This window comes from Streptomyces albiaxialis, assembly GCF_039530985.1.
Classification (GTDB): Bacteria; Actinomycetota; Actinomycetes; order Streptomycetales; family Streptomycetaceae; genus Streptomyces; species Streptomyces albiaxialis.
Genome location: NZ_BAAAPE010000008.1, coordinates 354,747 through 405,266, shown reverse-complemented (window position 1 = coordinate 405,266; position 50,520 = coordinate 354,747). Strand labels below are relative to the sequence as shown.

General features: G+C 72.5%; 43 protein-coding genes (1 of these 43 cut by a window edge). 27 read left to right on the top strand and 16 right to left on the bottom strand.

Annotated elements, in window-relative coordinates; genetic code table 11:
* Nucleotides 1-40: 40 nt before the first annotated feature.
* Nucleotides 41-1,603, bottom strand: coding sequence for a leucyl aminopeptidase (locus tag ABD343_RS18000; protein WP_344529284.1), 1,563 nt, complete (start codon nucleotides 1,601-1,603; stop codon nucleotides 41-43).
* Between the two features lie 158 nt (nucleotides 1,604-1,761).
* The gene (locus tag ABD343_RS17995) at nucleotides 1,762-2,574 is read right to left on the bottom strand and encodes an adenosylcobinamide-GDP ribazoletransferase (protein ID WP_344529282.1); all 813 of its coding nucleotides are present in this window, start codon (nucleotides 2,572-2,574) and stop codon (nucleotides 1,762-1,764) included.
* 35 nt (nucleotides 2,575-2,609) lie between these two features.
* Between ABD343_RS17995 and ABD343_RS17990 the strand changes: the two genes are divergently transcribed.
* Complete coding sequence (locus ABD343_RS17990) at nucleotides 2,610-3,347, top strand: hypothetical protein (RefSeq protein ID WP_344529280.1); 738 nt, start codon at nucleotides 2,610-2,612, stop codon at nucleotides 3,345-3,347.
* 173 nt (nucleotides 3,348-3,520) lie between these two features.
* Here the strand turns inward: ABD343_RS17990 and ABD343_RS17985 are convergent, their stop codons facing one another.
* The 4 genes from ABD343_RS17985 to ABD343_RS17970 all read right to left on the bottom strand — a co-directional run bounded on the left by ABD343_RS17985 (nucleotide 3,521) and on the right by ABD343_RS17970 (nucleotide 8,473).
* Nucleotides 3,521-4,162 carry a hypothetical protein gene (locus ABD343_RS17985; RefSeq protein ID WP_344529278.1) on the bottom strand — a complete coding sequence of 214 codons (642 nt, stop codon included), beginning with the start codon at nucleotides 4,160-4,162 and terminating at the stop codon, nucleotides 3,521-3,523.
* A complete protein-coding gene (locus ABD343_RS17980; protein WP_344529276.1) occupies nucleotides 4,159-5,880 on the bottom strand; it encodes a phosphatidylglycerol lysyltransferase domain-containing protein in 1,722 nt (573 codons plus the stop codon). The genes ABD343_RS17985 and ABD343_RS17980 overlap by 4 nt, the downstream gene beginning before the upstream one ends.
* 220 nt (nucleotides 5,881-6,100) lie before the next feature.
* The gene (locus ABD343_RS17975; RefSeq protein WP_344529274.1) at nucleotides 6,101-7,204 is read right to left on the bottom strand and encodes a nicotinate-nucleotide--dimethylbenzimidazole phosphoribosyltransferase; all 1,104 of its coding nucleotides are present in this window, start codon (nucleotides 7,202-7,204) and stop codon (nucleotides 6,101-6,103) included.
* Nucleotides 7,205-7,270: 66 nt separating this feature from the next.
* Nucleotides 7,271-8,473: a bifunctional adenosylcobinamide kinase/adenosylcobinamide-phosphate guanylyltransferase gene (locus ABD343_RS17970; RefSeq protein WP_344529272.1), complete on the bottom strand. Its 1,203-nt coding sequence runs from the start codon at nucleotides 8,471-8,473 to the stop codon at nucleotides 7,271-7,273.
* A gap of 126 nt (nucleotides 8,474-8,599) precedes the next feature.
* Between ABD343_RS17970 and ABD343_RS17965 the strand changes: the two genes are divergently transcribed.
* The gene (locus ABD343_RS17965) at nucleotides 8,600-8,815 is read left to right on the top strand and encodes a hypothetical protein (RefSeq protein ID WP_344529270.1); all 216 of its coding nucleotides are present in this window, start codon (nucleotides 8,600-8,602) and stop codon (nucleotides 8,813-8,815) included.
* A 4-nt stretch (nucleotides 8,816-8,819) separates the two neighbouring features.
* Here ABD343_RS17965 and ABD343_RS17960 read toward each other — a convergent pair whose 3' ends face one another.
* From ABD343_RS17960 to ABD343_RS17950, 3 genes are all read right to left on the bottom strand, one after another.
* Nucleotides 8,820-10,655, bottom strand: a complete 1,836-nt coding sequence (locus tag ABD343_RS17960; RefSeq protein WP_344529268.1) for an ABC transporter ATP-binding protein — start codon at nucleotides 10,653-10,655, stop codon at nucleotides 8,820-8,822.
* An 84-nt stretch (nucleotides 10,656-10,739) separates the two neighbouring features.
* Nucleotides 10,740-11,441, bottom strand: coding sequence for a class I SAM-dependent methyltransferase (locus tag ABD343_RS17955; RefSeq protein WP_344529333.1), 702 nt, complete (start codon nucleotides 11,439-11,441; stop codon nucleotides 10,740-10,742).
* Complete coding sequence (locus tag ABD343_RS17950) at nucleotides 11,438-12,034, bottom strand: DUF3043 domain-containing protein (RefSeq protein WP_344529267.1); 597 nt, start codon at nucleotides 12,032-12,034, stop codon at nucleotides 11,438-11,440. The genes ABD343_RS17955 and ABD343_RS17950 overlap by 4 nt, the downstream gene beginning before the upstream one ends.
* A gap of 317 nt (nucleotides 12,035-12,351) precedes the next feature.
* On the opposite strand from ABD343_RS17950, the gene ABD343_RS17945 reads away from it, so the two are divergent.
* From ABD343_RS17945 to ABD343_RS17925, 5 genes are all read left to right on the top strand, one after another.
* Entirely contained in the window at nucleotides 12,352-13,149 is a 798-nt protein-coding gene (locus ABD343_RS17945; RefSeq protein WP_344529265.1) for a PspA/IM30 family protein, read from the top strand.
* Between the two features lie 50 nt (nucleotides 13,150-13,199).
* Nucleotides 13,200-13,478: a PspA-associated protein PspAA gene (gene pspAA / locus ABD343_RS17940; RefSeq protein ID WP_344529263.1), complete on the top strand. Its 279-nt coding sequence runs from the start codon at nucleotides 13,200-13,202 to the stop codon at nucleotides 13,476-13,478.
* 82 nt (nucleotides 13,479-13,560) lie between these two features.
* A complete protein-coding gene (locus ABD343_RS17935) occupies nucleotides 13,561-14,970 on the top strand; it encodes a sensor histidine kinase (RefSeq protein WP_344529261.1) in 1,410 nt (469 codons plus the stop codon).
* The gene (locus tag ABD343_RS17930; protein WP_344529259.1) at nucleotides 14,967-15,659 is read left to right on the top strand and encodes a response regulator transcription factor; all 693 of its coding nucleotides are present in this window, start codon (nucleotides 14,967-14,969) and stop codon (nucleotides 15,657-15,659) included. The genes ABD343_RS17935 and ABD343_RS17930 overlap by 4 nt, the downstream gene beginning before the upstream one ends.
* Nucleotides 15,660-15,809: 150 nt before the next feature.
* Entirely contained in the window at nucleotides 15,810-18,956 is a 3,147-nt protein-coding gene (locus ABD343_RS17925) for an efflux RND transporter permease subunit (RefSeq protein ID WP_344529257.1), read from the top strand.
* A 339-nt stretch (nucleotides 18,957-19,295) separates the two neighbouring features.
* On the opposite strand, the gene ABD343_RS17920 is transcribed toward ABD343_RS17925, so the two are convergent.
* Together ABD343_RS17920 and nadA are read right to left on the bottom strand one after the other, a co-directional pair.
* The gene (locus ABD343_RS17920) at nucleotides 19,296-20,177 is read right to left on the bottom strand and encodes a GNAT family N-acetyltransferase (protein ID WP_344529331.1); all 882 of its coding nucleotides are present in this window, start codon (nucleotides 20,175-20,177) and stop codon (nucleotides 19,296-19,298) included.
* 19 nt (nucleotides 20,178-20,196) lie between these two features.
* On the bottom strand, nucleotides 20,197-21,375 hold the full coding sequence (nadA, locus tag ABD343_RS17915) for a quinolinate synthase NadA (RefSeq protein WP_344529255.1): 1,179 nt from the start codon (nucleotides 21,373-21,375) through the stop codon (nucleotides 20,197-20,199).
* A 258-nt stretch (nucleotides 21,376-21,633) separates the two neighbouring features.
* On the opposite strand from nadA, the gene ABD343_RS17910 reads away from it, so the two are divergent.
* On the top strand, nucleotides 21,634-21,987 hold the full coding sequence (locus ABD343_RS17910; protein ID WP_114017239.1) for a HesB/IscA family protein: 354 nt from the start codon (nucleotides 21,634-21,636) through the stop codon (nucleotides 21,985-21,987).
* Nucleotides 21,988-22,102: 115 nt separating this feature from the next.
* Here the strand turns inward: ABD343_RS17910 and ABD343_RS17905 are convergent, their stop codons facing one another.
* The gene (locus tag ABD343_RS17905) at nucleotides 22,103-23,749 is read right to left on the bottom strand and encodes a hypothetical protein (RefSeq protein WP_344529250.1); all 1,647 of its coding nucleotides are present in this window, start codon (nucleotides 23,747-23,749) and stop codon (nucleotides 22,103-22,105) included.
* Between the two features lie 86 nt (nucleotides 23,750-23,835).
* Complete coding sequence (locus ABD343_RS17900; protein ID WP_425578208.1) at nucleotides 23,836-23,964, bottom strand: hypothetical protein; 129 nt, start codon at nucleotides 23,962-23,964, stop codon at nucleotides 23,836-23,838.
* Nucleotides 23,965-24,167: 203 nt separating this feature from the next.
* On the opposite strand from ABD343_RS17900, the gene ABD343_RS17895 reads away from it, so the two are divergent.
* Nucleotides 24,168-25,145 (top strand): carbohydrate kinase family protein, encoded by a 978-nt coding sequence (locus tag ABD343_RS17895; RefSeq protein WP_344529246.1) that lies wholly within the window; start codon nucleotides 24,168-24,170, stop codon nucleotides 25,143-25,145.
* A 143-nt stretch (nucleotides 25,146-25,288) separates the two neighbouring features.
* Here ABD343_RS17895 and ABD343_RS17890 read toward each other — a convergent pair whose 3' ends face one another.
* Nucleotides 25,289-26,662 (bottom strand): cysteine desulfurase/sulfurtransferase TusA family protein, encoded by a 1,374-nt coding sequence (locus ABD343_RS17890; protein ID WP_344529244.1) that lies wholly within the window; start codon nucleotides 26,660-26,662, stop codon nucleotides 25,289-25,291.
* A gap of 247 nt (nucleotides 26,663-26,909) precedes the next feature.
* On the opposite strand from ABD343_RS17890, the gene ctaC reads away from it, so the two are divergent.
* The 4 genes from ctaC (at nucleotide 26,910) to ABD343_RS17870 (ending at nucleotide 31,363) form a co-directional block, all read left to right on the top strand.
* Nucleotides 26,910-27,872, top strand: a complete 963-nt coding sequence (gene ctaC, locus ABD343_RS17885) for an aa3-type cytochrome oxidase subunit II (protein WP_344529242.1) — start codon at nucleotides 26,910-26,912, stop codon at nucleotides 27,870-27,872.
* Nucleotides 27,869-29,599, top strand: coding sequence for an aa3-type cytochrome oxidase subunit I (ctaD, locus tag ABD343_RS17880; protein WP_344529241.1), 1,731 nt, complete (start codon nucleotides 27,869-27,871; stop codon nucleotides 29,597-29,599). Before ctaC ends, ctaD begins: the two co-directional genes overlap by 4 nt.
* Entirely contained in the window at nucleotides 29,596-29,994 is a 399-nt protein-coding gene (locus ABD343_RS17875; protein WP_344529239.1) for a cytochrome c oxidase subunit 4, read from the top strand. The genes ctaD and ABD343_RS17875 overlap by 4 nt, the downstream gene beginning before the upstream one ends.
* Before the next feature lie 118 nt (nucleotides 29,995-30,112).
* Nucleotides 30,113-31,363: a L,D-transpeptidase gene (locus ABD343_RS17870; protein WP_344529237.1), complete on the top strand. Its 1,251-nt coding sequence runs from the start codon at nucleotides 30,113-30,115 to the stop codon at nucleotides 31,361-31,363.
* A 91-nt stretch (nucleotides 31,364-31,454) separates the two neighbouring features.
* Here the strand turns inward: ABD343_RS17870 and ABD343_RS17865 are convergent, their stop codons facing one another.
* A complete protein-coding gene (locus ABD343_RS17865) occupies nucleotides 31,455-31,865 on the bottom strand; it encodes a hypothetical protein (protein ID WP_344529235.1) in 411 nt (136 codons plus the stop codon).
* Between the two features lie 188 nt (nucleotides 31,866-32,053).
* Here ABD343_RS17865 and ctaE point away from each other — a divergent pair, with 188 nt between their 5' ends.
* The 5 genes from ctaE (at nucleotide 32,054) to trpD (ending at nucleotide 37,503) form a co-directional block, all read left to right on the top strand.
* The gene (ctaE, locus tag ABD343_RS17860) at nucleotides 32,054-32,671 is read left to right on the top strand and encodes an aa3-type cytochrome oxidase subunit III (protein ID WP_344529233.1); all 618 of its coding nucleotides are present in this window, start codon (nucleotides 32,054-32,056) and stop codon (nucleotides 32,669-32,671) included.
* Between the two features lie 91 nt (nucleotides 32,672-32,762).
* The gene (qcrC, locus tag ABD343_RS17855; RefSeq protein ID WP_344529231.1) at nucleotides 32,763-33,575 is read left to right on the top strand and encodes a cytochrome bc1 complex diheme cytochrome c subunit; all 813 of its coding nucleotides are present in this window, start codon (nucleotides 32,763-32,765) and stop codon (nucleotides 33,573-33,575) included.
* Nucleotides 33,572-34,639 (top strand): cytochrome bc1 complex Rieske iron-sulfur subunit, encoded by a 1,068-nt coding sequence (gene qcrA, locus ABD343_RS17850; protein WP_344529229.1) that lies wholly within the window; start codon nucleotides 33,572-33,574, stop codon nucleotides 34,637-34,639. The genes qcrC and qcrA overlap by 4 nt, the downstream gene beginning before the upstream one ends.
* Entirely contained in the window at nucleotides 34,636-36,282 is a 1,647-nt protein-coding gene (qcrB, locus tag ABD343_RS17845; protein WP_344529228.1) for a cytochrome bc1 complex cytochrome b subunit, read from the top strand. Before qcrA ends, qcrB begins: the two co-directional genes overlap by 4 nt.
* Before the next feature lie 153 nt (nucleotides 36,283-36,435).
* Nucleotides 36,436-37,503 carry an anthranilate phosphoribosyltransferase gene (trpD, locus tag ABD343_RS17840; protein WP_344529226.1) on the top strand — a complete coding sequence of 356 codons (1,068 nt, stop codon included), beginning with the start codon at nucleotides 36,436-36,438 and terminating at the stop codon, nucleotides 37,501-37,503.
* 87 nt (nucleotides 37,504-37,590) lie between these two features.
* Here trpD and ABD343_RS17835 read toward each other — a convergent pair whose 3' ends face one another.
* Nucleotides 37,591-38,073 (bottom strand): VOC family protein, encoded by a 483-nt coding sequence (locus tag ABD343_RS17835; RefSeq protein WP_344529224.1) that lies wholly within the window; start codon nucleotides 38,071-38,073, stop codon nucleotides 37,591-37,593.
* Between the two features lie 130 nt (nucleotides 38,074-38,203).
* Here ABD343_RS17835 and ABD343_RS17830 point away from each other — a divergent pair, with 130 nt between their 5' ends.
* From ABD343_RS17830 to ABD343_RS17790, 9 genes are all read left to right on the top strand, one after another.
* Nucleotides 38,204-39,832: an amidohydrolase gene (locus ABD343_RS17830; protein WP_344529222.1), complete on the top strand. Its 1,629-nt coding sequence runs from the start codon at nucleotides 38,204-38,206 to the stop codon at nucleotides 39,830-39,832.
* The gene (locus ABD343_RS17825; protein WP_344529221.1) at nucleotides 39,829-40,074 is read left to right on the top strand and encodes a DUF3311 domain-containing protein; all 246 of its coding nucleotides are present in this window, start codon (nucleotides 39,829-39,831) and stop codon (nucleotides 40,072-40,074) included. Before ABD343_RS17830 ends, ABD343_RS17825 begins: the two co-directional genes overlap by 4 nt.
* Complete coding sequence (locus ABD343_RS17820; protein ID WP_344529220.1) at nucleotides 40,071-41,522, top strand: sodium:solute symporter family protein; 1,452 nt, start codon at nucleotides 40,071-40,073, stop codon at nucleotides 41,520-41,522. Before ABD343_RS17825 ends, ABD343_RS17820 begins: the two co-directional genes overlap by 4 nt.
* Nucleotides 41,523-41,615: 93 nt before the next feature.
* Nucleotides 41,616-42,917, top strand: coding sequence for a nitrate/nitrite transporter (locus ABD343_RS17815; RefSeq protein ID WP_344529218.1), 1,302 nt, complete (start codon nucleotides 41,616-41,618; stop codon nucleotides 42,915-42,917).
* A 5-nt stretch (nucleotides 42,918-42,922) separates the two neighbouring features.
* Complete coding sequence (locus ABD343_RS17810) at nucleotides 42,923-45,004, top strand: molybdopterin oxidoreductase family protein (protein WP_425578207.1); 2,082 nt, start codon at nucleotides 42,923-42,925, stop codon at nucleotides 45,002-45,004.
* Nucleotides 45,005-45,063: 59 nt separating this feature from the next.
* Nucleotides 45,064-46,572, top strand: a complete 1,509-nt coding sequence (locus tag ABD343_RS17805; RefSeq protein ID WP_344529211.1) for an FAD-dependent oxidoreductase — start codon at nucleotides 45,064-45,066, stop codon at nucleotides 46,570-46,572.
* 7 nt (nucleotides 46,573-46,579) lie between these two features.
* The gene (gene nirB, locus ABD343_RS17800; RefSeq protein WP_344529209.1) at nucleotides 46,580-49,159 is read left to right on the top strand and encodes a nitrite reductase large subunit NirB; all 2,580 of its coding nucleotides are present in this window, start codon (nucleotides 46,580-46,582) and stop codon (nucleotides 49,157-49,159) included.
* Nucleotides 49,156-49,536 carry a nitrite reductase small subunit NirD gene (gene nirD, locus ABD343_RS17795; protein WP_344529207.1) on the top strand — a complete coding sequence of 127 codons (381 nt, stop codon included), beginning with the start codon at nucleotides 49,156-49,158 and terminating at the stop codon, nucleotides 49,534-49,536. The genes nirB and nirD overlap by 4 nt, the downstream gene beginning before the upstream one ends.
* 46 nt (nucleotides 49,537-49,582) lie before the next feature.
* Nucleotides 49,583-50,520: the 5' portion of a uroporphyrinogen-III synthase gene (locus ABD343_RS17790; RefSeq protein WP_344529205.1), read on the top strand. It continues 265 nt past the right edge of the window; the window shows 938 of its 1,203 coding nt (coding positions 1-938); the start codon lies at nucleotides 49,583-49,585; the stop codon falls past the right edge of the window.

Here is a 50,520-nt window from a genome sequence, read left to right as displayed (position 1 = left end):
CCGTGCGCCCGGCGGCCTCTCGCTCGGGTCCGGGTGGAGTTCAGCCGAGGTCGCCGGCCGCGGTGCGCTCGACAAGGCCCACCAGGGTACGCACCGCGGAGCCCGTGCCGCCCTTGGGCGTGTACCCGAACGGGGCCGACTCGTTGAAGGCCGGGCCCGCGATGTCCAGGTGCGCCCAGGTCGTGCCCTCCGCGACGAACTCCTTCAGGAAGAGACCGGCCACCAGGCCGCCGCCCATCCTCTCGCCCATATTGGCGATGTCGGCGACGGTCGAGTCCATCCCCTTGCGCAGGTGCGCGGGCATCGGCATCGGCCAGGCCGCCTCGCCCGCCTCCTCGGCGATCTCGTGCAGCGAGGCGCGGAACGCGTCGTCGTTCGACATGATCCCGAACGTGCGGTTGCCCAGCGCCAGCACCATCGCGCCGGTGAGCGTCGCCACGTCCACGATCGCGTCCGGCTCCTCCTCGCAGGCGCGGGTCAGCGCGTCACCGAGGACGAGCCGGCCCTCGGCGTCGGTGTTGAGCACCTCGACGGTCTTGCCGCTGTACATCGTCAGCACGTCGCCGGGGCGGGTGGCCGAGCCCGAGGGCATGTTCTCGGCGAGGGCCAGCCAGCCGGTCACGTTCGCCTTGAGGCCCAGCTTCGCCGCGGCGACGACGGCCGCGAACACGGCGGCGGCGCCGCTCATGTCGCTCTTCATCGTCTCGTTGTGCCCCGCGGGCTTCAGGGAGATGCCGCCCGAGTCGTAGGTGATGCCCTTGCCGACGAGCGCGACGGTCTGCTTGGCCTTCGGGTGGGTGTAGCCGATACGGACCAGGCGCGGCGGGGTCGCCGAGCCGGTGCCGACGCCGAGGATGCCGCCGTAACCGCCCTTGGCGAGCGCCTTCTCGTCCAGGATCTCGATCTTCAGGCCGTGCTCCTTGGCGGCGGCCTGGGCCTGCGCGGCGAAGGACTTCGGGTCGAGGTCGTTGGCCGGGGTGTTGATCAGGTCGCGGGCGCGGTGCACCTCGGCCGCGAGGACCTGGGCGCGCTCGGCGGCGGCCTTGTGCTCCTTGTCGCGCGGCTTGGCGCCGACGAGGGCGATCTCGGCGAGCGGCACGCCGGAGTCCTTGCCGTTCTTCCCGCCCTTCTTGGCCGCGCCGTTCGCCCCGTTCTCCTCCGCCTTGCCCTGGTAAGCGGTGAAGGAGTACGCGCCCAGCAGCGCGCCCTCCGCGACGGCGGCCACGGCGTCGGCGTCCTCGACCGGCAGTGCGAACGCGGCCTTCTTCGAGCCCGCGAGGGCACGCGCCGCGGCACCGGCGGCCTTGCGCAGCGCCTCCGGCTCGTAGGACTCCTTCTTCCCCGGGGCCTTGCCGAGGCCCACGGCCACGACGAGCGGCGCCTTCACGCCGGAGGCGGGGGCCGGGAGCTTGGTGACCTCACCCTCAGCGCCGCTCGCGCCGAGCGTCTCCAGGGTCGCGGCCAGCTTGCCGCCGAAGGCCTTGTCCACGCCGTCGCCACCCGGAGCGACGACGGGACCCTTGGCGCCCTTGGCGACGCCGACGACGACGGCGTCCGCGCGCAGCGTCGCGGCGGACGAGGTGCTGAGAGTCAGTGCAGACACGGTGGGAGAGACCTTCTTCCATTGAGTAACCGCAGCCCATGGAAAGTGCGTACGGCGTAGGGGCGCTCCCCGGCATCGTATGCGACCCCTGTGCTGTGCGAGCGGCGGCCGACGGTATGGGTGAACCGCTTGCTCCCCGCGCCCTCTTGCGCCTGTACTCAGCCCAGCGCGAGCACGACCAGCGCCGTCGTCGCGGCCGTCTCCGCGAGGGCGCCGAAGACATCGCCGGTGACGCCGCCGAAGCGGCGCAGGCAGCGGCGCAGCAGGGCCTCGGCGGCGGCGAGGCCGAGCACGACGGCGGTGGCGTACCGCACCGCGCCCGCCACGCCCTCCGGCAGCCCGGCGCACCCCGCGAGCACGACGACCGCCGCGCCGACGCCGTAGGCGGACCGTACGGGCACGACCCCGGCCACCGCCGCGCCCAGCCCCTCCGGGCGCGCCGCGGGCACCCCGGCGCGCGCGGCGAGCGTCAGCGCCGTACGGGCCGCGACCGAGGCGACGGCGAACGCGGCGGCACCGAACGCCCAGCCCTCCCCGTACAGTTCGGCGACCGCAGCGGCCTGCGCCAGCAGCACCAGCACCAGGGTGAGCACCCCGAACGGGCCGATGTCCGACTGCTTCATGATCCGCAGCGCGTCGTCCGCGGGCTTCCCGCTGCCCAGCCCGTCCGCGACGTCCGCGATCCCGTCCAGGTGCAGCCCGCGCGTGAGCGCCGCGGGCACCGCGACCGTGGCCACCGCCGCCAGCGGCGGCTCCGCGCCCAGCGCGAGGAGCACGGCGCCGAGCGCCGAGGCGGCGAGCCCCACGACGAGCCCGGCCAGCGGCGCGCAGCGCATCCCCTGCCGCGCGGCCTCCCGGTCCCAGCGCGGCACCCGCACCCGCAGCACGGTGAGCGTGCCGAACGCGAAGCGCACGCCGTCCATCGGGGTGGCGGGCGCGGGGGGCGGGGGCTGCGGCGGCGTGGTGTCCATCGGCGAGCCAGGCTATCCGCTCAGGCTGAGGGCCCATGGGCGACTGGTGGTACCGCGAGATCGTCGAGCCGGGGAAGCTCCCGCTGCTGACGGCGCTGGTCTCCTTCGTCGTGACGTTCGCCGTGACGCGGCTGGTCACCCGGCTCATCCGGGCCGGGCGCGGGCCCTTCCGGAACGTCTCGGCCGGGGGCCTGCACATCCATCACGCCGTGCCGGGCCTGGTCCTCATGGTGATCGGGGGCTTCGGCGCGGTCGGCGCGGGCCGGGCGGGAGCGGCCGCGTGCGCGGTCGCCGCGCTCTTCGGCTGCGGGGCGGGCCTCGTCCTGGACGAGTTCGCGCTGCTGCTCCACCTCGACGACGTCTACTGGTCGGAGGAGGGGCGCAAGAGTGTCGAGATCGTGGTGATCACCGCTGCGCTCGTCGCGATCCTGCTGTCGGGGTCGCTGCCGTTCGGAGTGGACGCGCTCTCCTCGGCGGAGCGGCGGGACCGCAGGGCGGTGGGCGGAGTGGTCGGCTTCCACTTTGTGTGCTCGCTGCTCTGTCTCCTCAAGGGCAAGCCGAGGGTGGCCCTCTTCGGCGTGCTGGTCCCGCTGCTGTCGCTGGTCGGCGCGGTGCGCCTGGGCCGGCCCGGGTCGTGGTGGGCCCGCCGCCTCTACGCCCGCCGCCCCCGCGCCCGTGCCCGCGCCGTACGCCGTGCCGCCCGCCACGACAAACGCTGGACCCCCCGTCTCCGCCGCCTCGAAGACTTTCTGGGCGGCCCTCCCTCGCGATAGAGGCTGCCCCTGGCTGTGCTCCGGCGGCTGCGAGTGCGTCGTGGCTCGTCGCGCAGTTCCCCGCGCCCCTGGATGGGGCACCCTCTGGCATTTCGCGAAGCTTGGGAGGTCTGCCATTGGGGGTACCCCCTGCTCGAAGAGCTTGGGGGAGCAGGGCTGGCAAGCGCAGCCCTCTACGCCGGGTCCCGTGGCAACGGGCGGAGCCAGAGCGCGCAGAGGGCCAGGGTCACCGTCAGGGCCGTTACGTGTTCCTTGCCGGCCAGGTTGCCGATGGCCAGGGCTTCCGTGAGCATCACGGCGTACAGGACGGTGCCGGTCACATACGCCCGGTAGCGCCAGGCCAAGGCAAGAGCGAGGGCGAGAACGGCGGCGGACGGGCCCGTGTCGCGTTCGGCGGCGACATGCGCCGGAAGGCCGAGTACGGGCACGTCGGGGCCCAGCGCGACCCCGAGCCGGGCGAAACACGTACCGGCCAGCGTCCCCACGTACGCGACGAGCAGCAACCAGCGCCGCCCCAGCGCGATCTCCGCGACGCCGAAGACGACGAGGACCTGGGCCAGCGCGCCCCACACGGGAAGGTCCGGCGCCGGGACGAAGAGCGAGAGCGGCGTGCGGAGCAGCGCCACCCACCACGCCTGCCCCGCCTCGACGCCCCCGAGCCAGGACACCGCGCGCAGCCCGTCGGGGCCCGAGGTCTGCCACGCGTGCAGCGCGCCCGTCAGGCAGACGCACAGAAGGGTGAGCCAGAGGGTTCGCAGGACGTGGACCGGCCGCCCCCGCAGTGCGCTCCGTACATCGGCGAGAAGCCGTCTCACCGGCCGGAGCCCAGCCGCCGCGCGAGCGCGGGGACTTCGAGGAAGCCCTCGGCACGCGCGCTGGCCAGCCCGATCCTCGGCAGTTCGCTGCTCTTGGCGAAGAGGATGAACCGGGGCTCCCACACGGGCCGGTACTTCGCGTTGGCCCGGTAGAGCGACTCGATCTGCCACCACCGGGAGAAGAAGCTCAGCACCGCGCGCCACAGCCGCAGCACGGGCCCGGCGCCGAGCCGTCCGCCGCGTTCGAAGACGGAGCGGAACATCGCGAAGTTGAGCGAGATCTGCGCGACGCCGACCTCGGCCTTCGCGCGCTGGATCAGCTCCAGCACCATGAACTCCATCAGCCCGTTCTCGGAGTCCCGGTCGCGCCGCATCAGATCGAGCGAGAGCCCGTCGCGGCCCCAGGGCACGAAGGAGAGCACGGCGCGCAGTTCGCCCTGGGAATCGGTGCACTCCAGCATCACGCACTGCCCGTCGGAGGGGTCGCCGAGGCGGCCCAGCGCCATGGAGAAGCCGCGCTCGGTCTCGCCGTCGCGCCACGCGTCGGCGCGTTCGACGATGTGGGCCATCTCGGCGGGCGGGATGTCCGCGTGGCGCCGCACCCGTACCTCGTAACCGGCGCGCTTCACCCGGTTGTACGCCTGCCGTACGGTCCGCATCGCGCGGCCCTCCAGCGTGAACTCGGCGGTCTCCACGATCGCCTCGTCGCCGAGTTCGAGGGCCTGGAGGCCGTGGCGCGCGTAGATCGTGCCCGCCTCCTCGCTCGCGCCCATGACGGCGGGGACCCACGCGTGCTCGCCCGCCTCGGTGAGCCAGGCGTCGATCGCGCCGGGCCAGGCCTCCGGGTCGCCGATCGGGTCGGCGGAGGCGAGCGAGACGCCGCCGACGACGGTGTAGGTGACGGCAGCCTTGCCGGACGGGGACCACACGACGCTCTTGTCGCGGCGGGTCGCGAAGTAGCCGAGCGAGTCGCGTGCCCCGTGCTTGTCGAGCAGGGCCCGCAGCCTCTCCTCGTCCTCGGCGCTCATGGGCGCGGTCGCGCGCCGCGAGCGGAAGGCGGCGGCGAGGACGAGCAGGAGCAGCACGGCGGCCATGACGTTGATGAGCACGTCCACCCAGCCGGGGATCGCGACGCCCTCGTACCGCTCGTCGGAGGCGGCGATGAAGACGAGCCGAGCGACGGCGTACGCCAACCGGCCGCCGAAGTCGGAGCGTTCCTCGGTGGGGGAGTGGTTGGTGACGGTCACCAGCAGCGTGGCGATCGCGGTCGCCACCAGCAGCCCGACGAGCGCGACGGCGGTGGCCAGCTTGGGGTTGGACCGGTCGCCCTTCGAGCGGAACTCCCCGGCCCCGGCGAAGAGCGCGGCCACGAACAGGGCGCTGAGCGCGAGCGAGAGCCAGTTGAAGGCGTGCGCCCGCAGCTCCTCGAACAGCACCATCACCAGGGTGTAGAGGGCGAGCACGAGGAGGCCCATGACGACGTTGAGGATCCAGGCGGCCCGCTTGCGCCGCCGCATCGTCACGGCCAGGACGCCGACGAACAGCGCACCGGTGAATCCGGCGGCGACCAGGTGCGGGGTGAAGAAGTCCCCGGCGTTGTGCCGCTTGAGGTCGTTGCCGAACGAGACCCAGACGGCGCCCAGCAGATTGATCCCGGTCGCCGCGCGCAGGTACCAGACCACGAACGCGGCGGAATAGCGCCGCCACTTTTCTCCCATACGGGGAGCATATGTGACCGTTTGTGGTGTTTTCCGGGCAGGGGTGCCCCGGTTTGCCCGATGCGGTCCGCGGTCGCGTCGTGGCCGCTCGCGCAGTTCCCCGCGCCCCTGACGCGGCACCTCTACGACGGAGGGTGCCCCCTCAAGGGGCGCGGGGAACTGCGCGCCAAGCCACGGCGCGAGCCGCGGCCCGCAATGGAGAGGACGGGGCAGCCCCTGCTCAGGTTGCCTCGTAGGCGTCGACGCCCTCGGAATCCGGCTTGTCGCCCTCTTCCGGCGTCACCGGAAGCTCGGCGGCGAGCGCCGCGGCGGCCCGCACCAGCGGAAGAGCGAGGAGCGCCCCGGTCCCCCCACCGACGGACACTCCCTGCTCCAGCACCGGGTCCACCGCCAGGCGGTCCAGCGCCTTCGCCTGCGCGGGCTCGGCGCTCGCCTGCCCGGCGAGCCACCAGTCGGGGGCCCGGAAGGCCACGCGCTGGCCCACCAGGGCGCACGCGGCGGAGACCACGCCGTCCAGGATCACGGGCGTACGGCGTACCGCCGACTGGAGGAGGAAGCCCGTGGCCGCGGTCAGGTCGGCGCCGCCGATGGTCGCGAGGAGCTGGAGCTGGTCGCCCAGCACCGGGCGCGCCCGGCGCAGCCCGTCCCGGATCGCGGCGCACTTGCGCATCCAGGCGAGGTCGTCGATGCCGCCCCCGCCGCGCCCGGTGACGACCGAGGCGTCGGTCCCGCAGAGCGCGGCGATCAGCGTCCCGGCGGCCGTGGTGCCGCCGACGCTGAGGTCGCCGAGCACGACCAGGTCGGTGCCCGCGTCGGCCTCCTCGTCCGCGACGGCCATTCCGGCCCGGAACGCCTCCTCGGCCTCGTCGAGCGTCAGCGCGTCCTCGATGTCCAGCCGGCCCGAGGAGCGGCGTACGCGGTGCCGCGTCACCTCGGCGGGCAGCTCGTCCAGCTCGCAGTCGAGAGACATGTCGACAATGCGGACCGGCACGTCGAAGCGGCGCGCGAGCACGGCCGCGGGGGAGTCGCCGTCCAGGGTCTCGCGGACCAGCGCGGCCGCGGAGCCCGCCGGGCGGCTCGACACGTCCAGACCGGCGACGCCGTGGTCCCCGGCGAAGACGACCATGCGCGGGTGCGCGAGCGGACGCACGGGCACCTGCCCCTGCGCGGCGCTCAGCCACTCGCCCAGCTCGTCGAGCCGCCCCAGCGCCCGTTCGGGCAGGCCCGTCCGGGCGCGCCGCTCCTCGGCCTCCCGGCGCACACCGCCGTGAGGGCGCTCGATGAGATCGGAGAATTCGTCCAGGTCCAACGCCCGCTCACTCATGCCCACGGAGCGTACGGCACACATGGGGGCCGTGCCCCAAAGGGGCGCGCAGGAAGGGACGGCCCCTCACTTCAGGGGCTGCGGCAACCCGGCGACCGTCAGCAGGACATGCTCGCACTCGGCGGCGAACGCCGCGTTCAGACGGCCCAGTTCGTCGCGGTAGCGGCGGCCCGAGGGGGTGGCCGGGACGATGCCGGAGCCGACCTCGTTGCTGACGGCGACGATCCGGCGGGGCGTGGCCCGCACCGCCGCGATCAGGGACGCGACGCGCTCCGCGAGGGCCCGCGAGCCGCCGTTGTCCCAGAGCGAGTCGTCCCAGGCGCGCACGTCGTCCATCGTGTGCGAGAGCCACAGCGAGAGGCAGTCGATCAGCAGCGGCGGCCCGTCCTCCGCCAGCAGCGGTTCGAGCGCGCACGTCTCCTCCGTACGCCACGACGCGGGCCGCCGCTCGCGGTGCGCGGCGACGCGGGCGCCCCACTCGGCGTCGTCGTCGCGGGTGCCGCTCGTCGCGACGTAGACGACGCCGGGGAACGCGGCCAGCCGCCGCTCCGCCTCCACCGACTTGCCCGAGCGCGCCCCGCCCAGCACCAGCGTGCGGCGCGGGATGTCGGGCACCGCGTGGTACGCGCCGACCTCCAGCGAGGTGCCGTCCGGCACCGCGCGGGCGCCCGCGGCGGCCAGCCGCCGGTGCAGCTCGCGGCCCGGCGGCACGCCGTGGTCGAGATGGACGGCCAGCACATCCGTCGTGGGCCCCACCGCGCCCGAGGCACGCAGCCGCGCGAGCGCGTCGGGCCGTCCGAGGACGTCGAGCAGCACCATGTCGTACGACGGGGTGTCCTCGCCCTCGCCGGTGCCCGCGGGCGCTGCGCCCGGCGGCAGATAGAGCAGCCGCTCGCCGCCGGGCGCGGTCACCGCGTACCCCGTGCCCGGCGAGTCCAGCGCCAGCGCCCGCACCCGGTGCCCGCTGATGAGGGCCAGCTCCTGGCGGTCCGGGACCCGTACGGGCTGGGGGAGCCCGGCGGGGACCTCCAGCGCGGGGCCGTCGTGCGGGTGCGAGAGGAACACCTGCCGTACGCCGCTGAGCGTGTGCCCGGCCCGTGCCGCGGCGAAGGCGGGCCCGGGGGTCAGGTCGAGCAGCAGCGTGCCGTCGAGGAGCAGCGCCGTGGCGGCGCGTGCCTCGTCGCCGGCGGCGGTGGCGCAGTCGGCGCAGGGACAGCCGGGCCGGGGGAGACCGGCGGGCGCGCCGGTGCCGAGCAGAGTGAGTTCCACCCCCTGATCGTCTCGTGACCTCCGCCGCCGCGCGCACAGGGACCGGGGCTGGACGGGCTACAACCGACAGGACGGGCGGATTTCAGTACGCTGCCGTGAGCGACTGCCGATCTCGGGAGGCATTTGATGGCGTGGACGTGGCGGTTCGAGAAGGCCGACGGCACGGAGACGGAACCGGCCGTCCAGCCCGAGGAGTTCCCCACGCAGGGGGACGCCGAGTCCTGGATCGGCGAGGTCTGGAAGGAGCTGGCGGACGGCGGGGCCGACCAGGTGACGCTGCTGGAGGACGGCAGCGTGGTCTACGGCCCGATGAGCCTCCACGCGGAGGAGACGGCGGGCTGACCCCTCAGCCGGGTCCGGGCCCCGAGGCCAGGAGCTGGGTGGCGGCCAGTTCCCCGTAGAGGGGGTCGGCGGCCACCAGCTCCTCGTGGGTGCCCACCGCGCGTACGCGGCCCGCCTCCATCACCACGATCCGGTCGGCGAGCGTCACCGTCGAGAGGCGGTGCGCGACGACCAGCACCGTCGTGGTCCGCGCGGCCTCGGCGACGACCTCGCGCAGCGCCCGCTCGTTCGCGGCGTCGAGCTGCGAGGTCGCCTCGTCCAGGAGCAGCAGGCGGGGGCGGCGCAGCAGGGCCCGGGCGATGGCGACGCGCTGCCGCTCGCCGCCCGACAGCTTGCTGCCGCGGTGCCCGACGACCGTCTCCAGCCCGTCCGGCAGCCGGTCCACGAGGGCCGCGAGCCGCGTCCGTACGAGCGTCTCGCGCAGCTCCTCCTCGCCCGCGTCCGGCGCGGCGAACAGCAGGTTCTCGCGGAGGGTCCCGGCGAGGACGGGGGCGTCCTGCTCGACGTAGCCGATGGCGGCGCGCAGCCGGTCCAGGGGCCATTCGCGCAGGTCGCGGCCGTCGAGGAGGATACGGCCCGCCTCCTGCTCGTAGAACCGCTCGATCAGTCCGAAGACGGTGGTCTTGCCCGCGCCGGAGGGGCCCACGAAGGCCGTCATGCCGCCCTCGCCGGGCACGGCGAAGGAGACCTCGCGGTGCACGGGCGGCAGCTCGGGGCGGTAGCGGAACGTGACGTCCTCGAAGGCCACGGACGCGGGGCCGCTCGCCGCGTCCCCGGTCCCTGTCCCTGTCCCTGTCCCGGTTCCGGCCCCGGATCCGGCGGCCGTCTCCTCCGGCTCGGTCTCCAGCCGTTCCGCCTCGCTGATACGGGCGACGGCCGCGGTCCCCTCCTGGTAGTCGGAGCCCGCCTCGACCAGGCGGGAGATCGGGTCGGTCAGATAGAAGAGCGCGAGCAGGAAGGCGACCAGCGTCGAGACCGGGATCGTGCCCGAGGCGACCCGGGCGCCGCCGACGCCGAGGACGACCAGGAACGAGACCTGGATCGCGACGCCGGTCGAGGTGTAGGCCACCGACTGCCACTTGGCGGCGCGCACCCCGTGCCGCCAGGCCCGGCGCGCGGCCTCGTCCACGGCCGCCGCCTCCCGCGCCTCGGCGCCGGACGCCTTCACGGTGCGCAGCGCCCCGAAGGTGCGCTCCAGCGTGGAGGAGATCTCCCCGACCGCGGCCTGGGCCCGCTCGGTGGCGCGGGCGATCCGGGGGTAGACGAAGCCGAGCCCCGAGCCGATCACGACCGTCACGCCCACGGTCACGGCCAGCAGCACGGGGTCGAGGAACGCCATCATCACCAGCGTCGCGAGCAGCGTGAGGCTGCCCGCGACGGCGGAGACCAGGGCGTTCGTGGTGACCTGCCGCAGCAGCGTGGTGTCGGCGGTGACGCGGGACATCAGGTCCCCGGGCTGGACGCGGTCGACGGCGGGCATCCGCAGCCGCACCAGCCGCGCCACGAGCTGCCGCCGCGCGGCGAGCACCACGGACTCGGCGGTGCGCTCCAGCACGTACGCCCCGAAGGCCTCGATGACCGTTCCCGCCACGACGAGCAGGGTCAGCAGGACCAGGACGTCCCCGATGCCCTGCCCCTCGCCGAGCCGGTCGACCAGTTCCTTGGCGGCGAGTGGCTGGATCAGGCCGGTCACCGAGCCGACGAGCGTGAGGAGGCCGCCGAGGACGATGGCCCCGCGGCGCGGGCGTATGTGGGCGTAGAGGGCCCGCCAGGTCTCCCTGGCGGGCAGCTTCGGGGTCTTCGTGTCCGTGTCGGCGGGTTTCTCCTGCTGCGCGGGCATACCGGGAGCAGACCAGCACGGCGGCACCCACGGCAAAGGAATTACCGGCCGTGACGGAATCGCCTCAGCCGCGCACCTCGCACATCAGCCGCGCACCCCGCACAGATGCAGCAGCGCCGCCACCGAGCGGTACGGGTCGGTGCGCCCGGCCAGCGCCTCGGCGACGAGGGCACGCTCGTCGTCCGTACCGTCCTCGGCGGGGCGGGAGGAGAAGACGTCCACGCCGTACCAGCGGTCAAGCGGGGTGCCGATGCGCTGGAGCAGCGAGGTCAGCCCTTCGAGCCGGAACGCGCGGTCGTCGGCGGTCGCCGCGTGCGCCGCGTTGAGCGCCGCCTGCGCCGCGTCCCAGTCGCCGTCCAGACCGGGCCGCATGGCGCGCGCCGCCTCGTTCCTGATGACCAGCGAGAGCAGGCCCCCGGCGTCGAGCACCCGGGCGAGCCCGGCGAGGGTGGACTCCGGATCGCGCGCCTCCATCAGCACCCCGTGGCACAGCACCACGTCGAAGGTGCCGGGCAGGAAGTGCACGCCCGTGTCCTGGCCCGTGCCCGGGACGAGCTTGAAGCGCTCCCGTATGCCCTCGGGCTCGCGCTCCAGCGCGTCCCTGACGACGTCGAGCAACGCGGGGTCGTTCTCCAGACCGGTCACCTGATGGCCCGCGCGGGCCAGCCGGAGCGCCTGGGTGCCCTCGCCCAGGCCCACGTCCAGCACCCGTAGCCGCCTGCCCACCTCGAAGCGGGCGGCGATCTGTTCGTCGAGCTGCCGGGCGACCAGCTCCTGCCGGATCAGGGCTTCTCGCCGCGGGAGACCTGCGGCTTGGGCAGGCGCATGCGGCGCATCTGGAGCGTACGCATCAGCGCGTAGGCGACGGCGCCGCGCTTGGGCTCGTCGGGGTACTTCTCGCGGAGCCGCTTCTTGAGGCGGACGGCGATCCCGACCGAGTCGAGGATGATCATGACGATCACGACGAGCCACAGCAGCAGCGAGATGTTCTTGAGCTGGAGCGACGGCAGCATGCTCAGCACGAGGATGATCACGGCCATCGGCAGGAAGAACTCCGCCACGCTCCACCGCGAGTCCACGAAGTCCCGCGCGAAGCGCCGCACCGGGCCCTTGTCGCGCGGCGGCAGAAAACGCTCGTCGCCGCTGGCCAGGGCTTCGCGCTGCTTGGCCATGTCGGCACGGCGTGCCTCGCGCTGGCGCTTGGCGGCCTCCTTGCGGTTGGCCGGCGCCTTGGCGAGCGAGCGGCGCTGGTTCTGCGCCTCACTCCGCTTCGGGGTCGGGCGGCCCTTGGGGGCCTCGGGGTCGCGGGGCTGCTGGGGCTCGGCGTCGCTCACCTGGGGGGTTGCCGCCTGCCCGTCTTTCGAACGGCTTCGGAACACGCCTCAAGAGTACGGTGTGGCCCTGAGTGGGCCCCAGCCCCTTGAGGCACGATCCGGCAACGGGCTCCTGCTGCGGGAGGAGAGGGCCGCTCCTCCCGCAGCAGGAGCCCAAGGCGCCGCGCGGTCTGTAGTCTCGACTGTAGATAAAACGGCCGAACAGTGCGCCGGTGCGTCTCTCCCCGTCCAGCGATCGTCTCCGGGCGAAACCAGCCAGAGACAGGGAGCAACCGCGAGCCGTACTGTGGGGTCTGTAGATGTGCCGAGGCTGAGGCTTGAGTCCGTTACGAAGGGGGCGCGCGAGGCCCATGAGCGGTGTCATGAAGCGTATGGGGATGATCTTCCGCGCGAAGGCCAACAAGGCCCTGGACCGGGCTGAGGACCCGCGCGAGACGCTGGACTACTCCTACCAGAAGCAGTTGGAGCTGCTGCAGAAGGTGCGCCGCGGCGTCGCGGACGTCGCCACCTCCCGGAAGCGGCTGGAGCTCCAGCTCAGCCAGCTCCAGGGGCAGTCCTCCAAGCTGGAGGACCAGGGCAAGAAGGCGCTGGCGCTCGGCAGGGAGGACCTGGCGCGTGAGGCTCTCTCGCGCAGGGCCGCGCTCCAGCAGCAGGTCACCGACCTGGAGGGGCAGCACCAGACGCTCCAGGGCGAGGAGGAGAAGCTGACGCTCGCCGCACAGCGCCTCCAGGCCAAGGTGGACGCCTTCCGGACGAAGAAGGAGACCATCAAGGCGACCTACACGGCGGCGCAGGCGCAGACCAGGATCGGCGAGGCCTTCTCCGGCATCTCGGAGGAGATGGGCGACGTCGGCATGGCCATCCAGCGTGCCGAGGACAAGACGGCGCAGCTCCAGGCGCGCTCCGGCGCGATCGACGAGCTGCTCGCCTCCGGCGCCCTCGACGACCAGTCGGGCATGGCCAAGGACGACATCACCGCCGAGCTGGACCGCCTCTCCGGCGGCACGGACGTGGAGCTGGAGCTCCAGCGGATGAAGGCCGAGCTGGCGGGCGGCACCACCGGCGGCGGCCAGCAGGCCATCGAGGGGGGACAGCAGGGCCAGTCGGCCCAGCCGGGCACCCAGCAGTCGCAGGACACGCCTAAGTTCAGCAAGGAGTGACCCGCGCACCGCGCCGCTGATGACCCCGCCCTCGCGCTAAGGAGTACGCCATGATCGTCAGAATCATGGGCGAAGGCCAGGTGAAGCTGGACGACAGCCACTTCGCCGAGCTGAACAAGCTGGACGACGAGCTGCTGGAGGAGATGGAGGGCGGGGACGAGGCGGGTTTCCGCCGCACCCTCGGCGCCCTCCTCGACGCCGTCCGCCGCCTCGGCACCCCCCTGCCCGACGACGCGCTCGAACCCTCCGAGCTGATCCTGCCGTCCCCCGAGGCATCCCTCGAAGAGGTGCGGGAGATGCTCAGCGACGACGGGCTCATCCCCGGCTGACCAGCGAGGACACCGCGTGTCCCCGGCCCGCGTGCCGGAGGCGGGGGCGCGCGGTGCCACGCGGGAGCCGTACGGTTCTGCTGTGCCTGCCGCGAACGCCGTGAGAACCATGGACTCGGCCTCCTCCCCGCCCCCCACCCCGGGCTCCCCCGACGGTTCCGGATACGGCCGTCTCGGGGAGGTCCGTCGTCGGCTGCGCGACCATCCGTACGTCGTGGACGCGCTGGTCGCCGCCGCCGCGTTCGTGCTGGTGCTGATCGGCGCCGCCACCGAGCCGCGCGGCCCCGACGGCGAGCCCCACTTCGGCCAGCGCGAGCTGAACACCCAGACGGTGGTGCTCGCGCTGCTCTCCTGCGGCGTGCTGGCGCTGCGCCGCCGCGCCCCGCTGCCCGTCCTCTGCCTCACCAGCCTCATCTGCGTCATCGGCCTCGCCCTGGAGACGGGGAACGGGGCGCCCTCCGACCGCCGCGCCCCCCTCGTCCTCGGCGCGGTCATCGCGCTCTACACGGTCTCCAACAGCACCAACCGGCGTACGAGCTGGCGCATCGGCGCCGTCACCGTCGTCGTCCTCACGGCCGCGGGCATGCTCTTCGGCGCCCGGCCCTGGTACGCGCAGGAGAACCTCGGCATCTTCGCCTGGACCGGCATGGCCGCCGCCGTCGGCGAGGCCGTGCGCAACCGGCGGGCGGTGGTGGACGCCATCCGCGAGCGGGCCGAGCGCGCGGAGCGCACGCGCGAGGAGGAGGCCCGGCGCCGCGTCGCCGAGGAGCGGCTGCGCATCGCCCGCGAGCTGCACGACGTGGTGGCCCACCACATCGCGCTCGTCAACGTGCAGGCGGGCGTGGCCTCGCACGTCATGGACCGCCGCCCCGACCAGGCCAAGCAGGCCCTCGCGCACGTACGGGAGGCGAGCCGGCACGCGCTCGGCGAGCTGCAGACGACGGTCGGGCTGCTGCGCCAGTCCGGCGAGAGCGCGGCGCCCACCGAACCCGCGCCGGGGCTCGGCGTGCTGGACGAGCTGCTCGACGGTTTCCGCCGGGCCGGGCTCCATGTGGAGCTGGACGCGCCCGCGCTGGCGGCCGGGGAGGCGCCGCCGCTCTCCTCCGCCGTCGACCTGACCGCGTACCGCGTGGTGCAGGAGGCGCTGACCAACGTGCAGAAGCATGTGGGCACCGGCGCCCGCGCGGAGGTCCGGATCCGGCGCGGCCGGAGGGCGCTGGAGATCACGGTGCTGGACGACGGCGCGGGCACGGACGGCAGCGCGCCGGAGGAGAGCACCGCGGGCCGGGCGGACCGGGCGGACCGGGCCGACGGGGCGGACCGGGCGGACGGTGCCGAGGCGCACGGCGGACACGGACTCGTGGGGATGCGCGAGCGCGCCGCGGCCCTGCACGGCCACTGCGAGACGGGCCCGCTCCCGGGAGGCGGCTTCCGGGTGTACGTACGCTTGCCGCTGGAACCCTCGCCGCCGCGTAAGGAGCTGTCCGCATGATCCGTGTCGTTCTCGCCGACGATCAGGCCCTGTTGCGCAGTGCCTTCCGCGTCCTGGTCGACTCCGAGGCCGACATGGAGGTCGTCGGCGAGGCCGCCGACGGCGAGGAGGCCGTGGCGCTCGTCCGGGAGCGGGGCGCCGACGTCGTGCTCATGGACATCCGGATGCCGGGTACCGACGGGCTCGCGGCGACGCGGGAGATCAGCTCGGACCCGGCGCTCTCCGAGGTCAAGATCGTCATCCTGACCACCTTCGAAGTCGACGACTACGTGGTCCAGTCGCTGCGCGCGGGCGCCTCCGGCTTCCTCGGCAAGGGCGCCGAGCCCGGCGAGCTGCTGGCGGCGATCCGGACGGCGGCGAAGGGCGAGGCGCTCCTGTCGCCGGCCGCGACGAAGGGGCTGATCGCCAAGTTCCTCGCGCAGGGCGGCGGTCCGGGCGTCGAGGGCGACGGGGAGGGCGGCGCCGGCGGTGCCCGGCTCGCCGCGCTCACGGGCCGCGAGCGCGAGGTGCTGGCCCAGGTCGCCGCCGGGTACTCCAACGACGAGATCGGCGAGCGGCTGGCGGTCAGCCCGCTCACCGTGAAGACCCATGTCAACCGGACCATGGCGAAGCTCGGCGCCCGCGACAGGGCGCAGTTGGTGGTCGCCGCGTACGAGAGTGGTCTCGTACGACCTTCGGGTGGAGCCTGACGTACTGCGACCGCAGTATGCGGGCTGGTCCAGAAGGGCACCTGGGTCGGAGGGATCGGCTCTCCGTGTGGGTGAGGGTGTAGGCGGCACCCAAGTCTGTGCCGCCGACTGCCGCTGTCCCCACACGTCCGGAAGAGAGACCCGCCACCCATGTCCTGGCTGTCCCGCTTCAGCCTCGTACAGCGTGGGCTGATCGCGCTGATGGCGCTGGTCGCCGTCGTCTTCGGCGCCATCGCCATTCCCCAGCTCAAGCAGCAGCTCCTCCCCTCCATCGATCTGCCCATGGTCTCGGTCATCGCGCCGTACCAGGGCGCCTCCCCCGATGTCGTCGAGAAGCAGGTCGTCAAGCCGCTGGAAGACAACATCCAGGGCGTCGAGGGCATCACCGGCGTCAACGCGACGGCGAGCGAGGGCTCGGCCGTCGTCACGGCGCAGTTCGACTACGGCGAGAACACCGAGCAGACCGTCGCCGACGTCGAGCAGGCCGTGAACCGCACCCGCGGCCAGCTCCCCGACGGCGTGGACCCGCAGGTCGTCTCCGGCGGCACCGACGACATTCCCACGGTCGTGCTCGCGGCGTCCTCCCCGAGCAAGGACCAGCAGGCGCTCAACGACGCCCTGGACTCCTCCGTCGTCCCCGTCCTCAAGGACATCGACGGCGTCGGCCAGGTGACGATCGACGGCGTGCGGGACCAGGTCGTCGCCGTCACCCCGGACACCGGGAAGCTGGCGGGCGCGGGCCTCTCGCCCGGCGACCTGTCGAAGGCGCTGGAGGCGGGCGGCGCCTCCCTGCCCGCGGGGTCGTTCGACGAGGACGGCAAGAGCAAGACGGTGCAGGTCGGTTCGGGCTTCACCTCGCTCGCGCAGATCGAGGACCTGCGCGTCCCCGGCAAGGGCGGCGGGGCCGATGGGAAGGCCGTACGCGTCGGCGACGTCGCGAAGGTCGAGCAGGCGCCCGACACGGCCACCTCGCTGACCCGTACGAACGGGGAGAGCAGCCTCGCCGTCTCCGTGACCATGGACAACGACGGCAGCGCCGTCGCGATCTCCGACGAGGTCAAGGACAAGCTGCCGCAGCTCCGCGACGACCTCGGCAAGGACGCCAAGCTCACGGTCGTCTCCGACCAGGGCCCGCAGGTGTCCAAGTCGATCAGCTCGCTGACCACCGAGGGCCTGCTGGGCCTGGTCTTCGCGGTCGTCGTGATCCTCGTCTTCCTGCTGTCGCTGCGCTCGACGCTGGTGACGGCGGTCTCCATCCCGCTCTCCGTCGTCCTCACGCTGATCGTGCTGTGGACCCGGGACCTGTCGCTCAACATGCTGACGCTGGGCGCCCTGACCATCGCCATCGGCCGCGTCGTGGACGACTCGATCGTCGTCCTGGAGAACATCAAGCGCCACCTCGCGTACGGCAAGGAGCGGCAGACCGCGATCCTCGACGCCGTCAAGGAGGTCTCGGGCGCGATCACCTCGTCCACGCTGACGACGGTCGCGGTCTTCCTCCCGATGGCGTTCGTCGGCGGCATGGTCGGCGCGCTCTTCGGCGGCTTCTCCCTGACGATCACCGTGGCGCTGCTCGCCTCGCTGCTGGTGTCGCTGACGATCGTGCCGGTCCTCTCGTACTGGTTCCTGCGCGCCCCCAAGGCGCTGGCCGGGCTCGACCCGGAGGAGCAGCGCCGCAGGTCGGAGGAGAAGGAGGCGAGCAGCCCGCTCCAGCGGATGTACGTGCCGGTGCTGCGGTTCGCCACCCGGCGCCGCTTCACCAGCCTGCTGATCGCGGTCGTCGTGCTCATCGGCACGTTCGGCATGGCGCCGCTGCTGAAGACCAACTTCTTCGACCAGGGCCAGCAGGAGGCCCTCACCGTCAAGCAGGAGCTGAAGCCCGGCACCAGCCTGGCCGCCTCCGACAAGCAGGCCAAGCGCGTCGAGAAGCTCCTCGCCGGGACCGACGGCGTCGAGGACTACCAGGTCACCGTCGGCTCGGCCGGACTCATGGCGGCCTTCGGCGGCGGTACGGACGCGAACCAGGCCACGTACCAGATCAAGCTCGACGGCGACGCCGACAGCGACAAGGTCCAGGACGACCTCCGCGACGGCCTCGACAAGCTCGGCGGCGGCATCGGCGACACCACGATCTCGGCCGGCGACGGCTTCGGCGCGCAGGACCTGAGCGTCGTCGTCAAGGCGGGCGACGAGGACGTGCTGCGCGAGGCGGCGGAGAAGGTCCGCAAGAAGGTCGCCGGGCTCGACGACGTCGAGGACGTGCAGAGCGACCTGTCCCAGTCCGTGCCGCGCATCTCGGTCACCGCGAAGCCGGAGGCCGCCCGCTTCGGGCTGAACGACGCGGCGCTCGGCCAGGCCGTCACCCAGGCCGTGAGCGGCACCAAGTCCGGCAAGGCGGTCCTCGACGACACCGAGCGCGACGTCGTCGTGAAGTCCGAGAAGCCCGCGGAGACCGTCGCCGAGCTGAAGAAGCTGCCGCTCGGCAAGACGACGCTGGGCAAGGTCGCGGACGTGCGGACGGTGAACGGGCCGGTCCAGATGACCCGCATCGACGGCGCCCGCGCCGCCACGGTCACGGCCAAGCCGACCGGCGAGAACACCGGCGCCGTCAGCACCAAGCTCCAGAGCGAGATCGACGGGCTGGACCTGCCGAAGGGCGCGACGGCGGAGATCGGCGGCGTCTCCGAGGACCAGGACGAGGCGTTCGCCTCGCTGGGCCTGGCGATGCTGGCCGCGATCGCGATCGTGTTCATGCTGCTGGTCGCGACGTTCCGCTCGCTGATCCAGCCGCTGATCCTGCTGGTCTCGATCCCGTTCGCCGCGACGGGCGCCCTGGGCCTGCTGGTCCTCACCGGCACCCCGATGGGCGTCCCGGCGATGATCGGCATGCTGATGCTGATCGGCATCGTGGTGACGAACGCGATCGTGCTGATCGATCTGATCAACCAGTACCGGGCGCAGGGGTACGGAGTGATCGACGCGGTCGTCGAGGGCGGTCGCCACCGTCTCCGTCCCATCCTGATGACGGCCCTGGCCACGATCTGCGCCCTGACGCCGATGGCCCTCGCGGTCACGGGCGACGGCGGCTTCATCTCGCAGCCGCTGGCGGTCGTGGTGATCGGTGGCCTGGTCACTTCGACCTTGCTCACCCTGCTCCTGGTCCCGACGCTCTACGCGATGGTCGAGCTGCGGAAGGAGCGCCGGGCGGCGAAGAAGGCCGCCAAACGAGGCGGCGCCTCGGAGGAAGAGGGCACCCCGCCCTCGCCCCGCGAGCCGGAGATGGCCGAACGCGGCTGATCCCCGAGCTCCGTGCCCCGAGGGCCCGGCCGACCCGTGGGGGGTCCTGGCCGGGCCCTCGGCTTCCCCGAACTGCCCCGCGCCCCTGACGGGGCAGGTTCCTGCTTCGCCCCCGGCTCCACTGTGCTTGGGAAGTCTGCGCTGGGGGTCCCCCCTGCTCGAAGAGCTTGGGGGAGCAGGGTTGGCAAGCGCAGCCCACTTCGCCGGGTGCTCCGCGTGGAGGGCCGCGCCCGGGGTGCCCCGGGCTGCCGCCGCGTCGTGGCTTGTCGCGCAGTTCCCCGCGCCCCTGATGGGGCAAGCCCCGTGGTGGGGTGCCGGGGGACGTAAGGCCACGGGGCCTTACAAGAACGCCCCCGAGGGGATGTACGGCGCAGGCGGGCGCATGCCTCGGTAGCAGACGAACCCCGCCGCCCGAAGTTCGAGCCCGGCGGCGATCCCGACGTCCACGGCCCACTGCTGCTCGGCCGTGACGTCCCAGATCTCGGCCGTGACCCCCTCGGACAGCCCGAGAAGGGCGGAGGTCAGCACCCGGGTCGCCATCCGGCGCGACGTCGCCGCCAGCAGCTCGACGCGGCCCCCGTCCCGCACGTAGCAGTACGCACTGCCCGCGAGGTCGTCCGCGACGACGAGCCGGTGGTGCGCGAGGAGATAGTCGTGGTCGGGTCCGTGCGCTCCGCCCCGCAGCCGCCGGTCGACCGAGTCCATGAGGTCCCGGTCGCGCGCCGAACCCTCGACCGCCGCCCCGTCCGGCGGGTCGAGCCGGGTCCGGTCGACGACGCCCCGCATCCGGATCGTCGGATGCACCTCGAAGCCCGCGCGCCGGTACGTCCGTACGGCCGCGGGGTGGCGCGAGGAGCAGATGATGCCGCGCAGACACCCCCGCCCGTACTCCAGCGCCCGGCTCAGCAGCGCCGTGCCCACGCCCTTGCCCTGCGCGGCGGGGAGCACGACCAGGAGCGAGAGGCCCCAGGTGCCCTCGCGGATCACGGACTGCGCGACGCCGACCGCCTGCCCGGACCCGTCCTCCGCGAGCCAGCTCCCGGCGGGGTCGGTCCGGACGAAGTGCCGGATCTTCTCGTGCCGGCGCGCGATCCGCTCGGGGTCGGGCGGGGTCTCCGGGGACTCGCCCTTGAGCGTGTGCGAGTCCCCGAAGGCGGCCGCGGCCAACAGCCGTACCGTCTCGGCGTCTTCCGGGGTGTCCCTGACCGGACGCAGCAGTATGGGAGGCATCCGCCGCAGGTTACGGCAGCGCCAGCATCCGCTCCAGGGCGGTTTTCGCGAACTTCTCGGTCTCCGCGTCGACCTCGATCCGGTTGACCACCGTGCCGTCCGCGAGGGACTCCAGGGCCCAGACGAGGTGCGGGAGGTCTATCCGGTTCATGGTCGAGCAGAAGCAGACCGTGCGGTCGAGGAAGACGATCTCCTTGTCCTCTTCCGCGAACCGGTTGGCCAGCCGCCGCACCAGGTTCAGCTCGGTGCCCACGGCCCACTTGGAGCCGCGGGGGGCGGCCTCCAGGGCCTTGATGATGTATTCGGTCGAGCCGACCTCGTCGGCCGCCGAGACCACCTCGTGCTTGCACTCGGGGTGGACGAGGACGCGGACGCCGGGGATCCGCTCGCGGACCTCGCGCACCGAGTCCAGCGAGAAGCGGCCGTGCACCGAGCAGTGGCCGCGCCACAGGATCATCTTCGCGTCGCGGAGCTGCTCGGGGGTGAGGCCGCCGCCGGGCTTGTGCGGGTTGTAGACCACGCAGTCGTCGAGGGAGAGGCCCATGTCGCGGACCGCGGTGTTCCGCCCGAGGTGCTGGTCGGGGAGGAAGAGGACCTTCTCGCCCTGCTGGAAGGCCCAGTCGAGGGCCCGCTCGGCGTTGGACGAGGTGCAGATCGTGCCGCCGTGGCGGCCGGTGAACGCCTTGATGTCCGCGGACGAGTTCATGTACGACACGGGGACCGTGGTCTCCGCGACACCCGCGTCCGTCAGCACGTCCCAGCACTCGGCGACCTGCTCGGCCGTGGCCATGTCGGCCATCGAGCAGCCCGCGGCCAGGTCGGGCAGGACGACCTGCTGCGCGGGGCTGGTGAGGATGTCGGCGGACTCGGCCATGAAGTGCACACCGCAGAACACGATGTACTCCGCCTCGGGGCGGGCGGCGGCCTCGCGCGCCAGCTTGAAGGAGTCGCCGGTCACGTCGGCGAACTCGATGACCTCGTCCCGCTGATAGTGGTGCCCGAGGACGAAGACGCGGTCGCCGAGCCGCTCCTTGGCCGCGCGGGCGCGGGCCACCAGGTCCGGGTCGGAGGGGGCGGGGAGATCGCCGGGACACTCGACTCCGCGCTCGCTCTTCGGGTCGGCCTCGCGGCCGAGCAGCAGCAGCGCGAGCGGCGTCGGCTGTACGTCCAGGGGCTGGGCGGCACTCAACGGATCCACCCTTTCTGTAAGCGCCACGGGGGCTACCCCGTCCAGGCTTCTCGTCTAACTGACGTTATCTATCATAACCGCTTCGCGTCACTTTGACGATGGGCATCGCGTCGATGTGACGCATTCCCAGCGCCGCGCGCGATGTGCGAGCATCGGGAGCAGCAAGGAAAAGTTCGTGCCGCTCCTGGAATGAATCCGGGAGGCCGTCGGTTGAAGTTGACGGCCAAGAGCAGTCCGTACAACCCGGGAGAGAAGCAGATGTCCGTTTCGGACGAGACCGCTGTAAGCGAGGGCATCATCCTGTCCGACGCCGCCGCCGCGAAGGTCAAGAGCCTGCTTGAGCAGGAAGGCCGCGACGACCTGGCGTTGCGCGTCGCCGTCCAGCCGGGTGGCTGCTCGGGCCTGCGCTATCAGCTCTTCTTCGACGAGCGCTCGCTGGACGGCGATGTCGTGAAGGACTTCGACGGTGTGAAGGTCGTCACCGACCGGATGAGCGCCCCGTACCTCGGCGGTGCCTCCATCGACTTCGTCGACACGATCGAGAAGCAGGGCTTCACGATCGACAATCCGAACGCCACCGGCTCCTGCGCCTGCGGCGACTCCTTCAACTGACAGCCGGTTCCACCGCGCGAAGGGCGGCGGGTTCCCCCCACCAGGGACCCGCCGCCCAGTCATGTCCGCCCCCTCACGCGTGGGGCGCGTTCCGCCGCGTGGGGCGCGTTCCGCGTCAGCGCCGCGGCACCACGTCGCCGTCGCGCGCGTCCACGACCTTCCGGTCGCCCAGCGCCTTGTCGAGCGTGACCTCCGTGGTCATCCGCTTGGCGATCTTCACGCAGACCTTCTTCTCCGGGTCCTTCGGCTTCGAGGTCAGGGTGATCTTCACCTTCGAGCCGGACTCGTCGGCCTTGGCCTCGTACGTGTCGCAGACGCCGCCCCAGAAGGTCAGCTTCAGCTTCTTGCCGTCCGCCTCATAGGAGTTGACCGCCTGCGAGCCGCCGCCCGAGCCGCCGCCGGTCCCGATGCCGCCGCCGCCCGGCTTCTCGGTGCCGCTGCCCGGAGTGCTGGGCGACGGGGCGCCGGAGCCGCCGGGTGCGGGCTTCTCGCCCGGCGCGCTCACCGAGTCGGACGGCTTCAGGAACTTGGGCTCCACGGCCGGGTACGCCACCGGGTACGTCCCCTTGCCGTCCGGCCGCCGCACGTCGTAGATCCACGACGGGACGAGCACCGGCTTGCCCTTCGAGGCCTGCATCGCGTAGCCGAACTCGGCGCCGACGACCTTCTCCGGGCCCTTCTTCTTCCCCGGACCGGCGGGACCGGCGGGGCTGCCCGAGCCGCAGGGCGGGCCCGGGACGAAGTCGTGCTGCTCCAGGGCGACCGCCGGCTGCGGGCGCTCCGGGTTCCCCATGTCCGGCGCCGCGCACTGCACGGAGACCCCGCCGCCCTTCTGGCGCGCCTTGTTCAGCTCGTTGAGCGTCTGGCTCGCGCTCATCACCGGGTACTCGGCGCCCTTGTCGCTGTCGCCCCAGTCACCCATCGCGTGCATGATCCGGCCGTCCTTGCCGACCAGGAACGTGCTCTCCCAGCCGTGCGTGGCCTTCCCCTCGACCCGCGGCTCGGCCGTCACCATACGGACCGCGCCGCCCGTGGTCCTCGTGTCGAGCGCGGCGTCCTCCAGGCCCAGCGTCTTCAGCACCGGCCGTACCGCGTCCTTCGCCTTGCTCTCGGAGACCGGGTCGCCCTCGCCCGCGCCGGGGCCCGGCAGGCACTGCGGCGCGCCGCCCGGCTTCTGGCCGCCGCGCAGGTGCTCCTGGCCGGGCGCCGGGGTGGCGCACCGTCCGGTCGCCGCGCCCTGGCTCATGTACGCCCACTCCGGGCCCTCGTCGCGCAGGTTGACCCCGAGCATGGGAGCGCCGGGCTTCTCCTCGCCGGAGGCCTTGACCTCCCAGTGGTCCTTCTTCTTCTCGGGCGTCCCGTCGAGCTTCAGCGCCTTGGCCAGCTCCTTGACCTGGGCCTCGGTCGCCCGCCGGTCCGTGCGGTGCACGGCCGCCGAGTCGGGCCCGTCCGGCAGGTCGGCCGCGGCCTTCAGCGCGCGGGGCCCCATCGGCTCGCCCGGCGCGATGCCGGGGCCGCCCTTGTCGGACCGGGCCGCCTCCTGGGTGCCCAGCGTGTTCCCGTCCAGGGTCAGCCGGGGCGGGGTCGGGGCGTCACCGGCGGAGGTGTCGTCACCGCCGCCGTCCGAGGCGACCGACGCCCAGTACGCGCCGCCGCCTCCCGCCAGCAGCACCGCCGCGGCGACGGAGACGACCGAAAGCTGCCTCCGGCGCCGCTGAGGTCCGGGCCGCTCCTCGGGTTCGGGGGAGAGGTCTGTGCTCACCGTATTGCTCCTTCGGCTCCACGCGTCGTGCGTCTCTGACGGCGATGGGACGGAGCCGGGAAGCGGGCGGTTCCCCTCCGGTCCGTTCAGTCCCCGTACTCGGACATGCCGTCCAGCAGACGCGCGGACCTACGGGGCACCTGGACGCCGTGCAGCGCGCGGGGCGGCACCGGGGCCCTGCCGGGCGGGGGCGTCACCACCCAGTGCGGCGTCATTTGCGCACAGTCACCGAGCAGTTGCTCCAGTGACTCGGGTTCGGTGCTCTGAAAAGCGGGCTTTTCCATGGTTCCGACGCTACGCATTCTGCGAGGTGCCCGGAAGGCCCTACTATTTGGTAATTGTGTCCTGTTCGGGGATCCGGGGGGAGCGGGTAGCGTTATTTGCGCCCGCCATTCCTCAATCAGGAGCAGAAATCGTCGTGCGTATCGCAGTCAGCGGCTCCATCGCAAACGACCACCTGATGACCTTCCCGGGGCGTTTCTCCGACCAACTGGTCGCCGACCAGTTGCACACGGTCTCGCTCTCCTTCCTCGTCGACGCCCTGGAGATCCGCCGCGGCGGTGTCGGGGCCAACATCGCCTTCGGGATGGGCCAGCTCGGTGCCCGGCCGGTCCTCGTCGGCGCCGCGGGGGAGGACTTCGAGGAGTACCGCGCCTGGCTCGAACGCCACGGCGTGGACACCGCCTCGGTCCGCATCTCCGAGGTCCTGCACACCGCCCGCTTCGTCTGCACCACCGACGCCGATCACAACCAGATCGGCTCCTTCTACACCGGCGCCATGAGCGAGGCCCGGCACATCGAACTCCAGCACGTGGCCGACCGCGTGGGCCGCCTCGACCTCGTCTGCATCAGCGCGGACGACCCCGAGGGCATGATCCGCCACACCGAGGAGTGCCGGGCCCGCGGCATCCCCTTCGCCGCCGACTACTCGCAGCAGATCGCCCGCATGGACGGCGAGGGCATCCGCGAGCTGACCGAGGGCGCGACCTACCTCTTCTCGAACGAGTACGAGAAGGAGCTGATCGAGTCCAAGACCGGCTGGAGCGACGAGGAGATCCTCAAGAAGGTCGGCACCCGCGTCACCACCCTCGGCAAGAAGGGTGCCCGCATCGACCGGCTCGGCGAGGAGCCGATCCACGTCGAGTGCCCCCAGGAGAAGGTCAAGGCCGAGCCGACGGGTGTCGGCGACGCCTTCCGCGCGGGCTTCCTCTCGGGGCTGAGCTGGGGCGTCAGCCTTGAGCGTGCGGCGCAGATCGGCTGCATGCTGGCGACTCTCGTCATCGAGACGGTGGGTACGCAGGAGTACGAGCTGAAGCGGGTCCACTTCGTGGAGAGGTTCACCGGTGCCTACGGTGAGGCCGCCGCCGAAGAGGTCCGGGCCCACCTTCCGGCCTAGCCGTTGCCCCGTGGGGCGAGCCGTCAGAGCCGGCTCGCCCCGCGAGGAGGTCTGCACAGGGGCTGCCCCTGTCCGTGCTTCGCAGTCCGCGGCCGCGTCGTGGCTGGCCGCGCAGTTCCCCGCGCCCCTGGAGGGGTCACCCCCTACTCGGGGGTCACCCTGCGTACCCGGAATGCGGACCCCTCCGCTCCCTCGTACGCGTGGCCCGTCATCTCGCACCAGGCCGGGATGTCGAGCTTGGCCGCCTCGTCGTCGGCGAGGACGGTGACCACGGTCCCGACGGGCACCGTCTTGATCACTTTGGCCAGCTCGATCACGGGCAGAGGGCACAGCTTGCCCAGCGCGTCGATCGTGTGCCCCGGCGGGGACGCGGCCGGCTCGATATGGGCCCGCACCCCCGCGACCGCGCCCGGCAGGAGCGCGAGGAAGCGCTCGACGTCCGCGTCGGAGGTGCCCGGCGGCAGGGAGACGCGGACGTTGCCCTCCGACAGCACGCCCATCGCGCGCAGCACATGGCTCGGGGTCAGCGTGCTGGACGTGCAGGAGGAGCCCGAGGAGACCGCGAAGCCCTCCGCGTCGAGGGCGTGCAGCAGGGCCTCGCCGTCCACGTAGAGGCAGGAGAAGGTGACGAGGTGCGGCAGCCGCCGTACGGGGTCGCCGACGACCTCGGCGTCCGGCACCAGCGCCGGCACCCGCGCCCTGATCCGGTCCACCAGCGCCCGCAGCCGCGCCGCCTCGGCCTCCGCCTCGGCGCGCACGGCCCGCAGCGAGGCCGCCGCGGCGACGATCGCGGGGAGGTTCTCGAAGCCGGGGGAGCGCCCGGACTCCCGCTCGTCCGCCGGGCCCGGCACGGCGAAGCGCGTGCCCTTCCGTACGGCCAGCAGCCCCACGCCCGCCGGGCCGCCCCACTTGTGCGCGCTGGCGGCCAGCAGGGCCCAGGGGCCCTCGACCGGGCCCCAGGGCAGCGACTGGGCGGCGTCCACCAGCAGCGGAACGCCCTCCTCCGCGCAGGCGGCGGCGGTCTCGGCGACGGGCTGGACGGTGCCGACCTCGTGGTTCGCGGACTGGAGGCAGGCGAGGGCCACCCCCTCGCCCGGCGCGCGGGACTCGGCGAGCGCTGCCGCGTACTCCTCCGCGCTCACTCGCCCCGTACGGTCCACCGGGATCTGCCGCACCGCGCCGCCCGTCCGCTCGTGGGCCTCGGCCGCGTGCAGCACGGAGGAGTGCTCGACGGCGGAGACGAGCAGCAGCCGCCCCGTACGGCGGCGTCCCGCGAGGGCCCCGGCGACCCCCGCGTGCACGGCGGCCGTCCCCGAAGGAGTGAAGACCAGCTCGTCCGGACGGCAGCCGACGGCCTCCGCCGCCGTCTCCCGCGCCGCGTCGAGCAGCATCCGCGCCCGCCGCCCCTCCCGGTGCGGACGTCCGGGGTCGGCCCACCCCTCGTCGAGCGCGGCGAGCAGCGCCTGGCGTGCGACGGGGTGGAGGGGAAGGGACGAAGCGGCGTCGAAGTAGGGCACGGCAGCACGCTAGCGCCCGCCGCGGGCCCGCAGCCTCCGGGCCGTCAGTTGCCGGGTGGAGCGCGGCATTCCACCCCAATGGGGTGGCGCGCGGCGCGTTACGCCCCCTCCCCGCGCGACCCCAAATGGCGTCGGCTAGGGTTTGGTCCGCATAAACATCCAAACCCTGCCCGCGCCAGGGCGGCGCCCGACCACGTAAGAGGGCCGCGCCCGACCGGCGCGGGCGAGACTCTCGGGAAGGCGCTACGTGAGTCCCAACGGCTCCGACCGCTCGTCGCGGCGCCCGATGCGGCGGAAGCTGCAGCAGGCGCTGGCCGCGGGCCTGGTCCTGGCGACCGCGTCCGGTTGCACATACAAGGACTTTCCCCGCCTCGGAATGCCCACCCCGGTAACGGACGAGGCGCCGCGGATCCTCTCCCTGTGGCAGGGCTCCTGGGCGGCAGCGCTCGCCGTGGGCGTGCTGGTCTGGGGCCTGATCCTGTGGAGCATCATCTTCCACCGGCGGTCCAGGACCAAGGTGGAGGTCCCCGCGCAGACCCGGTACAACATGCCGATCGAGGCGTTGTACACCGTGGTCCCGATCATCATCATCTCGGTGCTCTTCTATTTCACCGCGCGCGATGAGACGAAGCTGCTGGAGACCTCGAAGAAGCCCGACCACGTGATCAACGTCGTGGGCTACCAGTGGAGCTGGGGCTTCAACTACGTCGAGGACGTCGACGGCAAGGCCTCCACGGACAACACCGGGGACAAGGAACTCGACGCCATTCCGGACCGGATGGCCAAGGGCTTCCCGAAGGGCGCCGACGGTGTGTACGAGGTCGGTACGCCGGGCGAGCGGAACCCGCAGAACAACAACCCGGGTCCGACGCTGTGGCTGCCCAAGGGCGAGAAGGTCCAGTTCATCCTGACCTCTCGCGATGTCATCCACTCGTTCTGGGTCGTGCCGTTCCTCATGAAGCAGGACGTCATCCCGGGCCACGTCAACCGCTTCGAGGTGACTCCGAACAAGGAGGGCACCTTCATGGGCAAGTGTGCCGAGCTGTGCGGCGTCGACCACTCCCGGATGCTCTTCAATGTGAAGGTCGTCTCCCCGGAGCGCTACCAGAAGCACCTGGAGGACCTGGCGAAGAAGGGCCAGAACGGCTACATCCCGGCGGGTACCGCCACCACGGGCGGCGCCAAGAATGCGGAGACGAATAACCCGTGAGCATCCTCAACGAACCCCAGGGTGCCGCCGCAGCCACGGCCGAGGCAGCACCACCTCTACGCCGTAAGCAGCCCGGCAACGTCGTGGTGAAGTGGCTGACGACCACGGACCACAAGACGATCGGCACCCTTTATCTGGTCACGTCGTTCGTGTTCTTCTGCATCGGCGGCGTCATGGCGCTCTTCATGCGCGCCGAGCTCGCCCGCCCCGGCATGCAGATCATGTCGAACGAGCAGTTCAACCAGGCGTTCACCATGCATGGCACGATCATGCTGCTGATGTTCGCCACGCCCCTCTTCGCGGGCTTCACGAACTGGATCATGCCGCTCCAGATCGGTGCCCCCGATGTGGCGTTCCCGCGGCTGAACATGTTCGCGTACTGGCTGTACCTCTTCGGCTCGACCATCGCCGTGGGCGGCTTCCTCACCCCGCAGGGCGCCGCGGACTTCGGCTGGTTCGCCTACTCCCCGCTGTCGGACGCGGTCCGCTCGCCGGGCGTCGGCGCCGACCTGTGGATCATGGGTCTGGCCCTCTCGGGCTTCGGCACCATCCTCGGTGCGGTCAACTTCATCACCACCATCATCTGCATGCGCGCCCCCGGCATGACGATGTTCCGGATGCCGATCTTCACCTGGAACGTGCTGCTGACCGCCGTGCTGGTCCTGCTCGCCTTCCCGGTGCTCGCCGCCGCGCTCTTCGCACTGGAGGCCGACCGGAAATTCGGTGCCCACATCTTCGACTCCGCCAACGGCGGCGCGTTGCTGTGGCAGCACCTCTTCTGGTTCTTCGGGCACCCGGAGGTCTACATCATCGCGCTGCCGTTCTTCGGCATCATCTCGGAGATCATCCCGGTCTTCTCCCGCAAGCCGATGTTCGGCTACATCGGCCTGGTCGGCGCGACCATCGCCATCGCGGGCCTGTCGGTGACGGTCTGGGCGCACCACATGTACGTCACGGGCGGGGTGTTGTTGCCCTTCTTCTCGTTCATGACGTTCCTCATCGCCGTTCCCACAGGTGTGAAGTTCTTCAACTGGATCGGAACGATGTGGAAGGGCTCGTTGTCCTTCGAGACACCGATGCTCTGGACGATCGGATTCCTGATCACCTTCACGTTCGGTGGTCTCACGGGCGTCATCCTGGCCTCGCCGCCGATGGACTTCCACGTTTCCGACTCGTACTTCGTGGTGGCCCACTTCCACTACGTCGTCTTCGGCACCGTGGTCTTCGCGATGTTCGCCGGATTCCATTTCTGGTGGCCCAAGTTCACCGGAAAGATGCTGGACGAGCGGCTCGGGAAGATCACTTTCTGGACCCTGTTCATCGGATTCCACGGCACCTTCCTCGTGCAGCACTGGCTGGGCGCCGAGGGCATGCCGCGCCGGTACGCGGACTACCTGGACGCCGACGGCTTCACCGCGCTGAACACGATCTCGACGATCAGCTCGTTCCTGCTGGGCCTGTCGCTCCTGCCGTTCTTCTACAACGTCTGGAAGACGCACAAGTACGGCGAGAAGATCGAGGTCGACGACCCCTGGGGCTACGGCCGTTCGCTCGAATGGGCGACGTCCTGCCCGCCGCCGCGGCACAACTTCCTCACGCTGCCGCGCATCCGGTCCGAATCCCCGGCCTTCGACCTGCACCACCCCGAGATCACCGCCCTTGAGCAGCTCGAGGGGCACGGTGCGGACGACAAGGCGCTCGCCGGCAGCAAGGAGGCCGGGAAGTGAAGATCCAGGGCAAGATGTTCCTGTGGCTGTCGGTGTTCCTGCTGGCAGTAGCCGTCACCTACGGGCTCTGGTCGAAGGAGCCCGTGGGCACCACGGCCCTCTTCCTCGCCTTCGGTCTGTCGATCATGATCGGCTACTACCTGGCGTTCACCGCGCGCCGGGTGGACACCGGGGCGCAGGACAACAAGGAGGCCGACGTCGCGGACGACGCCGGTGAGCTGGGCTTCTTCAGCCCGCATAGCTGGCAGCCGCTCGCGCTCGGCCTCGGTGGCGCCTTCGCCTTCATGGGCGTGGCCCTCGGCTGGTGGCTCGTGTACGTCTCGGCGCCGCTGCTGCTGATCGGCCTCTTCGGCTGGGTCTTCGAGTACTACCACGGTGAGAACCGCACCCAGTAGGACGCGGTGAGCGGAGAATCTCCGCGAAAGCAAGGGTCGGCCCCCGGACACTCCGGGGGCCGACCCATTTGTATGCGTCCAGCGCGCCCGAATTGACGATTCTTCATATTTTGGGCCCATGAGTGACAGGTCCAACAGAACCAGGCGCCGAGCGGTGCTGAGCTGCGCCACCCTGCTGGCGCCCCTGACGGTCGGGCTGACGGCCTGCGGCGGTGACGACGCGGATCCGCTCTCCTCCGCCCCGTACGACGCGAGCGACGTCGTCGCGGTCAACGCCGGGGACGACAGCCGCACCGTGGATCCCGACAAGCCCCTCGACATCACGGCGTCCGGGGGCGAGGACACGCTCACGGACGTCCTCGCCACCGACGCGGCGGGCCGGGTGCTGCCCGGCGAACTCTCCGCCGACGGCCGCCGCTGGCGCAGCACGGCGCCCCTCGCGGCCGGTGTCCGCTACACCGTCCAGATCAGCACGGAGAACGAGGACGGCGCGCCGGGGCGCCGCACGACGCACTTCGAGACCAAGCCCTCGGACAAGCGCCTGAAGGTCACGCTGGGCCCGGACAGCGGCACCTACGGCGTGGGACAGCCCCTCACGGCGGAGCTGAGCCACCGGGTGAAGAACCCCAGGGAGCGCGAGATCGTCGAGCGCGCCCTGAGGGTCGACTCGAAGCCCCGCGTGGAGGGCGCCTGGCACTGGGTGGACAGCAAGGAGCTGCACTACCGCCCGCGCGAATACTGGCCCGCGCACGCCTCCATCACGCTCCGGTCCGCCCTCCAGGGCCTCAAGGTGCGTGACGGGCTCTACGGGGGCCCCTCCAAGCCCGTGAAGATGCGGACGGGGGACCGGGTCGAGGCGATCGCGGACGGCTCCTCGCTGGTGATGCGGGTGAAGAAGAACGGCAAGACCGTCCAGTCGGTGCCCATCACCACCGGCAAGGCCGGCTACCGCACCCGCAACGGCATCAAGGTCGTGCTGGGCAAGGAGTCCTTCGTACGGATGACGAGCGCCAGCATCGGCTCCTCCGACTTCTACGACCTGCCCGTCTACTGGGCCACGCGGCTGACCTGGAGCGGCGAGTACGCGCACGCCGCGCCCTGGTCCGTGGGCTCGCAGGGCGTCTCCAACACCAGCCACGGCTGCACCGGCATGAGCACCGGTGCGGCCCGGACGTTCTTCAACTCGATCCGCCAGGGCGACATCGTCACGCACGTCAACACGGACGGCGAGAAGATGCCCACGTTCGGGAACGGATTCGGGGACTGGAACATGCCCTGGAAGGAGTGGCGCGAGGGCAGCGCCCTGCAGAAGGGCAAGCGCGAGGGGAGCAACCCCGCCGACGCGGCGCGGCTGCGCCCCCAGGTGTGACCTCGCGGGTGTGAGATTCACGTCGTCGCACATGCCGCCGGGGCCCGGACGCGAGGTGCGTCCGGGCCCCGGCGGGTGCGGTGTGCGGCGGCTAGGCGCCCGCCAGTTCGCTGCTGTGCCCGTTGCGCAGCAGGCCCGCCAGGGCGTCCGCGAGGGTGGTCGGGTCGATCGGGTGCGAGACGACGGCCTCGGCCCTGCTCCAGGTGGCCAGCCAGGCGTCCTGCGGCCTGCCGATGAGCAGCAGCACGGGCGGGCACTCGAAGATCTCGTCCTTGATCTGGCGGCAGACGCCCATCCCCCCGGCGGGGGTGGCCTCGCCGTCCAGCACGCAGACGTCCACGACGCGCTCCTCCAGGGTGCTCAGCACCGCGGGGAGGGTCGCGCACTCGATGTACTCGACGGTGGGGGCGTCGGCGGCGGGCCTGCGCCCGGCGGCGAGCCGTACCTGCTCGCGGGTGTTGGCGTCGTCGCTGTAGACCAGCACCGTGGCGGTCGGCTGCATTGTTCCTCCGCGTTCAGGTCCGCGTACATGGTGGTCGTGCGCGCCGATGCTACTCCCTCGGACGCACCGTCAACACCGGTTCGTACGGGCCGAGGCTGGGCCATTCGAGCAGGGCACAGGGGCCGTCGGGGGACCTGACACACCGAACGGCACCCCCCGAAGTGAGGCCGGGATAAGCGACCGACATAATGTCGGTCGTGGCGACAGCAACAGCAGTAGAAACCGGGCACGCGCACCCGTCGGTCAACCGGCCGAACCTCACCAGCGTCGGAACCATCATTTGGCTGAGTTCCGAGCTGATGTTCTTCGCGGCCCTCTTCGCGATGTACTTCACCCTGCGATCGGTGACAGGAGCCGAGTACTGGAAGGAGCACGCCGATGTTCTGAACCTTCCCTTCTCGGCGACGAACACCACGATCCTGGTGCTCTCCTCCCTCACCTGCCAGCTCGGCGTGTTCGCCGCCGAGCGCGGTGACGTGAAGAAGCTCAGGGCGTGGTTCATCGTCACGTTCGTCATGGGTGCGATCTTTATCGGCGGCCAGGTCTTCGAGTACACGGAGCTGGTCAAGGAGGGGACCTCGCTCTCCTCCGGCCCGTACGGATCGGTGTTCTACCTGACCACCGGCTTCCACGGGATGCACGTGACGGGTGGCCTGATCGCGTTCCTGTTCGTCCTCGGACGGACGTACGCGGCCAAGCGCTTCACTCATCACCAGGCCACCGCAGCCATCGTCGTGTCCTACTACTGGCACTTCGTCGATGTCGTCTGGATCGGCCTCTTCGCCACGATCTACCTGATCAAGTAGTCGGTCGGGGCGCGGCCCGGGTTCCACCCCGGACCGAAGACAGACGGACACAGAAGCATCGACGCAGAAGATCCTGACACCGGGGTAATCCGTGAAAAAGCTCTCCGCACGACGGCGCCATCCGCTGGCGGCGCTCGTCGTTCTACTCTTCGCGCTGGCGGCCACCGGGGGGCTGTACACCGCGTTCGCTCCTGCGGGTGAGGCCAAGGCCGACAAGAAGTCGAGTCAGTCCCTCGCCATCGAGGAGGGCAAGAAGCTCTACGCCACCGGTTGCTCAAGCTGCCACGGGACCGGCGGCCAGGGCACCAGCGACGGGCCGAGCCTGGTCGGCGTCGGCGCCGCGGCCGTGGACTTCCAGGTCGGAACGGGCCGGATGCCGCTCCAGCAGCCGGGCGCCCAGGCTCCGAAGAAGAAGAAGGTCTACAGCCAGGACGAGACCAACCAGCTCGCGGCCTACGTCGCGTCGCTGGGTGCCGGTCCGAACCAGCCGACCAAGGAGCAGTACGACCCGAACGGCGCCGACGTCGCCAAGGGCGGCGAGCTGTTCCGCAACAACTGCGCCCAGTGCCACAACTTCACCGGCGAGGGCGGAGCGCTGACGCACGGAAAGTTCGCACCCGATCTGGGCGACGTCTCGGAGAAGCACATCTACGAGGCCATGCAGACGGGCCCGCAGAACATGCCGGTCTTCACCGACGGGGCGATGCCCCCGAAGGAGAAGAAGGACATCGTCGCCTACCTGAAGACGGTGAACAGCGACAAGTCGGACAGCCCGGGCGGCTTCAAGCTCGGCGGCTTCGGCCCTGTCAGCGAGGGCATGTTCGCCTGGATCTTCGGGCTCGGCGGCCTCATCACCGTCGCTGTCTGGGTCGCCGCTCGGACCGCAAAGGCCAAGAAGTCATGAGCGAGACTGGATCACACGAGAACGTGTCTGACGAGAACCTGCCCAGTGAGCAGGCACAGGCTCACGGCGCGGTGGAGAAGGCGGACGACCCGTTCGCCGACCCCGGACTGCCGCCGCACGAGCACCGCATCCAGGACATCGACGAGCGGGCGGCCAAGCGCTCCGAGCGCACCGTCGCCCTGATGTTCACGGTGTCCATGCTGGCCACGGTCGCGTTCATCGCGTCGTACGTGGCCTTCCCGATCGACAAGATCGTCTACGTGTGGCCGCTCGGCCGGGTCAGCATCCTGAACCTCGCGCTGGGTCTGACCCTCGGTATCGCGCTCTTCTTCATCGGCGCCGGCGCGGTCCACTGGGCCCGCACGCTGATGTCCGACGAGGAGATGGTCGACGAGCGGCACGCCGTCGCCGCCGACCCCGAGACCGAGGCCAAGGTCAAGGCGGACTTCGTGCAGGGCGCGAAGGAGTCCGGCTTCGGCCGCCGCAAGCTCATCCGCAACACGATGTTCGGCGCGGTGGCCCTGGTGCCGCTCTCCGGCGTGGTCCTGCTGCGCGACCTGGGTCCGCTGCCCGAGGACAAGCTCACCCACACGCTGTGGCGCAAGGGCAAGCTGCTCGTCAACGAGAACACCAACGAGCCGCTGCGTCCCGAGGACGTCTCCGTCGGCTCGCTGACGTTCGCCCGGCCCGAGGGCCTGGAGCACGACGACGAGGAATTCAACAACGAGATCGCGAAGGCCGCCTTGATGATCGTCCGGCTGGAGCCCGGCGACATCAAGGACAAGAAGGAACTCGACTGGTCACACGAGGGCATCGTCGCGTACTCGAAGATCTGTACGCACGTCGGCTGCCCCGTCAGCCTCTACGAGCAGCAGACGCACCACGTGCTCTGCCCGTGCCACCAGTCGACCTTCGACCTGTCCGACGGCGCACGAGTCATCTTCGGCCCCGCGGGTCACCCCCTGCCGCAGCTCAAGATCAGCGTCAACAAGGACGGCTATCTCGAGGCGCAGGGCGACTTCGAAGAGCCCGTCGGCCCGGCCTACTGGGAGCGGAAGCGATGAGCACTTCGACAGACACCGCCGCGAGCGGCGCCAAGAAGAAGGCCCCCGCGGGTGAGCGGGTCGCCGACTGGGCCGACGGCCGCCTGGGGATCTACTCCCTGGCCAAGGCCAACATGCGCAAGATCTTCCCGGACCACTGGTCCTTCATGCTGGGCGAGGTCGCGCTCTACAGCTTCATCATCATCATCCTGACGGGTGTCTATCTGACGCTGTTCTTCCACCCGTCGATGAACGAGATCGAGTACCACGGCTCGTACGTCCCGATGCAGGGCGTCCGGATGTCCGAGGCGTACGCCTCGACGCTGGACATCAGCTTCGACGTGCGCGGCGGTCTGCTCGTGCGGCAGATCCACCACTGGGCGGCGCTGATCTTCCTCGCCGCGATGATGGTGCACATGATGCGCGTCTTCTTCACGGGCGCGTTCCGCAAGCCGCGCGAGGTCAACTGGCTGTTCGGCTTCCTGCTGCTGGTCCTCGGCATGTTCACCGGTCTGACCGGCTACTCCCTGCCGGACGACCTGCTGTCCGGCACCGGTGTCCGGTTCATGGACGGCGCGATCCTGTCGGTGCCGATCGTCGGCACGTACCTGTCGATGTTCCTGTTCGGCGGCGAGTTCCCCGGGCACGACATGGTGGCGCGGTTCTACTCGGTGCATGTGCTGCTGCTGCCGGGACTCATGCTGGGCCTGCTGGTGGCCCACCTGATCCTGGTCTTCTACCACAAGCACACCCAGTTCGCGGGCCCCGGCCGGACGAACAAGAACGTGGTCGGCATGCCGCTGCTGCCGGTCTACATGGCCAAGGCCGGAGGCTTCTTCTTCCTCGTCTTCGGCGTCATCGCGGTCATCGCGGCCTGCTTCAGCATCAACCCGATCTGGGTCCTCGGCCCCTATCGGCCGGACCAGGTGTCCACGAACGCGCAGCCCGACTGGTACATGGGCTTCCCCGAAGGCCTGGTGCGGGCGATGCCAGGCTGGGAGATCAGCGTCTGGGGCGGCCATACGCTCGTCCTGGGCGTGATGATCCCGGTCGTGGTCCTGATGCCGCTGGTGCTCGGCGTCATCGCGGCCTACCCGTTCATCGAATCCTGGGTCACCGGCGACAAGCGCGAGCACCACATCGCGCAGCGGCCGAGGAACGCGCCGACCCGTACGGCGTTCGGCGCGGCCTGGATCAGTTGGTACTTCGTGATGCTGATCGGCGGCGGCAACGACCTGTGGGCCACGCACTTCCACCTGTCGATCAACGCCGTCACCTGGTTCGTCCGTATCGGGTTCTTCGTGGTCCCGGTGCTCGTCTTCATCGCCACCAAGCGGATCTGCCTCGGCCTCCAGCGCCGGGACAGGGAGAAGGTGCTGCACGGGCGCGAGTCCGGCATCATCAAGCGCCTGCCGCACGGTGAGTTCGTCGAGGTCCACGAGCCGCTCAGCCAGGAGCAGCTCCACACCCTCACCGCGCACGACCAGTACGAGCCGGTCGAGATCGGTGCGGGGACCGACGAGAACGGCGTCGAGCGGAAGGTCACCCGCGGGCAGAAGCTCCGGTCGAAGCTCTCCAAGGGCATGTACGGCGAGGAGAGCCAGATCCCGAAGCCGACGGCCGAGGAGTACAAGGAGATCACCAGCGGTCACGGCCACCACTGAGGCAACCGTGCCGCGCTAGCTGTCACGCCACCTGAGAGGGGCTCCCGGGACTCGTCCCGGGAGCCCCTCTCGGCTTGTGGACAGGGGGGAACGGGGCGGTCGGCGGCCGATAGGGTGGGAGCCCCTTTTCGTATCCCGCCAGGAGTGATCCCCATGAGCGCTGCTACCCCCGCCGGAGGCGACACCATGGCGGCGCACACGTGGCCGGACGTCCTGGGCTCCCTCGTGGCCGGTGAGGACCTCTCCGCGGACGCCACGGCGTGGGCCATGGACCGGATCATGCAGGGCGAGGCGAGCGACGCGCAGATCGCGGGCTTCGCGGTGGCCCTGCGGGCCAAGGGCGAGACCGTCGAGGAGATCTCCGGCCTCGTCGAGGCGATGTACGGGCACGCGCGCACGATCGAGGTGCCCGGCCCCTCCGTCGACATCGTCGGCACGGGCGGCGACCGGGCCAAGACCGTCAACATCTCGACGATGTCCGCGATCGTCGTCGCGGGCACCGGCGTGAAGGTCGTCAAGCACGGCAACCGGGCCGCGAGCAGCGCCAGCGGCGCCTCCGACGTCCTGGAGAAGCTCGGCGTCAACCTGGAGCTGTCCCCCGAGCGGGTCGCCGAGGTCGCGGGCGAGGCGGGCATCACCTTCTGCTTCGCGGTGAAGTTCCACCCCGCGCTGCGCCACGTCGGCACCGCGCGCAAGGAGCTGGGCATCCCCACGCCGTTCAACTTCCTGGGCCCGCTCACCAACCCGGCCCGGGTCCGCGCGCAGGCCACGGGCGTGGCCGACGCCCGGATGGCGCCGATCCTCGCCGGGGTGCTGGCGGCGCGGGGCTCCTCCGCGCTCGTCTTCCGGGGCGACGACGGGCTGGACGAGCTGACGACGACGGCCACGTCCACCGTGTGGGTCGTCCGGGACGGCACCGTGCGGGAGGAGTCGTTCGACCCGCGTGACGTGGGCATCGAGCTGGTGCCCGTCGAGGCGCTGCGCGGCGCGGACGCCGCGTACAACGCGGATGTCGCCCGGCGGCTGCTCGGCGGCGAGGGCGGTCCGGTGCGGGACGCGGTCCTGCTCAACTCCGCCGCGGCGCTGGTCGCCCTGGAGCCGGGGTCCGCTCCGCTGGCCCGGCAGATCGGGGCCGCGATGGAGCGGGCCGCCGAGTCCATCGACTCCGGCGCTGCCCGGGACGCGCTGGAACGCTGGGTCGCGGCGACCGCTGCCGGCTGAGCAGGGGGGTGCCCCTTCCCGCGCGTGGCGGGGTGCCGCGCCGCTGTGGCCGGGCGCGCGGTTCCCCGCGCCCCTGAAGGGGCCGGGTCAGCCCTTCGCCGCCTCCTCCAGGACGTTGATGTCCAGCTTGCGCATCGTGAGCATCTTCTCGGTGGCGCGGGCTGCGCGGGCCGGGTCTGATTCGTCCATCAGCTCGAAGAGGCGGCGGGGGACGACCTGCCAGGACAGGCCGTACTTGTCCTTGAGCCAGCCGCACTGGCCCTCCTCGCCGCCGTCCGCGGTGAGGCGGGCCCACAGGTCGTCGACCTCCTGCTGGGAGTCGCAGCCGATCTGGAGCGAGACCGCCTCGGTGAACGGGAACTGGGGGCCGCCGTTGAGGCCGATCAGCGGCTGGCCCGACAGCTCGAAGGTGACGACGAGGACGCTGCCGGGCTCGCCGGGGCCCGCCTCGCCGTGGTGCTGGATGTGGGTGATGCGGGAGTCGGGGAAGAGCGTGACGTAGAAGTTCGCCGCCTCCTCGGCCTGGCCGTCGAACCACAGGCAGGGTGTGATCTTGTGGAGCGTCTGCATGATGCCTCCTTGGCTTCACGGGCGGACAGTGGATAGACCCGGCCCGGGGCCGGAACTCATCGCTGGTTCCATGAGAGGGGTCCCCCCTGGACCTTTTCCGTGGTTCCTCCGCAAGATCAGCATGGCCCGTATGGCAGACACCGCGACCCCCGATCTCCTCGTCCGCGGCGGCACCGTGCTCACGTTCGATCCCGCGGGGCGGCGGGCGAGCGCGCTCGCCGCGCGCGACGGGCGGATCACCGCGATCGGCGACGACCGCGAGCTGTCCGCGCTCGCGGGCCCGGGCACCCGGGTCCTCGAACTCGGCGGGCGCACCGCGATCCCCGGCTTCGTCGAGTCCCACAACCATCCCCTCTTCTTCGGCTTCGCCCTCGCCGCGCCCGTCGACGCCGGGTCGCCGCCCAACGACCGGATCGCGGACGTCGTGGAGCGCGTCGCCGCGGCCGTACGGGAGCGGCCGGACGGGGAGTGGGTGCGGGGTTTCCGGTACGACCACACGCTGCTCGCCGACCGGCGGCACCCCACCCGGCACGACCTCGATCCCGCCTCGCCCCGGAACCCGGTCGTGCTCACCCATGTGACCGGGCACTTCTGCACCGTCAACTCGGCGGCGCTGCGGCTCCTCGGGATCGGCCGCGAGTCGCCCGACCCGCCCGGCGGCCGGATCGAGCGGGACGCGGCGGGGGAGCCGACGGGGGTGCTCGTCGAGACGGCCGCGTTCCTCGTCAACGCCCAGCTCCCGGCGCCCGACGAGGAGACCGTCGCGCACGCGCTGCGGCTGGCCGACCGCGAGTACCTGGCGCACGGCATCACCACCGTCCACGACACCGGCACCGGGCTCTTCGGCGGGCCCGGCGAACTCGCGCTCTACCGGAAGCTGTCCGCCGCCGGTGAGCTGGGCACGCGCGTACGCAGCTATCTCGCGCACCAGGCCTTCGCGGGCGAGGACGGGCGGATGCCGACCCCGGCGCAGCTCGGGGACGCGGGGGACGGTGAGCGGTTCCGGCTCGCCGGGGTGAAGATCATCGCCGACGGGTCCATCCAGGGCGGCACCGGCTGTCTCGCCGAGGGCTACCACCGGCACCCCGACGAGCACGGCATGATGCTCCAGTCCCCGGAACGGCTCGCCGAGATGATCGCCGACGTCGACGCCGCGGGCTGGCAGGCGGCCGTGCACGGCAACGGCGACGCGGCGATCGAGGCCATCGTCTCCGCGTACCGCCGGGTGGACAGCGCCGCGCGGCGGCACCGTATCGAGCACTGCCAGACCGTGCGCGAGGACCAGCTCGACCGCATGGCCGAACAGGGCGTCCTGGCCTCCTTCTTCGTCAAGCACGTCTACTACTGGGGCGACGGGCACCGCGACGAGTGGCTCGGGCCCGACCGCGCCCGCCGCATCAGCCCGCTCGTCTCCGCGCGGCGCCGCGGCATCGTCCACGGGCTGCACTCGGACACGCCCGTCACGCCCGTGCCGCCGCTGGAGGGCGTGTGGTGCGCGGTCGCGCGCCGTACGCGGGACGGGCACACGCTCGGGCCCGAGCAGGCGGTCGAGGTCGAGCAGGCCCTGCGCGCGTACACGGTCGACGCCGCCCATCTCGCCGGAGAGGAACGGGAGAGCGGCACGCTGGAGACCGGCAAGTACGCCGACCTCGCGGTGCTCCCGGACGACCCGACGGCCGTGCCGACCGAGGCGCTGCGCGAGATGCGCGTCGAGGCGACCGTGGTCGGCGGGCGCGTGGCGTACGAGGCGGGCGCGTGAGCGCGCCCGGGGCGCTCGCGGCCGTACGGAGCTGGCCCAGCGTCCTCGTCGGGCTCGGCATCCCGGCCGTCGCGCTGCTCGGCGGGGTGACGCTGCTGTCCGGCTCGGGCGCGCGGGTGCTGGGCTGGCCGGTGCTCTACCTCTGGGTCTTCTGCTGCTTCCCGCTCACCACGCTCTGCCTCGCGGTGAGCTGGCGGGTCTTCGACAGACCGCACTACCGGGAGGAGGGGGCCGGGTCGTGATCGCCGTCATCGTCGCACTCGTCCTCGCCGGGGCCATGCTGCTGGCGCTGCTCGCGGGCCGGATCAGCAGGGGCGGCGGGATCTCCGAATTCCTCGTCGGCGGGCGCTCGTTCCCCGCCTGGCTGATCTACTTCCTCGCGGTCGGCGAGGTCTACAGCATCGGCGCGATGATCGGCTTCCCCAGCGGCGTCTACGCCGAGGGCGCGTCGTCCGCCGTCTGGTTCATGGGCTACATCCTCCTCGCGTACGCCCTCGGCTACTTCCTCGCGCCCCTCGTGTGGCGCGCCGGACACCGCTACGACGCGATGACGATCCCCGAGCTGTTCGGGCGGCACTTCGGCAGCCGCGCGCTGGAGGTCGTCGCGGCGCTGACGATGCTGGTGGCGCTGATCCCGTGGGGGCAGTACCAGTTCATCGGGCTGCGCACCGTGCTCGGCGCGATGGACCTCCGGCTCACCCCGGTCCAGTGCGTGGCCGCCGCCGGGGTGCTGGGCTTCCTCTACGTGGCGGTCTCCGGCGTCCGTTCGCCCGCGTTCGTGTCCGTGCTCAAGGACACGCTGATGGTGCTGGGCGTGGCCGCCGTCGGGATCGCGGCCGTGATGAAGGCGGGCGGCGTCGAGCGGGTGACGGGCGCGCACGCGGTGCCGGTGGACAGCGTCACGATCCACGGCAGCCGGCTCACGTACACGCTGACGACCATCGTCTTCCAGGCCGTCGTCTTCTATCTCGCGTTCGGCGCCGCGTACATCTTCCCCGCCAGGTCCGAGGCCGCGGTGAAGAGTTCGACCGTGTGGATGCCGCTCTACATGCTGATGTTCCCCTTCCTCGTGCTCGCCTCCTACTGGGCGCTGCACGCGAAGCCGGACCTCAAGGACCCCAACACCGTCTTCCTCACCGCCGCGCGCGAGGTGCTGCCCGAGTGGCTGGTCGGCCTCGTCGCCGCCGGGGCCGCGCTCAGCGGGGTGCTGGTCCTCGCGGTGACCGCGCTCAACGTCAGCGGCGTGGTGACCCGGACCCTGATGCGGGGCGCGCGCACGGACGTGCAGCGGCGGGCGTCCACGCTGGTCGTCGCGGGCTTCATCGTCGTCGCCGCGCTGCTCACGCTCTACGCCGCCGCGCTCATGCTGACCGTCCTCAACCTCACGTACATGCTGCTGGCGCAGCTCGTGCCCGCGTGGATCGCGCTGCTGTGGTCGCGCCGTACGTCCGCCGCCGGGGCCGCCTGCGGGATGGCCGCAGGGGTCGCGGTCGCCATCGTGCTGTACGTGCGGCACACCGAGTTCTGGGGCGTGAACCCCGGGCTGGTGTCGATGGGGATCAATGCGGCGGTGCTGGTGGTGTGGACGCGCGTACGGCCGGGGGCGGTGCGGGAGCCGGTCGCGCTGCCGTCGGACCCGTCCGGTCCGTCGGATCCGGCGCCCCTCACACCGGAGAAGGCGGCCGGGTGAGGAAGAGCTTGCGCCCGTGTTACGTGAGGACACGGTGAGGTAATAGCCCCTTTCTAACGTCGGAGCTCCTGCCAGCAAGTGGAGGAGGCCGACGTGGCACAGCGGTGGATCGCCGAGTGGGAGCCCGAGGACCCCGGGTTCTGGGCGCGCGAGGGGCGGCGGACCGCGCGGCGGAACCTCTTCCTCTCGGTCTTCGCCGAGCACATCGGCTTCGGGGTGTGGAGCCTGTGGTCGGTGCTGGTGCTGTTCATGACCGCCGAGAACGGCTTCGCGCTCACCCCCGACGACAAGTTCCTGCTGGTCTCCGTCGTCTCGCTGGTCGGCGCCGCGCTGCGGCTCCCGTACGGCTTCGCCGTCACCCGCTTCGGCGGCCGGAACTGGACGGTGTTCAGCGCGCTCGTGCTGCTCGTGCCGACGGGGCTCGCGGCGGTGCTCGTACGGAACCCGGACACCCCGTTCTGGGCGCTGCTCGTGTGCGCCGCCGTCGCGGGGCTCGGCGGCGGCAACTTCGCCTCGTCCATGGTCAACATCAACCGCTTCTTCCCCGAGCGTGAGAAGGGCTGGGCCCTCGGGCTCAACGCCGGGGGCGGCAACCTGGGCGTGGCCACCGTGCAGCTCGCCGGGCTCGCGGTCATGGGCGCCGCGGGCGTCGCGCACCCCGAGATCCTGCCGCTGCTCTTCGTGCCCGCGCTGCTGCTCGCCGCGCTCCTCGCGTACCGGCGGATGGACAACCTGGCGGCGGCCCGCACGCAGCGGGGCGTCCACCGGGCCGTGCTGCGCGACCGGCACTGCTGGATCCTGTCGGTGCTCTACGTCGGCTCGTTCGGCTCGTTCATCGGCTACAGCTTCGCCTTCGGCCTCGTCCTCCAGAACGACTTCGGGCGCACGCCCGCGCAGGCCGCCGCGCTCACCTTCCTCGGGCCGCTGCTCGGCTCGCTGGCCCGGCCCGTCGGCGGGCGGCTCGCGGACCGGTGGGGCGGTGCCCGCGTCACCGTAGGGGCGTTCCTCGGCATGGGGCTCGGGACGCTGGGCGCGCTGGGGGCCTCGGCCGCCGGGTCGCTGCCGCTGTTCGTCGCCGCCTTCGCCGCGCTCTTCGTGCTGACGGGGCTGGGCAACGGGTCCACGTACAAGATGATCCCCGGCATCTACGCCGCGACCTCCGCCTCCCGCGAGGAGGGCCGCAGGCGGGCCGGGGCCGTCATCGGGATCTCCGGCGCGGTGGGCGCGCTCGGCGGGGTCGGGGTCAACCTCGCGTTCCGGCAGTCGTACCAGGCCACGGGCGACGGCGTGCCGGCGCTCAGCGCGTTCCTGGCCTTCTACGCGCTCTGCGCGACCGTGACCTGGGCCGTCTATCTGCGCCGCTCGCCCGTCGCCGCCGACCCGGTGTGGGCGTGAGGCGCGTGAGCACCCCTACTCATTGCCCGTACTGCGCCCTCCAGTGCGCGATGACCCTCACGCCCGACGCCGCGACCGGTGAAATCGCCGTCACCCCGCGCGCGTTCCCCACCAACCGGGGCGGCCTGTGCCAGAAGGGCTGGACGTCCGCCACGCTGCTCTCCTCGGCCGAACGGCTCACGACCCCGCTCGTACGGGACGCCCGCGGCGGCGAGCTGCGCCCGGCGGGATGGGACGAGGCGCTGGACCTGGTCGCCGGGCGGTTCGCCGCGCTGCGCGCCGCGCGCGGGGCCGACAGCGTCGCCGTCTTCGGCAGCGGCGGGCTGACGAACGAGAAGGCGTACGCGCTGGGCAAGTTCGCCCGCGTCGCGCTCGGCACCTCGCAGATCGACTACAACGGCCGGTTCTGCATGTCGTCCGCGGCCGCCGCCGGGAACCGGGCCTTCGGGCTCGACCGCGGCCTCCCCTTCCCGGTGACCGACCTGGACGACTCCGAGTGCGTCGTCCTCGTCGGCGCGAACCCGGCCGAGACCATGCCGCCGCTCATGGGCCACCTCGACCCGGCCCGGCTGATCGTCGTCGACCCGCGCCGTACGGCCACCGCCGAGGCCGCCGTCGAGGGCGGCGGGCTCCATCTGCAGCCCTCGCCCGGCACGGACCTCGCGCTGGCGCTCGGGATGCTCCATCTCGCCCTGGTCGACGGCCACCTGGACACGCCCGCGCGCCGTGCGTACCGGGAGGAACGGACGCGCGGCTGGGCGGACGTACGGCGTACCGCCGCGCGCTGGTGGCCCGAGCGGGTCGAACGGCTCACGGGCGTCGCCGCCGCCGACCTGCGCCGGGCCGTCGCCGTGCTGGCCGGGGCGCGGCGCGCGCACATCCTCACCGGGCGCGGCGCCGAGCAGCACAGCAAGGGCACGGACACCGTCTCCGCCTGGATCGGCCTCGCGCTCGCGCTGGGCCTCCCGGGCACGGCGGGCTCCGGATACGGCTGCCTCACCGGGCAGGGCAACGGGCAGGGCGGGCGCGAACACGGCCAGAAGGCCGACCAGTTGCCCGGCTACCGGCGCCTCGACGACCCCGCCGCGCGGGAGTGGGTGGCCGGGGTGTGGGGCGTACCGCCCGACTCCCTGCCGGGGCCCGGGCGCAGCGCCTGGGAACTGCTGGACGCGCTCGGCACGCCGGGCGGCCCCTCGGCGCTGCTCGTGATGGGCTCCAACCCGGCGGTCTCGGCGCCCCGTTCGCGCCGGGCCGTCGAACGGCTGCGCGCCCTCGACCTCCTCGTCATCGCCGACTTCGTCCTCTCCGAGACGGCCGCGCTCGCCGATGTCGTCCTGCCCGTCGCCCAGTGGGCCGAGGAGTCCGGGACGACGACCAGCCTGGAGGGCCGCGTCCTGCGCCGCCGCCGCGCCGTGCCGCCCCCGCCGGGCGTACGGACGGACCTGGAGGTGCTGCGGGGGCTCGCCGTACGGCTGGGCCGTACGCCGGACGACTTCCCGGCCGACCCGGACACCGTCCTCGCCGAACTGCGGCGCGCCTCGGCGGGCGGCCCCGCCGACTACTCGGGCGTCACGCCGGAACTGCTGGACGAGGGGGAGCCGCTGCACTGGCCGGCGCCCCTCGGGTCCGCGGGCACGCCCCGGCTCTTCCTCGACCGGTTCGCGCACGAGGACGGGCGGGCGCGGTTCGTGGACGTCGAGCACCGGGAGGCGGGCGAGGAGCCCGACGCGGAACTGCCGCTGTACGCGACGACAGGGCGGGTGCTCCAGCACTACCAGTCGGGGGCGCAGACCCGGAGGGTGCCGGAGCTGAACGCGGTCGTCCCCGAGGCGTACGTCGAGGTCCACCCCGACACCGCGCGCGGCGCCGGGCTCGGGGACGGCGACCCCGCGCGGGTCGTCTCGCGGCGGGGCAGCGTCCTCGCCCGTACCCGGTACGTGGCGAGCATGCGCCCCGACACCGTCTTCCTCCCCTTCCACTTCCCGGGCGACGGCGCCGCCAACGGACTCACCAACCCCGCGCTCGACCCGGTGAGCCGGATGCCGGAGTTCAAGGTGTGTGCGGTACGGCTGGAGGCGGCCTCATGAGCCCCGTGAGCTCCGTGAGTCCTGTGGGCCCCGTGGGTCCCGGGGGTCCCGTGACGCGTGTGGTGATCGTGGGGAACGGGATGGTCGGCGCGCGGCTCGCCGAGGAGATACGCCGCCGCGACCCGTCCGGCGCGCGCGTACGCCTCACGGTGCTCGGCGCCGAGCACCGGCCCGCGTACAACAGGGTGCTGCTGCCCTCGCTGCTCGCCGGGACGCTGACCGAGGACGATCTGGGGCTGGGGGCCCCGGGCCGGGGCGTACGGACCGGGGTCGCCGCCGTCTCCGTGGACCGCGCCGCGCGCGTCGTCGTCACGGACGGCGGGGAACGGGTCCCGTACGACCGGCTGGTGCTCGCGACGGGCGCACGCGCGGCCGTGCCGCCGCTGCCCGGCCTACTGGAGGGGAGCGGCTTCGCGCGGGGCGTCACCCCGCTGCGGACGCTCGCCGACGCGCGACGGCTGCGGATGCTCACGGACCGGGCACGACGGCACGGCGGGCGGCTGGCGGTGCTCGGCGGGGGCGTGCTGGGGCTGGAGGCGGCGCGCGCGGTGGCCGCGCGCGGGGTCGCCGTCACGGTCGTCCACCCGGCGCCGTACGTGATGGACCGCCAGCTCGACGCGGCGGGCGGCCGGGTGCTGGCCCGCGCCCTGCGCAGGACCGGCGTCGCGCTGCGGCTCGGCGGGGGAGCGGCGGGCTGGGAGCCCGGGGTCGGGCTGCGCTTGGAGGACGGCGGACTGCTGCCCGCGCAGGGCCTGCTGCTCTCCACGGGCGCCCGCGCCGAGACCGGGCTCGCCGAGGCGTGCGGGCTGGCGACGGGCCCGGCGGGCGTCACCGTCGACGCGACGCTGACCACCTCGGACCCCGCCGTGCACGCGCTCGGCGACTGCGCGTCCCTCGCGCCCGGCCTCGTCCAGCCCGGCTGGGAGCAGGCGGAGGTCCTCGCCGACCGCCTCACCGGCGCCGACCCGCATGCCCGCTACGCGGGCACGCCGCAGGTCACCCGGCTCAAGGCGGCGGGCATCGAACTCGCCTGCCTGGGCGACCCGTTGGAGGAGGGGGACGAGGGCGAGGGCGGGGACGAGGACGAGGGTGACGAGCCGGAGGTGCTGCGGCTCGAAGACCCCACCCGCGAGCGCTACACCAAGCTCGTGCTGCGCGGCGGGCGCGTCACCGGCGCCATCCTCCTCGGCGTCCCGGACGCCGCCGCCGGGCTCGTCCAGCTCTACGACCGGGGCGCGCCCGCGCCCTCCGACCGGCTCGCCCTGATGCTCGGCCGTGCGCTGCCCCCGGAGAGCGGGGGAGGACCGGCGGCGCTGCCGGACCACAGCACCGTGTGCCGGTGCAACAGCGTGACCAAGGGCGCGCTGCGGTCCGCCTGGCACGCCGGGGCGAAGTCCACGGAAGAGCTGGCCACCGCCACCCGCGCCACCACCGGCTGCGGAGGCTGCCGCGCGGCCGTGGACAAGATCGCCGCCTGGCTCGCCGAGACGGACCCCGTGCCGGGGGCCGATCCCACGTCGGGCGGCGCCGTCCAGGACCCCGTTTCCGATTCCGTTCCCGTTCTGTGAGGTCCGTATGACTACGCATCCCCAGCAGTCCCGCCTGGTCGTCGTCGGCCACGGCATGGTCGGGCACCGGCTCGTCGGCTCCCTGCTCGAACGGGACGGTGACCGGCGCTGGCGGGTCACCGTGCTCGCGGAGGAGGAGCGGCCCGCGTACGACAGGGTGGCGCTCTCCTCCCGGTTCGACGGCGCAGGCGAGGAGGAGCTGCGGCTGCCGCCGCTCCCCGACGACGGCCGTCTCGACCTGCGGCTCGGCGAACCGGCGACGGAGATCGACCGCGCGGCCCGTACGGTCACGGCCGCGTCCGGCGCGCGGTACGGCTACGACGCGCTCGTCCTCGCGACCGGCTCCCGCGCCTTCGTCCCGCCGCTGCCCGGGAGCGACGCGCCCGGCTGCCACGTCTACCGGACGCTGGACGACCTCGACGGCATCCGCCGGGCCGCCGAGGCCTCCACGACGGGGCGCGGCGTCGTCATCGGCGGCGGGCTGCTCGGCCTGGAGGCCGCCAACGCGCTGCGGCTGCTGGGTCTGGAGCCCCATGTCGTCGAGCTGGCCCCGCATCTGATGGCCGTGCAGCTCGACGAGGGCGGCGGCGCGCTGCTGGGCCGGATGGTGGGGGACCTGGGCGTCGCGGTGCACTGCGGCACGGCGACCTCGCGCGTCGTCACCGGGCCGGACGGCGGCGCGGCGACGGGCGTCGAACTGGCGGACGGCACGCGGATCGACGCGGACGTCGTGGTCTTCGCCGCGGGCGTACGGCCCCGGGACGAGCTGGCCCGCGAGAGCGGGCTCGCGCTGGGCGAACGCGGCGGCGTCGCCGTGGACCTGGGCTGCCGCTCGGTGACGGACCCGGCCGTGTGGGCGGTCGGCGAGGTCGCGGCGCCGGAGGGCGCGGGCGGGCGCCCCCTGGGGCTGGTCGCGCCCGGCTACGCGATGGCGGAGACGGTCGCGGACCGGCTGCTGGGCGGCGAGGCGGCGTTCGACGGCGCCGACACGTCCACGAAGCTGAAGCTGCTGGGCGTGGACGTCGCCTCGTTCGGGGACGCGCTGGGCCGTACGCCGGGGGCGCTGGAGGTCGTGCTGAACGACCCGGTGGCGGCCACGTACGGCAAGCTCGTCGTCTCCGACGACGCGCGCACCCTGCTCGGCGGGATCCTGGTGGGCGACGCGACGCGGTATCCGCTGCTGCGCCCGCTGGTCGGCGGCGAGCTGCCCGCCGACCCGGGCGCGCTGCTCGCGCCCGAGGGCGGCGCTCCCGGCGCGGACGGGGCGACCGGGATCGGGGCGCTGCCCGACGCCGCGCAGATCTGCAGTTGCCACGCCGTCACGAAGGGCGCGCTGCGCGAGGCCATCGGCTCCGGGGAGTGCGCCGACGTGGCCCGGCTCAAGAGCTGCACCAAGGCGGGCACCGGCTGCGGCTCCTGCGTCCCCGCCCTCAAGCAGCTCCTGGAGGCCGAGGGCGTCGAGCAGTCCCGTGCGCTGTGCGAGCACTTCGACCACTCGCGCGCCGAGCTGTACGAGATCGTCGCGGCCACCGGCATCACCACGTTCTCCGCGCTCCTCGCCGCGCACGGCAGGGGCGGGCGCGGCTGCGACGTCTGCAAGCCCGCCGTCGCCTCGATCCTCGCCTCCCGCGACAGCGCCACCCACATCCTCGACGGCGAGCACGGCGGCCTCCAGGACACCAACGACCGCCACCTCGCCAACATGCAGCGCAACGGCACCTACTCGGTCGTGCCCCGCGTCCCCGGCGGCGAGATCACCCCCGACAGGCTGATCCTCCTCGGCGAGGTCGCCCGCGACTTCGGCCTCTACACGAAGATCACCGGCGGTCAGCGCATCGACCTGCTCGGCGCCCGCCTCGAACAGCTCCCGGCGATCTGGCGGCGCCTGACGGACGCGGGCTTCGAGTCGGGGCACGCCTACGGAAAGGCTGTCCGTACGGTCAAGTCCTGCGTGGGCTCGACCTGGTGCCGCTACGGCGTGCAGGACTCGGTCGGGCTCGCCGTCGAACTGGAGCTGCGCTACCGGGGCCTGCGCGGCCCGCACAAGATCAAGGCCGGGGTCTCCGGGTGCGCCCGCGAGTGCGCCGAGGCCCGGAGCAAGGACTTCGGCATCATCGCCACCGAGCAGGGCTGGAACCTCTACGTCGGCGGCAACGGCGGCTTCACGCCCCGCCACGCCGAACTGCTCGCCGCCGACCTCGACCGCGAGACGCTCGTACGGACGGTCGACAGGTTCCTGATGTTCTACATCCGCACCGCCGACCGGCTCCAGCGCACCGCCGCCTGGATCGAGACCCTGGACGGCGGTCTCGACCATCTGCGCGCGGTGATCGTCGACGACTCGCTCGGCATCGGCGCGGAGCTGGACGCCGCGATGGCCCGGCACGTCGCCGACTACCGCGACGAGTGGCGCGGGGTCCTGGAGGACCCGGAGAAGCTGGCCCGGTTCCGCTCGTTCGTCAACGCGCCGGGGACGCCGGACCCGGCGATCGAGTTCGCCGTGGAGCGCGAGCAGCCGGTTCCGGCGCCGGGACCCGTGCCCGTCCTGCTCACCGCCCCCCTCGACCGGAAGGTGGCCACCGTATGAACCCCCTCGATCTGGCCTGGACCCCCGTCTGCGCCCTGTCCGACCTGCCGCCCGAGCAGGGCCGCGCCGCGCTGCTGCCGGACGGCACGGCCGTCGCGCTCTTCCGGCTGCACGACGGCGGGCTGTACGCGCTGGGCAACCTGGACCCCGTCTCCGGCGCGCCCGTGATGTGCCACGGCATCGTCGGGGACCGGGGCGGTGTGCCGGTGGTGACGAGCCCGCTGGGCAAGGAGCCGTTCGAGCTGGCGACCGGGAGATGCCTCGACGGGACGACGGAGGCGCGGCTGCCCGTGCACGGCGTACGGCTCACGGGCGACGGCGTGATCGAGGTGTCGCCCGCGGGAAACGCGGTGGAAACGCCCGTCGGCGCACCATGAGGGCGAGCCGCGACCGTGCCGTGAGGCCCGTAAGGAGAACCACCGAGTGACAGCCCTTCCTCCCCTGACCGGATTCACGGTCGCCGTCACCGCCGCCCGCCGGGCCGACGAGCTGGCCGCGCTGCTGGAGCGCCGGGGCGCCGACGTCGTACGGGCCCCGGCACTGCGCATCGTGCCGCTCTCCGACGACGCCCGGCTGCGCGACGCCACCCGCGAGGTGACGGCCCGGCCCCCGGACACCGTCGTCGCCACGACCGGCATCGGCTTCCGGGGCTGGATGGAGGCGGCCGACGGCTGGGGCGAGGGCGAGGCGCTGCGCGGCGTCCTCGAACGCGCCGAACTCCTCGCCCGGGGCCCCAAGGCCTGCGGCGCGATCCGGGCCGCGGGGCTGAAGGAGGCGTGGTCACCGGCGTCCGAGTCCTCGACCGAGGTCCTCGAACGCCTCCTCGGGCAGGACCTCTCCGGGCGCCGGATCGCCGTCCAGCTCCACGGCGAGCCGCTGCGCGACTTCCTCGACGCGTTGCGCGCCGCGGGGGCCGAGGTGGTGGCGGTCCCGGTGTACCGGTGGACGGGGCCCGCGGACACGGCGCCGCTCGACCGGCTGATCGACGCGGTGACCGGCGGCGCGGTGGACGCGGTGACGTTCACGAGCGCGCTGGCGGCGACGGGGCTCTTCGCGAGGGCGGAGGAGCGGGCCCGCCCGGGCCGGGGCCCGGGCGAGCCGGATGGAGTGCCGTCGGACGCGTCGCCGGGCACGTCGGCGGACGCGCTGGCCGAGGCGTTCCGGGGCGGGCGTACGCAGGCCGCGTGCGTCGGCCCGGTGACCGCCGCGCCGCTGCTCGCGCGCGGCATCCCCGCGTACTGGCCCGAACGCTTCCGCATCGGCGCCCTCGTCCGCCTGCTCTGCGAGCGCCTCCCCGCCGCGGCGCCCCGCCTGCCGGTCGCCGGGCGGCAGTTGGAGGTACGCGGCACGGCCGTCCTGCT

Coding starts and splice junctions, on each gene's coding strand:
- ABD343_RS17995 (WP_344529282.1), bottom strand. CDS start 2,574: ATGGACACCACGCCGCCGCAGCCCCCGCCCCCCGCGCCCGCCACCCCG.
- ABD343_RS17990 (WP_344529280.1), top strand. CDS start 2,610: ATGGGCGACTGGTGGTACCGCGAGATCGTCGAGCCGGGGAAGCTCCCG.
- ABD343_RS17980 (WP_344529276.1), bottom strand. CDS start 5,880: ATGGGAGAAAAGTGGCGGCGCTATTCCGCCGCGTTCGTGGTCTGGTAC.
- ABD343_RS17975 (WP_344529274.1), bottom strand. CDS start 7,204: ATGAGTGAGCGGGCGTTGGACCTGGACGAATTCTCCGATCTCATCGAG.
- ABD343_RS17965 (WP_344529270.1), top strand. CDS start 8,600: ATGGCGTGGACGTGGCGGTTCGAGAAGGCCGACGGCACGGAGACGGAA.
- ABD343_RS17960 (WP_344529268.1), bottom strand. CDS start 10,655: ATGCCCGCGCAGCAGGAGAAACCCGCCGACACGGACACGAAGACCCCG.
- ABD343_RS17945 (WP_344529265.1), top strand. CDS start 12,352: ATGAAGCGTATGGGGATGATCTTCCGCGCGAAGGCCAACAAGGCCCTG.
- pspAA (WP_344529263.1), top strand. CDS start 13,200: ATGATCGTCAGAATCATGGGCGAAGGCCAGGTGAAGCTGGACGACAGC.
- ABD343_RS17930 (WP_344529259.1), top strand. CDS start 14,967: ATGATCCGTGTCGTTCTCGCCGACGATCAGGCCCTGTTGCGCAGTGCC.
- ABD343_RS17925 (WP_344529257.1), top strand. CDS start 15,810: ATGTCCTGGCTGTCCCGCTTCAGCCTCGTACAGCGTGGGCTGATCGCG.
- ABD343_RS17910 (WP_114017239.1), top strand. CDS start 21,634: ATGTCCGTTTCGGACGAGACCGCTGTAAGCGAGGGCATCATCCTGTCC.
- ABD343_RS17900 (WP_425578208.1), bottom strand. CDS start 23,964: ATGACGCCGCACTGGGTGGTGACGCCCCCGCCCGGCAGGGCCCCGGTG.
- ABD343_RS17870 (WP_344529237.1), top strand. CDS start 30,113: ATGAGTGACAGGTCCAACAGAACCAGGCGCCGAGCGGTGCTGAGCTGC.
- ABD343_RS17865 (WP_344529235.1), bottom strand. CDS start 31,865: ATGCAGCCGACCGCCACGGTGCTGGTCTACAGCGACGACGCCAACACC.
- ctaE (WP_344529233.1), top strand. CDS start 32,054: ATGTCGGTCGTGGCGACAGCAACAGCAGTAGAAACCGGGCACGCGCAC.
- qcrA (WP_344529229.1), top strand. CDS start 33,572: ATGAGCGAGACTGGATCACACGAGAACGTGTCTGACGAGAACCTGCCC.
- qcrB (WP_344529228.1), top strand. CDS start 34,636: ATGAGCACTTCGACAGACACCGCCGCGAGCGGCGCCAAGAAGAAGGCC.
- trpD (WP_344529226.1), top strand. CDS start 36,436: ATGAGCGCTGCTACCCCCGCCGGAGGCGACACCATGGCGGCGCACACG.
- ABD343_RS17835 (WP_344529224.1), bottom strand. CDS start 38,073: ATGCAGACGCTCCACAAGATCACACCCTGCCTGTGGTTCGACGGCCAG.
- ABD343_RS17830 (WP_344529222.1), top strand. CDS start 38,204: ATGGCAGACACCGCGACCCCCGATCTCCTCGTCCGCGGCGGCACCGTG.
- nirB (WP_344529209.1), top strand. CDS start 46,580: ATGACTACGCATCCCCAGCAGTCCCGCCTGGTCGTCGTCGGCCACGGC.
- nirD (WP_344529207.1), top strand. CDS start 49,156: ATGAACCCCCTCGATCTGGCCTGGACCCCCGTCTGCGCCCTGTCCGAC.